Source organism: Methanocorpusculum vombati, from assembly GCF_026891935.1.
Taxonomy (GTDB): Archaea; Halobacteriota; Methanomicrobia; order Methanomicrobiales; family Methanocorpusculaceae; genus Methanocorpusculum; species Methanocorpusculum vombati.
Map to the genome: position 1 here is coordinate 1 of NZ_JAPTGC010000004.1, position 55,533 is coordinate 55,533.

At 52.1% G+C, this 55,533-nt stretch carries 64 protein-coding genes and 1 other RNA gene (1 of these 65 only partly in view); 31 read left to right on the top strand and 34 right to left on the bottom strand.

Features of this window, described 5'->3' with window-relative positions:
- A partial coding sequence (locus tag O0S09_RS03455; RefSeq protein ID WP_268922546.1) for a hypothetical protein occupies positions 1-223 on the top strand: 223 nt, incomplete at its 5' end.
- Positions 224-267: 44 nt separating this feature from the next.
- Here the strand turns inward: O0S09_RS03455 and O0S09_RS03460 are convergent.
- The 3 genes from O0S09_RS03460 to O0S09_RS03470 form a co-directional block, all read right to left on the bottom strand.
- Positions 268-831, bottom strand: coding sequence for a TIGR00296 family protein (locus O0S09_RS03460; protein WP_268922547.1), 564 nt, complete (start codon positions 829-831; stop codon positions 268-270).
- A 35-nt stretch (positions 832-866) separates the two neighbouring features.
- Entirely contained in the window at positions 867-2,417 is a 1,551-nt protein-coding gene (locus O0S09_RS03465) for a bifunctional metallophosphatase/5'-nucleotidase (protein ID WP_268922548.1), read from the bottom strand.
- 141 nt (positions 2,418-2,558) lie between these two features.
- The gene (locus O0S09_RS03470) at positions 2,559-3,314 is read right to left on the bottom strand and encodes a DUF6994 family protein (protein WP_268922549.1); all 756 of its coding nucleotides are present in this window, start codon (positions 3,312-3,314) and stop codon (positions 2,559-2,561) included.
- A 327-nt stretch (positions 3,315-3,641) separates the two neighbouring features.
- On the opposite strand from O0S09_RS03470, the gene rnpB reads away from it, so the two are divergent.
- From rnpB to O0S09_RS03495, 5 genes are all read left to right on the top strand, one after another.
- Positions 3,642-3,955, top strand: an RNA gene (gene rnpB, locus O0S09_RS03475) — RNase P RNA component.
- A 45-nt stretch (positions 3,956-4,000) separates the two neighbouring features.
- Positions 4,001-4,726 (top strand): hypothetical protein, encoded by a 726-nt coding sequence (locus tag O0S09_RS03480; protein ID WP_268922550.1) that lies wholly within the window; start codon positions 4,001-4,003, stop codon positions 4,724-4,726.
- Between the two features lie 167 nt (positions 4,727-4,893).
- The gene (locus O0S09_RS03485; protein ID WP_268922551.1) at positions 4,894-5,376 is read left to right on the top strand and encodes a YkgJ family cysteine cluster protein; all 483 of its coding nucleotides are present in this window, start codon (positions 4,894-4,896) and stop codon (positions 5,374-5,376) included.
- Positions 5,363-5,620: a hypothetical protein gene (locus tag O0S09_RS03490; RefSeq protein ID WP_268922552.1), complete on the top strand. Its 258-nt coding sequence runs from the start codon at positions 5,363-5,365 to the stop codon at positions 5,618-5,620. Before O0S09_RS03485 ends, O0S09_RS03490 begins: the two co-directional genes overlap by 14 nt.
- 83 nt (positions 5,621-5,703) lie before the next feature.
- Positions 5,704-5,943 (top strand): helix-turn-helix domain-containing protein, encoded by a 240-nt coding sequence (locus tag O0S09_RS03495; RefSeq protein WP_268922553.1) that lies wholly within the window; start codon positions 5,704-5,706, stop codon positions 5,941-5,943.
- Between the two features lie 720 nt (positions 5,944-6,663).
- Here the strand turns inward: O0S09_RS03495 and O0S09_RS03500 are convergent.
- Positions 6,664-7,164 carry a hypothetical protein gene (locus O0S09_RS03500; RefSeq protein ID WP_268922554.1) on the bottom strand — a complete coding sequence of 167 codons (501 nt, stop codon included), beginning with the start codon at positions 7,162-7,164 and terminating at the stop codon, positions 6,664-6,666.
- A 638-nt stretch (positions 7,165-7,802) separates the two neighbouring features.
- Here O0S09_RS03500 and O0S09_RS03505 point away from each other — a divergent pair.
- A complete protein-coding gene (locus tag O0S09_RS03505; RefSeq protein ID WP_268922555.1) occupies positions 7,803-8,675 on the top strand; it encodes a winged helix-turn-helix transcriptional regulator in 873 nt (290 codons plus the stop codon).
- Positions 8,676-8,822: 147 nt separating this feature from the next.
- Positions 8,823-9,218 carry a hypothetical protein gene (locus tag O0S09_RS03510; RefSeq protein WP_268922557.1) on the top strand — a complete coding sequence of 132 codons (396 nt, stop codon included), beginning with the start codon at positions 8,823-8,825 and terminating at the stop codon, positions 9,216-9,218.
- A gap of 66 nt (positions 9,219-9,284) precedes the next feature.
- Here O0S09_RS03510 and O0S09_RS03515 read toward each other — a convergent pair whose 3' ends face one another.
- From O0S09_RS03515 to O0S09_RS03545, 7 genes are all read right to left on the bottom strand, one after another.
- On the bottom strand, positions 9,285-10,382 hold the full coding sequence (locus O0S09_RS03515) for a DNA topoisomerase IV subunit A (protein WP_268922558.1): 1,098 nt from the start codon (positions 10,380-10,382) through the stop codon (positions 9,285-9,287).
- The gene (locus O0S09_RS03520; protein WP_268922560.1) at positions 10,375-12,177 is read right to left on the bottom strand and encodes a DNA topoisomerase VI subunit B; all 1,803 of its coding nucleotides are present in this window, start codon (positions 12,175-12,177) and stop codon (positions 10,375-10,377) included. The genes O0S09_RS03515 and O0S09_RS03520 overlap by 8 nt, the downstream gene beginning before the upstream one ends.
- Entirely contained in the window at positions 12,164-13,396 is a 1,233-nt protein-coding gene (gene hisS / locus O0S09_RS03525) for a histidine--tRNA ligase (protein ID WP_268922562.1), read from the bottom strand. The genes O0S09_RS03520 and hisS overlap by 14 nt, the downstream gene beginning before the upstream one ends.
- The gene (locus tag O0S09_RS03530) at positions 13,396-13,731 is read right to left on the bottom strand and encodes an ABC transporter permease (RefSeq protein ID WP_268922563.1); all 336 of its coding nucleotides are present in this window, start codon (positions 13,729-13,731) and stop codon (positions 13,396-13,398) included. Before O0S09_RS03530 ends, hisS begins: the two co-directional genes overlap by 1 nt.
- A gap of 384 nt (positions 13,732-14,115) precedes the next feature.
- A complete protein-coding gene (locus O0S09_RS03535; protein ID WP_268922564.1) occupies positions 14,116-14,910 on the bottom strand; it encodes a hypothetical protein in 795 nt (264 codons plus the stop codon).
- Positions 14,911-15,304: 394 nt separating this feature from the next.
- Positions 15,305-16,141 (bottom strand): SDR family NAD(P)-dependent oxidoreductase, encoded by an 837-nt coding sequence (locus O0S09_RS03540; RefSeq protein WP_268922565.1) that lies wholly within the window; start codon positions 16,139-16,141, stop codon positions 15,305-15,307.
- A gap of 3 nt (positions 16,142-16,144) precedes the next feature.
- Positions 16,145-16,903, bottom strand: coding sequence for an acetoacetate decarboxylase family protein (locus O0S09_RS03545; protein ID WP_268922567.1), 759 nt, complete (start codon positions 16,901-16,903; stop codon positions 16,145-16,147).
- Between the two features lie 353 nt (positions 16,904-17,256).
- Between O0S09_RS03545 and msrA the strand changes: the two genes are divergently transcribed.
- The gene (gene msrA, locus O0S09_RS03550; protein ID WP_268922568.1) at positions 17,257-18,237 is read left to right on the top strand and encodes a peptide-methionine (S)-S-oxide reductase MsrA; all 981 of its coding nucleotides are present in this window, start codon (positions 17,257-17,259) and stop codon (positions 18,235-18,237) included.
- A 14-nt stretch (positions 18,238-18,251) separates the two neighbouring features.
- Here the strand turns inward: msrA and O0S09_RS03555 are convergent, their stop codons facing one another.
- The 4 genes from O0S09_RS03555 to O0S09_RS03570 form a co-directional block, all read right to left on the bottom strand.
- Positions 18,252-18,401 carry a hypothetical protein gene (locus O0S09_RS03555; protein WP_268922570.1) on the bottom strand — a complete coding sequence of 50 codons (150 nt, stop codon included), beginning with the start codon at positions 18,399-18,401 and terminating at the stop codon, positions 18,252-18,254.
- Positions 18,402-18,570: 169 nt separating this feature from the next.
- Positions 18,571-19,086, bottom strand: a complete 516-nt coding sequence (locus O0S09_RS03560; RefSeq protein ID WP_268922571.1) for a hypothetical protein — start codon at positions 19,084-19,086, stop codon at positions 18,571-18,573.
- A 278-nt stretch (positions 19,087-19,364) separates the two neighbouring features.
- Complete coding sequence (locus O0S09_RS03565) at positions 19,365-20,030, bottom strand: DUF4276 family protein (protein ID WP_268922572.1); 666 nt, start codon at positions 20,028-20,030, stop codon at positions 19,365-19,367.
- 1 nt (position 20,031) lies between these two features.
- Positions 20,032-21,120, bottom strand: coding sequence for an AAA family ATPase (locus O0S09_RS03570; protein WP_268922573.1), 1,089 nt, complete (start codon positions 21,118-21,120; stop codon positions 20,032-20,034).
- Positions 21,121-21,490: 370 nt separating this feature from the next.
- Between O0S09_RS03570 and O0S09_RS03575 the strand changes: the two genes are divergently transcribed.
- Positions 21,491-22,525, top strand: a complete 1,035-nt coding sequence (locus tag O0S09_RS03575; RefSeq protein WP_268922575.1) for a hypothetical protein — start codon at positions 21,491-21,493, stop codon at positions 22,523-22,525.
- Between the two features lie 86 nt (positions 22,526-22,611).
- On the opposite strand, the gene O0S09_RS03580 is transcribed toward O0S09_RS03575, so the two are convergent.
- Together O0S09_RS03580 and O0S09_RS03585 are read right to left on the bottom strand one after the other, a co-directional pair.
- Entirely contained in the window at positions 22,612-25,752 is a 3,141-nt protein-coding gene (locus O0S09_RS03580) for a type I restriction endonuclease subunit R (RefSeq protein ID WP_268922577.1), read from the bottom strand.
- A gap of 52 nt (positions 25,753-25,804) precedes the next feature.
- The gene (locus O0S09_RS03585; RefSeq protein WP_338148499.1) at positions 25,805-26,452 is read right to left on the bottom strand and encodes a restriction endonuclease subunit S; all 648 of its coding nucleotides are present in this window, start codon (positions 26,450-26,452) and stop codon (positions 25,805-25,807) included.
- On the opposite strand from O0S09_RS03585, the gene O0S09_RS03590 reads away from it, so the two are divergent.
- The 7 genes from O0S09_RS03590 to O0S09_RS03620 all read left to right on the top strand — a co-directional run bounded on the left by O0S09_RS03590 (position 26,406) and on the right by O0S09_RS03620 (position 29,670).
- Positions 26,406-26,624: a hypothetical protein gene (locus tag O0S09_RS03590; RefSeq protein ID WP_268922578.1), complete on the top strand. Its 219-nt coding sequence runs from the start codon at positions 26,406-26,408 to the stop codon at positions 26,622-26,624. The two genes, O0S09_RS03585 and O0S09_RS03590, sit on opposite strands and share 47 nt — an antisense overlap.
- The gene (locus O0S09_RS03595) at positions 26,621-26,806 is read left to right on the top strand and encodes a helix-turn-helix domain-containing protein (protein WP_268922579.1); all 186 of its coding nucleotides are present in this window, start codon (positions 26,621-26,623) and stop codon (positions 26,804-26,806) included. Before O0S09_RS03590 ends, O0S09_RS03595 begins: the two co-directional genes overlap by 4 nt.
- Positions 26,807-26,968: 162 nt before the next feature.
- Positions 26,969-27,289 carry a hypothetical protein gene (locus O0S09_RS03600; protein WP_268922580.1) on the top strand — a complete coding sequence of 107 codons (321 nt, stop codon included), beginning with the start codon at positions 26,969-26,971 and terminating at the stop codon, positions 27,287-27,289.
- 302 nt (positions 27,290-27,591) lie between these two features.
- Positions 27,592-28,170, top strand: a complete 579-nt coding sequence (locus O0S09_RS03605; RefSeq protein ID WP_268922581.1) for a MarC family protein — start codon at positions 27,592-27,594, stop codon at positions 28,168-28,170.
- Between the two features lie 187 nt (positions 28,171-28,357).
- Positions 28,358-28,639, top strand: a complete 282-nt coding sequence (locus tag O0S09_RS03610; RefSeq protein ID WP_268922582.1) for a hypothetical protein — start codon at positions 28,358-28,360, stop codon at positions 28,637-28,639.
- Between the two features lie 106 nt (positions 28,640-28,745).
- Positions 28,746-29,093 carry a hypothetical protein gene (locus O0S09_RS03615; protein ID WP_268922583.1) on the top strand — a complete coding sequence of 116 codons (348 nt, stop codon included), beginning with the start codon at positions 28,746-28,748 and terminating at the stop codon, positions 29,091-29,093.
- A gap of 286 nt (positions 29,094-29,379) precedes the next feature.
- Positions 29,380-29,670 (top strand): hypothetical protein, encoded by a 291-nt coding sequence (locus tag O0S09_RS03620; protein ID WP_268922584.1) that lies wholly within the window; start codon positions 29,380-29,382, stop codon positions 29,668-29,670.
- 517 nt (positions 29,671-30,187) lie between these two features.
- Here the strand turns inward: O0S09_RS03620 and O0S09_RS03625 are convergent.
- The 5 genes from O0S09_RS03625 to O0S09_RS03645 all read right to left on the bottom strand — a co-directional run bounded on the left by O0S09_RS03625 (position 30,188) and on the right by O0S09_RS03645 (position 34,667).
- Positions 30,188-30,361 carry a winged helix-turn-helix transcriptional regulator gene (locus tag O0S09_RS03625; protein WP_425438234.1) on the bottom strand — a complete coding sequence of 58 codons (174 nt, stop codon included), beginning with the start codon at positions 30,359-30,361 and terminating at the stop codon, positions 30,188-30,190.
- A gap of 117 nt (positions 30,362-30,478) precedes the next feature.
- Entirely contained in the window at positions 30,479-32,377 is a 1,899-nt protein-coding gene (locus O0S09_RS03630; RefSeq protein ID WP_268922585.1) for a heavy metal translocating P-type ATPase, read from the bottom strand.
- A gap of 27 nt (positions 32,378-32,404) precedes the next feature.
- A complete protein-coding gene (locus O0S09_RS03635; protein WP_268922586.1) occupies positions 32,405-32,623 on the bottom strand; it encodes a cation transporter in 219 nt (72 codons plus the stop codon).
- A 118-nt stretch (positions 32,624-32,741) separates the two neighbouring features.
- Positions 32,742-33,362 (bottom strand): winged helix-turn-helix transcriptional regulator, encoded by a 621-nt coding sequence (locus O0S09_RS03640; protein WP_268922587.1) that lies wholly within the window; start codon positions 33,360-33,362, stop codon positions 32,742-32,744.
- A 429-nt stretch (positions 33,363-33,791) separates the two neighbouring features.
- The gene (locus tag O0S09_RS03645; protein ID WP_268922588.1) at positions 33,792-34,667 is read right to left on the bottom strand and encodes a winged helix-turn-helix transcriptional regulator; all 876 of its coding nucleotides are present in this window, start codon (positions 34,665-34,667) and stop codon (positions 33,792-33,794) included.
- Positions 34,668-35,181: 514 nt separating this feature from the next.
- On the opposite strand from O0S09_RS03645, the gene O0S09_RS03650 reads away from it, so the two are divergent.
- The 9 genes from O0S09_RS03650 to O0S09_RS03690 all read left to right on the top strand — a co-directional run bounded on the left by O0S09_RS03650 (position 35,182) and on the right by O0S09_RS03690 (position 42,266).
- Positions 35,182-35,805, top strand: a complete 624-nt coding sequence (locus tag O0S09_RS03650; RefSeq protein ID WP_268922589.1) for a hypothetical protein — start codon at positions 35,182-35,184, stop codon at positions 35,803-35,805.
- Between the two features lie 204 nt (positions 35,806-36,009).
- On the top strand, positions 36,010-36,639 hold the full coding sequence (locus O0S09_RS03655; RefSeq protein WP_268922590.1) for a hypothetical protein: 630 nt from the start codon (positions 36,010-36,012) through the stop codon (positions 36,637-36,639).
- 167 nt (positions 36,640-36,806) lie between these two features.
- Positions 36,807-37,430 carry a hypothetical protein gene (locus O0S09_RS03660; protein WP_268922591.1) on the top strand — a complete coding sequence of 208 codons (624 nt, stop codon included), beginning with the start codon at positions 36,807-36,809 and terminating at the stop codon, positions 37,428-37,430.
- Between the two features lie 204 nt (positions 37,431-37,634).
- Positions 37,635-38,264 (top strand): hypothetical protein, encoded by a 630-nt coding sequence (locus O0S09_RS03665; protein ID WP_268922590.1) that lies wholly within the window; start codon positions 37,635-37,637, stop codon positions 38,262-38,264.
- Positions 38,265-38,433: 169 nt separating this feature from the next.
- A complete protein-coding gene (locus O0S09_RS03670; RefSeq protein WP_268922592.1) occupies positions 38,434-38,880 on the top strand; it encodes a hypothetical protein in 447 nt (148 codons plus the stop codon).
- A gap of 160 nt (positions 38,881-39,040) precedes the next feature.
- Entirely contained in the window at positions 39,041-39,664 is a 624-nt protein-coding gene (locus O0S09_RS03675) for a hypothetical protein (RefSeq protein WP_268922591.1), read from the top strand.
- Positions 39,665-39,868: 204 nt separating this feature from the next.
- Positions 39,869-40,498: a hypothetical protein gene (locus O0S09_RS03680; protein WP_268922590.1), complete on the top strand. Its 630-nt coding sequence runs from the start codon at positions 39,869-39,871 to the stop codon at positions 40,496-40,498.
- Positions 40,499-40,667: 169 nt separating this feature from the next.
- Positions 40,668-41,702: a hypothetical protein gene (locus O0S09_RS03685; RefSeq protein WP_268922593.1), complete on the top strand. Its 1,035-nt coding sequence runs from the start codon at positions 40,668-40,670 to the stop codon at positions 41,700-41,702.
- Between the two features lie 42 nt (positions 41,703-41,744).
- Positions 41,745-42,266, top strand: a complete 522-nt coding sequence (locus O0S09_RS03690) for a hypothetical protein (RefSeq protein ID WP_268922594.1) — start codon at positions 41,745-41,747, stop codon at positions 42,264-42,266.
- A gap of 96 nt (positions 42,267-42,362) precedes the next feature.
- Here the strand turns inward: O0S09_RS03690 and O0S09_RS03695 are convergent, their stop codons facing one another.
- Together O0S09_RS03695 and O0S09_RS03700 are read right to left on the bottom strand one after the other, a co-directional pair.
- A complete protein-coding gene (locus O0S09_RS03695; RefSeq protein ID WP_268922595.1) occupies positions 42,363-42,596 on the bottom strand; it encodes a hypothetical protein in 234 nt (77 codons plus the stop codon).
- A 34-nt stretch (positions 42,597-42,630) separates the two neighbouring features.
- On the bottom strand, positions 42,631-43,845 hold the full coding sequence (locus O0S09_RS03700; protein WP_268922596.1) for an MFS transporter: 1,215 nt from the start codon (positions 43,843-43,845) through the stop codon (positions 42,631-42,633).
- A 100-nt stretch (positions 43,846-43,945) separates the two neighbouring features.
- Between O0S09_RS03700 and O0S09_RS03705 the strand changes: the two genes are divergently transcribed.
- Positions 43,946-44,701: a TrmB family transcriptional regulator gene (locus tag O0S09_RS03705; protein WP_268922597.1), complete on the top strand. Its 756-nt coding sequence runs from the start codon at positions 43,946-43,948 to the stop codon at positions 44,699-44,701.
- Here the strand turns inward: O0S09_RS03705 and O0S09_RS03710 are convergent.
- Genes O0S09_RS03710 through O0S09_RS03730 form a run of 5 tightly spaced genes read right to left on the bottom strand, consistent with a single transcriptional unit; the run spans position 44,698 to position 48,944 of the window.
- Positions 44,698-45,408 (bottom strand): DUF116 domain-containing protein, encoded by a 711-nt coding sequence (locus O0S09_RS03710; protein WP_268922598.1) that lies wholly within the window; start codon positions 45,406-45,408, stop codon positions 44,698-44,700. The two genes, O0S09_RS03705 and O0S09_RS03710, sit on opposite strands and share 4 nt — an antisense overlap.
- A complete protein-coding gene (locus O0S09_RS03715; RefSeq protein ID WP_268922599.1) occupies positions 45,409-46,113 on the bottom strand; it encodes a DUF116 domain-containing protein in 705 nt (234 codons plus the stop codon).
- Entirely contained in the window at positions 46,104-47,141 is a 1,038-nt protein-coding gene (gene mtnA / locus O0S09_RS03720; RefSeq protein ID WP_268922600.1) for an S-methyl-5-thioribose-1-phosphate isomerase, read from the bottom strand. Before mtnA ends, O0S09_RS03715 begins: the two co-directional genes overlap by 10 nt.
- Complete coding sequence (locus O0S09_RS03725) at positions 47,138-48,433, bottom strand: CoB--CoM heterodisulfide reductase iron-sulfur subunit A family protein (protein ID WP_268922601.1); 1,296 nt, start codon at positions 48,431-48,433, stop codon at positions 47,138-47,140. Before O0S09_RS03725 ends, mtnA begins: the two co-directional genes overlap by 4 nt.
- Positions 48,420-48,944, bottom strand: coding sequence for a gamma carbonic anhydrase family protein (locus O0S09_RS03730; RefSeq protein WP_268922604.1), 525 nt, complete (start codon positions 48,942-48,944; stop codon positions 48,420-48,422). The genes O0S09_RS03725 and O0S09_RS03730 overlap by 14 nt, the downstream gene beginning before the upstream one ends.
- 267 nt (positions 48,945-49,211) lie before the next feature.
- Between O0S09_RS03730 and O0S09_RS03735 the strand changes: the two genes are divergently transcribed.
- A complete protein-coding gene (locus O0S09_RS03735; protein WP_268922607.1) occupies positions 49,212-49,694 on the top strand; it encodes a phosphopantetheine adenylyltransferase in 483 nt (160 codons plus the stop codon).
- A gap of 71 nt (positions 49,695-49,765) precedes the next feature.
- Here the strand turns inward: O0S09_RS03735 and O0S09_RS03740 are convergent, their stop codons facing one another.
- Complete coding sequence (locus tag O0S09_RS03740) at positions 49,766-50,626, bottom strand: KilA-N domain-containing protein (protein ID WP_268922608.1); 861 nt, start codon at positions 50,624-50,626, stop codon at positions 49,766-49,768.
- Positions 50,627-50,834: 208 nt separating this feature from the next.
- Here O0S09_RS03740 and O0S09_RS03745 point away from each other — a divergent pair, with 208 nt between their 5' ends.
- Positions 50,835-50,987: a hypothetical protein gene (locus tag O0S09_RS03745; protein WP_268922609.1), complete on the top strand. Its 153-nt coding sequence runs from the start codon at positions 50,835-50,837 to the stop codon at positions 50,985-50,987.
- Between the two features lie 189 nt (positions 50,988-51,176).
- On the opposite strand, the gene O0S09_RS03750 is transcribed toward O0S09_RS03745, so the two are convergent.
- Together O0S09_RS03750 and O0S09_RS03755 are read right to left on the bottom strand one after the other, a co-directional pair.
- Positions 51,177-51,824: a DUF2284 domain-containing protein gene (locus O0S09_RS03750; RefSeq protein ID WP_268922610.1), complete on the bottom strand. Its 648-nt coding sequence runs from the start codon at positions 51,822-51,824 to the stop codon at positions 51,177-51,179.
- A 123-nt stretch (positions 51,825-51,947) separates the two neighbouring features.
- A complete protein-coding gene (locus O0S09_RS03755; protein ID WP_268922611.1) occupies positions 51,948-52,364 on the bottom strand; it encodes a PaaI family thioesterase in 417 nt (138 codons plus the stop codon).
- A gap of 248 nt (positions 52,365-52,612) precedes the next feature.
- Here O0S09_RS03755 and O0S09_RS03760 point away from each other — a divergent pair, with 248 nt between their 5' ends.
- Positions 52,613-53,293, top strand: coding sequence for a hypothetical protein (locus O0S09_RS03760; protein WP_268922612.1), 681 nt, complete (start codon positions 52,613-52,615; stop codon positions 53,291-53,293).
- 140 nt (positions 53,294-53,433) lie between these two features.
- Here O0S09_RS03760 and pdxT read toward each other — a convergent pair whose 3' ends face one another.
- Positions 53,434-54,000 carry a pyridoxal 5'-phosphate synthase glutaminase subunit PdxT gene (pdxT, locus tag O0S09_RS03765; protein WP_268922613.1) on the bottom strand — a complete coding sequence of 189 codons (567 nt, stop codon included), beginning with the start codon at positions 53,998-54,000 and terminating at the stop codon, positions 53,434-53,436.
- A 6-nt stretch (positions 54,001-54,006) separates the two neighbouring features.
- The gene (gene pdxS, locus O0S09_RS03770) at positions 54,007-54,882 is read right to left on the bottom strand and encodes a pyridoxal 5'-phosphate synthase lyase subunit PdxS (RefSeq protein WP_268922614.1); all 876 of its coding nucleotides are present in this window, start codon (positions 54,880-54,882) and stop codon (positions 54,007-54,009) included.
- Between the two features lie 182 nt (positions 54,883-55,064).
- Here pdxS and O0S09_RS03775 point away from each other — a divergent pair, with 182 nt between their 5' ends.
- On the top strand, positions 55,065-55,533 hold the 5' portion of the coding sequence (locus O0S09_RS03775; RefSeq protein WP_268922615.1) for a hypothetical protein. The gene runs 362 nt beyond the window's last position; the window shows 469 of its 831 coding nt (coding positions 1-469); the start codon lies at positions 55,065-55,067; its stop codon lies off the right edge, out of view.

A 55,533-nucleotide genomic window follows, 5' to 3' on the forward strand; every position in this document is an offset into this window, starting at 1 on the left:
TGTTGCAGGATACGGGATGAGTGGGAGCTTCGCGAGCATTTGCCGTCGCGCTTGCGACAGCAACGCCGCCCGCCCAGCTCTGGGCGGGATGGCGAGCGACGAAGAGCAAATGCGACGAGCGAAGCCGCGGCGCGAAGCGCCGCATCTGCGTTATCTGCGTTTTCTTTTTCAGGTATCCCACCCGCCACCAACTCACCTACAATTTTTCAGAAAAAACTACTAAATACGTTTATCACATCACAGAAAAAACACGGCCTATCGCTTCGCTTACGGAACACACGGAAAAATCTGCCCCTCAAACACAAACACACTGCACGAACTCTCCCGCCACGCCGACGGCGGAAGCCCCGCCTTGATACAGGTCTGGCTGAGAAACTCCGACGGCGTCCACTCATACTCCAAAGCAACCTGCGGCAGCAAAAGCCCGCTGCGGCTGCCCGCCTTCACAATCAGCCCGTGACGTCCCACCTCCACATACTGCCAGCGTTCCGCAGGCGGGCAGATCAACGCCTCGGGCGGCGTAAGAACCGTCACCTCCAGACAAATATCCGCAAGCTCCGCAGGCCCGACCGGCTGAAACCGCGGATCCCGCACCGCCGCAGAAACCGCCGCATCCTCCAGAGCCTCCGAAAGCGGCATCACCGGATACGGAATCCCGATACAGCCCCGCAGCTCCCCAAACTCCGTCAGCGTCACAAACACGCCCCGGGGATGGGCAAACGCCGGAGGATACACAATCTCCTCAACCGGCTTTCGCCGTACCGCCGCCTCCACCAGCTCTCTCGCCCGGGCAACCGCAAACGCCCCGTCAGCATCCGTCAGAAGATCCATGATACTCTATTGTCCGGGAAAAGGTATCAATTGCATCATCCAAGAATCCTTGCCGGAACCGCATAGGTAAAACTCCCCCCGCCCTGCTTTGTCAGAACCGTCAGATACTCCGCAAACACCACCGCATCCACGGTCGTCTCCTCGATCGGATGTTTCCCGGCAAACATCGCATACCCCTCCGCACCCGAAGCAACAAAACTGTTCGTCGCAAACACCAGTTCCGTCGTGGTATCATTACGGTCAAGAACTCTCCCGCTCTCCGCAAGTTCCACCGAAACAACCCGGCTTTGCGGCACGGCCTTTGCATCAATCGTCACCCGCATACCGGCAACCTGCAAAAACCTCCCGTTCGCACCCGGCAGACAGGAAACCCCGTTCTCCAGAGCCGCATACAACTCTGAGGGTGAAATACAGAGCAGCGTCACCATATTCCCGAACGGCAGCACCGTATAAGCATCGCCCAGCGTCAGATCTCCTGCAGGAAGATTCTCCCGCACCCCGCCGCCGTTTACCGCCGCAACAACCGGCAGACCTTCCCGTTCCGTACCCGCAAGTGTCGTTTCCGCATACCACCGCATCGAATCGGCAACCAGATCACCGAGCGGCATCTCCTGCATCCGGACGAGCCGCGTCCCGTCCTCCCCGTTCGCCGCAAGCGGCGTTGCCGAGTTTCCGATAACTCTCTCATACCCTGCCCCGGACAGATCCGACAGATTCGCATACAGTGCCGCGTATGCCGGATCCGCAGTGCCGTTCCGGAGAACCGCCGCCGGAATCAGGGACGGCTCAATCGACGGCCCGTCCGCGGTAAACGTGATGTTGATCCGTCCGAGATTCTGGAAAAATGCGCCGGTCTGCACAATCGTCGTGTTTCCTACCCTGTCCTGAATCACCGTGTGACTGTGGCCGTCGATGATCAGATCAATCTCCGGCACCGCCGCCGCAAGATCATATGAGGTCGGGGACGAGGAGGGATCATTCCCGATATGCACCAGAGCCACAATCAGATCCGCGTCCTTCTCCGCAAGCCGGATCGTCTGGTTCTTCGCCGCACGGATCTCGTCCGTGCAGAGGAACTCCGCGTACGGCCCGGACGTTTCGGTCGTCGTTATCCCGAAAAACCCGATACGTTTCCCTCCGGTCTCGATGATGAGATTTCCGTCGCTGCCGAGCAGTGCCGTACCGTTCGGATAGATCGTGTTCGCCGAAAGAACCGGAAACTCCGCAAGTCCGGCAAGCTCTGCGGCATGTCCTGCTCCTTTGTCGAACTCATGGTTTCCCAGTGTCATCAGATCATAGTCTGCGGCGTTCATCAGGGTCATGACTGCCGTCCCGTTTGTGGCGGTCGTAAGCAGTGTCCCCTGCGTATCGTCGCCCGCACTTACCAGGAGGGAGTTGGGTGTTGCGCTGCGAAGGGGAATGGTGTAGGCCAGATCCGCAAGATGGCCGTGCATGTCGTTGGTGTGGTAGATGGTGATCGTTACCTCTTCGTTTCCTGCGGTTCCCATGCTTATGGCGAGAACAACCGCAAGAAGAATGACTGCCGCAGAAACGACTGCGAGATATATCCGGTTTTTCGGGTTCATTGCTGGTTCTCTTGTTTTTTATGTACGGGAGAGGAGATATACTGTTCTGTCGGCGTTGTGCCCACCCTCTGAAAAATACCCGTCTCGTATAGCAAAAACAGTTTCTGAAAATCTGTACTCAAAAACGTCATATATTTTGCATTATCGTATTGCCTCTTGAATTCTTTCGTTTCTCTGTTTCACGAAATCCATATTGCAATTTATCCAGTGAATATACTCATCAACTGTTTTGGGCAATGGGTTCTGCAAAAACTCTCCATTACCCAGCCAAAAGACTACTGACTCATAATCTGACGAAACACAATCTTGCATATAAAAGAAATCTACATATCCTTTAAAATCCACAAATAGGTCAAAGAATTCCTTATCTTTTTTCAACGTATCATAGAGGGGACTTGGCTCATCGATATAGTATTTCCTAATACATTCTAATGTTAAATCCCAACGATCTTTTATAAATGGATTACACCCTCTTGATTGATTTATTCCCCCATGCCATTTGGGAAAGATAGTTTCTCCCCCTATCGTATAAGATTTTCTCAGATAATTTTCCATAAATGATTGATAATTTGGGATAGCATTTTTGATTTCTTCAATCATGTTCCGATAACGCTCATATCGAAAACTTGCTGTAATAGAGTCACTTCCAAATCGAAAATTTTTCCATGTTAAATAATTGGAACCTGATCCAATCGATAGCTCCATATTTTCTCCATTGGGCAATTTTTTGCTCCATAACAGCTGATGGTATTTTTGTAATGTTTTACTACTTGTATCTGGGTCGTTATTTCCGGCACCAAGCCCATTGTTATTATTCCAAAAGTTTTCCCAATATCTGGGTGTATCAGTAGTAAAATCAAATTGAATGTCGATATCTCTCTTATGTAGATTCTCCATCTCTAACACATCCTCGAGTTTTAATCCGTCAATTTGTATTTATTGTAGTCAATATTCGTGAACTGGTCTATTAATTTGTCGGTTAAATTCATTTAGAAAAAGTCATCTTAATATGAGAGAGAAACAGACCAGAAAGAAAAGATGAACGTTCATCATGGTTGAAGAATTTCTGCGACTTACACTTATTTCAAATAAATTCACGTGTCAATGACTCTCAGATACTAAATTTGACTCCCTGTAAACATTATGGACGCGTTTGGACTTTTGGGATAGAGCCCTTTTCGTCATCATCTTGATAACCCCCTGACACTAATATAACAGGTACGTGAGAGGGAGCATGCGGCCGACGGTGATCATTTCGGGATCGCTGAGGAAAGTCCTCCCACCATTCAGGTAACGCAGCCGTGTGCAAGCACGGGTGGCGAGAGTCACGGCTCTGGAACAGAAACGACACGTCCTTCGCGGAGCAATGAGACGGTACCTAACCCGTCGAGCGCTGAGGCGAAGGGATCGATGGAACGGCGAATCCCTGCGGGTGCAAGTCGAAACAGGATCTGCGTGCGGCGCCTGAACGCCATGATCCAGGTACGACGCTTAGCCGAATGCCGCAACGAACAGGAGGAGGCTTACTACTCCGACTCACGTTTTTCGTAGTTCTTTTTCCGTGCAGGTGTGGTGATAGCTATATGGCAGATACGTCAAAACTTGGAACGATTCTTATTCTTGCAGTGATTTGCGTGGGCGTTGCGCTCGTCGTTTCGTCAGGGATCTCTGCATGGCAGACTTATCAGAATATTGCAGGGGACGAGGATACCACAGGTCCTTCTGTTCCACAGCCGACCATCACTGTTGCGGCGTCTCCGGAAACTCCTGCGATTCCCGTAGCCACCGTTACGTGCGTTACGCCAACGGCTGTGCAGTCTGTCTCTGCCCCTGCTGTTCCGGAAACTCCTGCGATTCCCGTAGCTACCGTTACGTGCGTTACGCCGACGGCTGTGCAGTCTGTCGCTGCCCCTGCGTCGACATCTTCTCCTTCGGCTCCGACGCCGACTCCCGCTGTAACGCCGTTTGCTGCTCCTGCGGCGGATGATCCGGTTCTCGGCACCTGGACGGGCACGAAGTCCGTCTCAATGTTTTTTGTCTCGGCGAATGGTCAGGGGACGGTGACCTTCCGCGACGATTATACCGGGGATCTCTCCGGCGAGTTCCATGGTGCGGGAATGGATGAGGTGTTTGCAAGCGGCTTTGTCTGGACCAACAACGGCGGCGGCAGCTATACGGGCAGTATCGGAACCGAGTCGATGGGATTTACGCTTGCAGGCGAGACGCTTACGATGACGATCAATCCAAAAAAGCTCGGGCTGAATGCGCTGCTCGATATGGATATCCCGGTTGAGATGCATCGCGTCTGAACCCGGACGGATTTCTTTTTTTGTACGATACTGAGGTATATAGACAGTATTTTTACGAAGATGTGCGGTCGGACTGTTCTTTGAAGTATTTGGCAGTCGGACAGGTGTTCGGCAGCTTCCCGGAATGATACTTTAATAATCCTCAGAGTAGATGGTAGTAGGAAATCATGAGTACGTTTGAGTGTACGCAGTGCGGTCTGTGCTGTCTTGGGATCGGCGAGATTGTGCGGATGGACCGCCAGATATCGAAGTACGGGTTTTATGTGAAGAACGAGGTGGTGGGCGAGACCAAAGCGGTTCTTATCACCCCCGAGTACCGCGAACTCTTTGACACCGACCACTCCATTCAGGAAGAGCATGCTGCGGCCTGCTTCTTCGTCCGCAAGCGACCGGACGGAAAGTATGTCTGCACGATTCATCCGGGCCGTCTGTTCATCTGTAAGGATTATCACTGCTGTGCGGCCCGCATCAGCAAGAACGGCGAGGAGGTTGGCCGTGTGAAAGGGAAGGTTTCGCTGGTTACCCGGGATGAGACGCTCAAAGAGATCTGGCGTGAAGGCGTCCAGAAGCAGCCGGATAAATCCCGCGAAGAGATCACCGCCCTCCTCCGCGGTCAGGGGTATTCGGTTCTGTTCTATGACGGAGAATGAGATTCCCGTTTCCGGCGGCAGTCTGCGGTGTACGGACGGGCAGATGGTGACGCCGGAGAAATGCCGGTTCTGTATGCATTCCCGCTACTTTGTGATAGATGGTGTTTCGCACCGGTCGCCCGCTCTTGCGTTCTGTCTGCGGGAACGGGTGTGTGAGGAGGTGGAGGTTTCCCGGGCGACGGCGGTCGGCTGTGCGGAGAGACGCGGCGACGGGTATGCAAGTGTGGGAAATATTCTGTCGTGACGGGATTATTTCTCAGTTTTGCGTAATCCTGTTATCCGTTACGGCGATGAGAACTGCGGCAGTTCCGGAGAGATAAGGGAAGAGTGGGCAAAGTTCTGCAGATACTCTATAAACATCCCGCCTCCACCCGAAAAGAACTTGCCGGACACCTTTCCCTCTCCGCCGTTTCCCTCCGCTGGTACCTCCGGACGTTTACGAACAAAAAACTGCTGACCACCACAAAAGACGGACACGAACTCCGCTACTCACTTACCGGCGAAGCAAAACAGATCTACGAACTCCTGATCCTCACAGACGAACCTGCCCCGCAGGCAACTGCCTGAAACAGATTGCAGAGCACATCTTCCAACCACTCCAAAACCCCCGCTTTCCCGGACAACAAAAGCACATATCATTTCATACCGGCATCCCCCTCCGGAGAAGAAAATGCCGCTGAAATGACGGAAATGCCACAAACTCTGATTTTTTCTCTAAACCGTTACAGAAAGATTCTCCCCCCTCTGTATCACAAAAGGGGACGTGACTGTATGACACAGTACACACATACACTTCTCTGTCAGAAAACATGAGTCTGTTGAACACAGACTGACACCCCCGGTATCACCACCCGAAGAAAAAAACGATTGCAACCCGCACCAGCGTACTTCCTGAATTCATCCTGGGAATGTATGAGCCGTCAAACGAACTCCCCGTCAAACATCCCTTCCTGTCTGTTTCATTCCCGGAGCCACGGACAAACCAAACAGCATTCCGTCAGCATTCTCATCCCACGCAAGGACGATACGCACATGAGTTGGGCATGTGCCCGCTTCCGGTATTTGGATCAATACGGCACAGAGGATATTCCGGGCCCGTAACGGAATGAAACATCCCTGAAGCAGACAGATTCTGACCTGTGAGTGTATGAAATAACTGTAGTGTGTGTATTATGCAAAACGCCATTGAGGCGCGTGTTGCAATCACTACCATATACTGCGTAAATAATAATGAATATATTGAACATAGACTGACACCCCCAAAAAACAGAATGAACCAAACCCTGATCAGATCAGGGCAAGAAGCATATTTGCCTTCTCCTCCGAAAGCCACATCGCCCGGGAAAAATGCACCCCGTCCTCCGACAACAAAATATACGACCCGACCGCATCCGAATTCGGATACCGTGTAGCCACGCACAACAACTCGCTGGGCAGAATCACCCGGATAACCTGCACAGGCACCTGACCATCCCCAACCGCAAGATCCTGCGGCGAATCATACCGCAAAGTAAGTACCGTACCAAACCGTTTACAGTTATCCACGGTCCCCGGCGAAATCTTCAGATCCAGCATCCAGGGATAATACTGCCGCGCAAGCATCTCCATCTGCCCGGCAAGATCCTCCGGATTAGCCGGAACCGCCCGCATCCCGTAAGAAATCACCGTCAGTCCCTCCTCATCCCCGGAAGCAATCGTACTACTCTGCACAACACAAATCATCCCTGCCGCACTCAGAACCAGCAGACCCGCAAGAATAACAACAACAGTACGTAGTGAAAGTATCAACTCTCTCAGACTCCTTATACATCATACCTTACGCCCCGCCAATTATCAGGATGTTGAACATAGACTGACACCCCCGGAAACGGGGGTGTCAGTCTGTGATCAACAAATATATCTCATATCTGGAGAACTATTATTACACCTATGAACCGCCTGCGACTCTCCGTCTTTCTCATCACAGCCCTGATCTGCTGCTCTCTTATCCCCGCAGGAATCGCAGCAGACCCCGCTTTTCCCCAAACCCCCGGCATCTTTCCGGATACCGGATGGAATCTCCGCGCACAGCCTGACGCGTGTTCCAATTGTAATAATTGCTCCAATTGTATTTGCTGTGGGATCGTTCTCGCCGTTCGCAATTACGTAATTGATGGACCCGGCACGTTCGATTGCAGCCACACCGTAGACCCGGGTGCAAAAAGACTGGAGATCTCCTTACACTGGGACAACCCGCAGGAACATAACCCGCTGAAACTCCAGCTCACCGCGCCCAACGGAGAAACATACGGCCCGTACAACGACCTGCACAGGACCGGAAATATCCACCGAGAACTCACCTCACCCATGCTCCCCTCCGGCAAATGGCTCATCTCCGTCACCCAGACAGCCGCGGAAACAACACCCTTTGTTCTTACCATCCAACCATGACCCGGCACACCCCCATGCAGAACCATATCGGCAGATATCTCCTGACAGGTCTCCTCCTCTCCGCTCTCCTCATCGGTATCGTTTCCGCAGACTCCTCCCCGCAGATAAGCATCAGCGGCGTTCAGGTACGCGACATCGCAGAAGACATCATCCCTATCGATGACGGCAAGGAAATTCTGGATGTGAAAGGAGCGGACGCCCTCCCCTTCTGGCGGCAGATCCTCATCAGCCGCCTGTCGGCCTCCTCGGAAAATACGCCCCTGCATGATCTGGTCCTCATTGCAGCTCCGTTCCTCTTCATTCTGCTTGGCTGTTTCTATGCTGCCCGGATCTACTCCGAAAAACAGCATATCGAATCCTCCGCCGCCCGGAAGATTTTTGCCTATATCCAGGAAAACCCCGGATGTTCCCAGAAACAACTGGTCGCCGGATTACCGTTATCCCGCGGCTCTGTCTGTTACCACCTGCACAAACTCAAAACCGCCGGAAAACTCATACAAATATCCCGGAACGGATCAACTCTCTACTATCCAGCAGGCGCAGCTGCCGGTGACCAGTTTGAACAGACCATGTTCCAGCTGCTTACCCGGAAAAAATCCGGAAAGTTCCTGCAGGTACTCTATGACCACCCGTACGCAAACCGGACCGAACTTGCCGGATTCCTGGAACTGTCCCCGGAAACCCTCAGATGGTATCTCCGGCGGTATGCCCGGGAAGGAATTGTCTCTGTGGAGATGGTCGAAACAGAGTGTCATTACTCCTTTACGCCGAAAGCCCGACAGGTCTATGAATATCTCCGGGCGCAAAACAGCAGGAGCCCGGACATCTCCGGGCAGCCGGACGGATCGCCGTGTTCTGACGTCCGGTGACCCTCCCTTGTTCTTCCCCTACCATCCCCCTGTTTTCCTCTCCACTCCTCCAAAAAAACCGTTCTCTCTTTTGGCATCTCCTCTCCTGCCTGTCAGTCTGTGTTCAACACTCTTATTGGATTTCCCGTCAAGAGAAATGAGACAAAAATGTACAACTCCCGCATCCTGCATATACCCCGGAAATCCGCGGGTCCCGCATATCTGCCGTGTTCGGAACAGGCAGCATTCTCCTGCCGCCAGACCAATGAACATCTCTACAAACGTATTGAGATCACGCTCCGCCCGGGAGACAGCTACGCATTTTCGTATGACGGGGAAGGCACCTTTGAAGAAGCGTACTATTACTATGCATCGCCACGGTTTCTGAACAACCAGATCACCACATCCTGTACGACAACCGGCACACAGATTCACGCAACCATTACCGCGGCTGCCGATGCCGACGAGGGATTTCACGGGGTGGACTGGGCGGTCTATGCCCGGGGCAGTACCTATTCGCGGCTATGGGGATACCTCGTTGCCTTTGTCCGGGTGAAAAAATAACCACCCGAAACGGCACCTCCTTCCAACCCCCAACCGTACCCCGTGCACAGACCAAAAAAAGAAAAATTATCGCTTCAAAACGCCTATCTCCGACAACATCGCCGGAAGATACTCCTTCGTCACGAAATCCAGACCATGGCTCGCAAACGCCTGCTGTTCCGACTTCAGCCCCATCTCCAACTGCAAATTAATCTCCTTCTTCCAGAAATCCGACCCAAACCGAGGATCCGACAACTCCGCCTTCAACGCATTCACATCCTGCTCAGTCAGCTTATCTGCCGGCAGATTATAATCCCGAATATCCGACGGCTTCACCCCAATAAACTGCGCAGACGGCGTTGCTAAAAACTCCGACATATGCGCCGCCTTAATCGACCCGTACGCAACCGACGCATAAATCCGATAGGACCAGGGATCCCCATCCGTAAAAACAACAACCGGAATCTTCAGCTCCTCATTCATCCGCTTCAGCATCCGCCGCGTCGCCCGCGTCGGCTGCCCCTTCAGATGCAGAAGAATCGTATTATACTCCTCATCAAACCCATTCTCCTGCAACCGCGAAAACATACCGCCCGTCTCAAGCGCAATCACACAGGTTGCATTGTGATCCACCAGCTCCACATTCTCCACATTATTCGGAATATTATACCCCGCCTCCCCCACATCATCCTGACAGTGAATCTCCTTCATACCCCGACGGGTATTTTCCCGCACCCGCAGCGGACCAAAAATCGACGCCCCATCCTCCTCAGGCCGCATATGGAAATACTCCCGCTGAAGATTCGTAATAATCTCCAGATCCTCCACCAGATAATTACTCTCATTCTGCGCATGGAACTTCGCCTGTTTCCAGCCTTCCGAGATATAATACATCTCTCTTAACGTCGAAGACCGGTTCTCCGCCAGCTGCATCTTGATAAACGCAATCACATACGCCATCTTCAGCATATGAATCGCAGACTTCGCCGTCCCCGCGTTTCGCGTACTCTCCTTTGACCCGTACGTCCACACCTCGGACGCATCATCATACTCAATATTGTACTTCGTTCGCGTCGGCAGCGTAATGGACGGCACATCGCCTCCGTCCATCTGGTCATACCAGACCTTGGCAATCTCCATCAGCCGCTGCTTGGTTGCAAGATCGCGTTCTTTTGGATCAGACATCTAAATCCACCACCACTTTCAGATTTTCTGCTATCCCCTGCATATCCACAATACCTCCTCCGGTGCCCGTATAGGACACCTCAAAACTTTCCCCGGCAGGAAGCGTCCGCTTCCACACCTTCGTGTACTCGCCTTCCATCTCCGTCACAAAATCGGGCGGAACGGTGGCGTCAGCCGCCGAGTCGCCCGATATGTCATACAGCGACACCTGTTGATCCTTCGTCGTGTAGTTGTCTATCCGGATTCGGATCCTGCCGTCCGCCGACCCCTTCTTCAGGACAACCCGCCGCATGATTCTCCCCTCAATCAGCGACGTGTCCGGCGGCGGAAGTTCTACAATCTCTCCGACCTTCTGGGCGATTAACGGAATCACCGCACAAATCGCCCGGGCACGGTCGTCCTGAAGCTTGTTTTTATCGCGGCGATTCAAAAACAGTTTCAGATCGCGGCCCAGCTCTTGGAGTGCAAGCGTAATCTCCCGCTCAACCTCCGGCACGGAAGCCACCGCATCCTTCGACTCGCTCGTGAACGGCACATTCGTTGCCGCTACGTGGACGAGAATCAGAATCGGCCCCATCGGCAGACCCTGCTGGGACACCCCGTAGTTCTTCCAGTTCACGTTCGCAATCGCGGACGTGATCGCACACGCCCCCTGCTGATACAGCAGAGGAACACGGTTGGCGAACCGGAGAATCAGGGCGTTGCCCTCAGACGGCAGCTTACCTCCGTAACCGATAGCCGCCTCCACAATAAACGAGTTCCCGCCGAACACATTGCCGGGACGCGTCCGGGCCTTGATGAAGTCCAGCTGAAACTCCTTTTCCATTCCCTTCACGATCAGATCTTCGGTGATCGGCGACAGGCACTGGGACGCGGTCGGTGCGGGAATCTTTACCGTCTGCATCGCGTCCAGCAGCGGGTTCAGCTGTTCCAGCTGAATCGTGTTCACGCGAACCTTTGCGTCCAGTTTTGCCACGGAACAGATCTCCTGCGCCGTCTTCTCGCCCACTTTGGAGAAGGTTTCGATTAAGAACTCCTTCAAGGGCAGGTCGGACGCCGCCGTCATGCGTTTCAGTACGCCAAGTTCGATACCATACGGATGCGGCTTGATGGCTACCGGGCAGGGCGGCACATCGTTTGAGACGCGGTCAAACGTGAAGGACTCATCATCGATCTCCACCCGGAACCGGGCGTGCGGGTTGACGACCGAGGTGTACTTGAGGTACTCGAGCAGTTTCTTCTTTGCCTGCATCGTGCTTTTGAACTCAAGCTCGATGCGGGTACCGTGCGGGAGCACCCAGTCGATCTCTTCATGCGAGAGCACTTCGGGTTCGTTCGTCTCGGTCTTGATGACGAGTGTCATTCGGTGTGCCTTCGTCTTTGCACCCGTGCGGGAGATAACCAGCGTCGGTTTGCCGGTCGTCAGCTGGGCGTAGAGGACCGCCGCCGAGATGCCGATACCCTGCTGACCGCGGGTCTGGCGCACCTGATGGAACCGGGAGCCGTAGAGCAGTTTGGCAAAAACAGCAGGCATCTTTTCGGGGATGATGCCGGGTCCGTTATCCTCGACGACGACGCGGAATACGTCGCCGCCCAGTTTGCGCACCGAGACCAGGATGTCGGGCAGGACTTCGGCCTCTTCGCAGGCGTCAAGCGAGTTGTCGATGGCTTCTTTAATGGTGGTGATGATTCCCCGTGTGGGGGAATCAAAGCCAAGCATATGTTTGTTCTTTTCAAAAAATTCTGCTACACTGATGCTTCGCTGTTTCTTGGCGAGTTCGTCAGCAAGAACCATTCGCTACCTCATGCACCGCGTCTGCAAGGCTCATCTCTTGTTGGGCGGCCTTTGTCAGGTCTTTGAGGGTGATGGTTCCTGCGGCGGCTTCCTTTTCGCCGATGAGGGCCGCGTAGGATGCGCCCGATTTCAGGGCCGAGGAGAGTTGGGCCCCAAAACTCCTGTCCATGACGTCCATGACGACCGTGATACCTGCCGCACGGAACGCGGCGGCTGCGGTATACGCCGCAGTCCGCGTCCCGGGCGTTGCAACGACGGCGACTACCGGTGCGGTTTCGGGCACGATCTCGCCGAGGGAGACCATGACGCGGTCGAATCCGATAGCAAACCCGCAGCTTGGCACATCCTTTCCGCCGAAGAGGTGTGCCAGCCGGTAGACGCCGCCGCCGAGGATCTGGTTTTCGGCGCCGAGGTTGTCGGCGAATCCTTCAAAGACCATGCCGGTATAGTAGTCGAGTCCGCGGGCGATACCGAAGTTCTGAACGAAGGGGATGTTCTGGGCGGTGAGGTAGCGGAAGGTTTCTTCGATGCGTTCTTTTTCGGGGATGTCGCCGGTAACGGCCCAGACTTCGTCGAGGGTTGCGGCGGTGATGAGCCGGACGAGGGGTTCATAGAGGTCGGGGTGGCCGATTGCGGCGAGGGTGGTCTGGAGAAGGTCGGTGTCGCGTTTGTCGAGCGCCGCCATGACCTTTTTCTGCTCAACTGCGTCAAGGGCGGCGAGCATGTGTTTCATGGGGGCGAGATGGCCAACTTTGAGGACAAACCGGACGCCGGAGCATTTGAGGAGTTCGTAGGCAAGGGCGATGACTTCGGCGTCGGCGGCGGGAGAGTCTGCGCCGATCAGTTCACAGCCGAACTGCCAGAACTGCCGGTACCGTCCTTTCTGGGGGCGTTCGTACCGGAAACATTCGGCGAAGTAGAACCAGCGGAGGGGTTTGGGGGCGACCTGGGCTTCGTTGACGTAGGCCCGGACGACGGCGGCGGTGACTTCGGGCCGGAGTGCGATTTTTCTGCCGCCTTTGTCTTCAAAGGCGTACATTTCTCCGATGATTCCTTCGCCGGATTTGAGGGTGAAGAGTTCCTGCTCTTCGAACATGGGGGTCTGGACTTCGCCGTAGCCGAAGGACTGGGCGACAGATCTCATGCGGCGTTCGATGTATCTTCGCTGTGCCATTTCTGCGGGAAGGAAGTCCCGCGTTCCGCGTGGTTTTTGCAGCATTATTGTTTCCTCTGAGGGTTTTGCCGGGGAGCGGCCCCGGTGAGTCGCTGAAGTGCTGATTCGTTTCCTTTCCATACGTCGCCCCGGTTGATTCTTGACTGGAGGTAGAGGGCGAGGAGGACAAGTCCGCAGCCGAGGTAGAGGAGGGTGGTGTCGGCAAGGCCGGCAACGGCGGCGGCGAACCATCCGAGGGCAGTAAAGAGGACTCCCTGGTAGGCGGCTTTGCGGTAGCCTGCAAGGCCGGTCCTGGCATAGATGCGGGTGTCCCGCAGCCAGAGGAAGGAGACGACGACCGCACCGAAAGCGACGACGTAGGTTATCGGATCAACGTACATGAATGATTAGTATTTGGCGGGACTGGTCTTTAAGATGGGGGTTTGGGGGCGTTGCATCTTTCTTCCTGACCATCCCGCGATTCGCACGGCAGAGCCGTATTCGGCGGGTGTTCCGGGAAAAATCAGAATCCCGCAGCACCCGATAGGCATCGTCCCCAACGTTCAGACATGCCCGGACTGATTAGAGTTCAAAAAATGGAGTGAGCAGGAGGGCCAGTCCGAACAGAATCAGCACAAAAACAACACAGCAGGCGAAGACGAGAAGAGTATCTTCGGTAATCGTGAATTCCATTTAATCCCGCCACAGGTACAGATTACCCATCCCACTCAGAGTATATGCCCTTGCAGAGGCAGATCCGACACCATTTCCGGAAGGATGAAGTTTCATATGTTTTCCCACACACTGTTATTTATCAGCGATATCTCAATAACCTGTTGAACACAGACTGACACCCTCTCCGCAAAAGGGATTCCGGGTTTGATCAGGGGAAGGTGTTTTCCTTGCGGTTCCCGGCAGACCGGTACTATACCGGTATCCCTGTCCTCAGCCGATACCGGAATACAATACTGCACGAATGCTCTTCTGATCCATACGCAGGTCTCATTGGACATATCCGATAATCCGTACACTCCGCAGGTCAGGACCTCTATCTCTGAACCGGCAGACCAGTTTACCGGGACTATCCCGGTGGCATGAATCCCGCGACAATCCCAGACCCATTCCTTTGAACATTTCACCGAGAGGTTTTCCAGCTGGGAGTCAAACATTGGCAGGAGGAACGACCATCCGGTATTCTCCTTGTAGGGCGCCCAGTTCCAATGCGTAATGTCAATCGTTACGTTGTCGCCCGGATACGGATGGGCTGGTGTTATTTTCACGATCGGGTCCGGCGTTGTACCAAGAGCCGGCCCAAGCGAAACCGCAGCGCAGGCAACTCCCAGTCCGACGACTGCCAGGAGTGTGATGACGAGGTACCCGGAGATCTGTTTCTCCTCATGACCAAACCATTCCCGCATGAAGAAGTAGAAGCAAACGGCTATGCATATCAGGCCAATTAGGTTCAGTACAACGCAGTAGGGAGAAATCGGGTGGCTGGTGATAAGTACTATCATGACAACGATCAGAATCGTCAGGACTCCATAAAGGAGGCATCGGAAGGTCTGTTTTGTCCGCGTCATGTTTCGGCCCGCTCCCGTCCGGCGAACCGGGAATCAATCAGCACATCAATGAGCTCTCGTTTTTTCAGCGTCATACAGATAGAAGAACTGGTATCTTTTGTAACAAAATACTGTTGAACACAGACTGACACCTCGAATACGGAAAATGAAAAAAAAGTCAGAAAAATGTTTTTTGGTACTGCATACCTGCTTTCCCCCGCTTGGGAACGCTGGTATTTTTCTCTGGTGGATATCGTTGCAGCACTGACGGATTCGGCAAAATCGCGGGATTATCTAAAAAAACTGCGCAGACGCGATCCCGACTCCGCCGCATACCGCCGGCCGGGAAGGTTTGGAGTGGCGGGCTTGCATATGACAAATGCCTGCGGCATTTGTCATATGCAGCCGGGCCTGTTTAGACTGTATCTCCCGGATATGCAGAGAAATCCGGCACATCAACGGGAGGCAGACCCTTTTGCACCGACTCATATCTGAGCCGTGCCGTTTCTGTATAGAGCCAGTCCTCGAAGGCCGGTTCCGTCTTGAGTCTGGTGATTATGTCTTTCAGGTCTTTGGGAAGAATAATGATCGCGTCATTGTTTTCCACTCCGTTCAGGATCTCCACGGCGGCTTCCTGAACCGGCATGGCTCCCGGCGGGGGTGTGGATCCTTTGAAGATCTCTGTTGCAACATTTGCGGGGCAGACTGCCTGGAACCGGATGTTCCGGTTCGCATACTCATACCGCATGCACCATGTCATGGAGAGCACCGCGGACTTCGTGAGAACATATCCGGTCTGGTAAGCAGGCCAGGTCAGGCCGCCTATGGAGGATGTGTTGATTATGCTCCCGAATCCCTGTTTCAGCATGAGGGGAAGCGTGTGGTAAACCCCGTTCACCACGCCCAGGATGTTTGTGTCAATCAGGGATTTCCACTGTTCATACGGGATCAGTTCTGTCGGATAGGTCATGGCGATTCCGGCGTTGTTGAACAGGTAGTCAATTCTGCCGGTTTCTGCGACAACACGGTCGATGAGTCTCTTCACGGCGTTTGTATCCGCCACGTCTACCGCGTCAAAGCGTGCCTGCGGGTATGCGGCCAGGCGCGGTTTTGTTTTTTCCACGCTGGATTCGCGGCTTCCGATTACATACACCACTGCTCCGCGCCGAAGCAGTTCTTCGGCTACTGCAAAGCCGATTCCGGATGTTCCTCCGGTTATGATGCAGATTTTTTCTTTGAAGGTATCTGACATTTTTTACTCCAGAGCCCGTGCAAGGTCTCCTCTGAGTACCTGTTTGTATTTCATGTACATGGCTGGTCCGGAGTACTCCAGAACGGGGAGGTTTGCGAGGCAGTCGATGATGTGGGCCTGCATGGGGTACTGCTGATAGGTGAGTTTTGTCCAGGTGATCTTTCCGGTGCCGGATGCGATGGCTGTAGGATGCAGCTCGCAGGGATAGATGGTTGGTTCGGATACTTCATATCCGGGTTTGTTGAGTTTGCCGATGTAACGCCAGCCGAACTGGTTGATTACCGGGACGCCGTAGGCGGTAACTTCGTCCTGGGTGAACTCTTTTTGTATTTCCATTTCCAGGTCGATGAAGTTTCTGCCGTTGTAGCTTCCGCAGAGTGAGGCATGGTTGCCGAATTTGGCGTATTCGCCAATGTCACAGAAGATCTTCGGCATGCCGGTGTCTTCCCGTCCGCCGAGAATGGGGTAGGCGCTGTCTTCCCAGAGAACTAATACGTAGGCTCCTTTTGTTCCGGTTTTTGTGTGGATGACCGGGGCGGTAAGGGCGATGCAGCCGTAATGTCCGCCGCCCATCCATCCGACGCCGTGGGCGTTGTTGCTGCTGACGGTGATCTCGGGTTTGAGGAGTTCAAAGACGTCAGGGATGTACTGTTCAAGGGTTGTGCGGTCGGTGGTGTAGCTGAGTGAGAGGCTGGTGCAGTCTTCGTAGACGAGGTAGCCGTAACAGGCTGTGTAGGGGTAGCCGCCGAAGTGCGGCGGCATGCCGTATCTGAGTTTGCTGTCGAATGTGAACGTGGTGTTGTCCTCCTGGTGGTAATGATTGTAACTTTGTCGTTATTGTATATAATGTATTCTGCATATTTCTTGAAGTTATATATATATGTATTTTTAAAAATTCGGCGTTGCATTAAGCATCCCCGCATACCGTGGTTCGCACGGCTCTGCCGTGAGAATCGTGGGCTGAAATTCGATTAACGACGTTCATTTGCAGGCAATAAACGAATTTCCGGACTACGTCTAACATATCCGTGCAGCTGCGATGGCCGGAGATCTGCGGGGAGAGGTATTTTGTCCTGATCTGACCATTTATTCCCTGTGCCGACATAGAGTGTTCTATGCAGCAGTGTGCGAAGGAGGACGGCGGGAGGATGCGGGAGATCTATGTTGCGGGCGGGTGTTTCTGGGGGGTTGAGGAGCTGATGCGGTCTGTTCCGGGTGTTGTTTCCGCGACGGCAGGGTATGCGAACGGGTTTTCTTCTGCGGCGCCTTCGTATGCGGAGGTGTGTTCGGGACGGACGGGGTTTGCGGAGACGGTACGGGTGGTGTATGATCCTGGCCGCGTGAGTCTTGCGGCGCTGGTGTTTTTGTTTTTCCGGGCGATTGATCCTGCTGATGGAGGCGGGCAGGGGAATGATCGGGGGACGCAGTACCGGCCGGGGATCTATTTTACGGATGAGGAGTCGGCGGCTGTTGTGCGAGGTGTTGCGGAGGTGGAGCGCCGCCGGTCTGCGGGGTTTGTGGTGGAGGTTCTTCCGCTGCGGAATTTTTTTCCGGCGGAGGAGATGCATCAGCGGTTTTTGGAGCGGCATCCGGGAGGGTACTGTCATATCCGGCGGGAGTTGTTTGCCGAGGCACGGGGTATGCGGGTGGATCCGGGACGGTATGAACGGCCGGGTGATGCGGAGCTTTCGCGGGTGCTGGCACCGGAGGTGTTTTCGGTGACGCAGGAGGGGGCGACGGATCTTCCCTGGATGCATCCGTATGCGGAGGAGAGCGGGCGGGGGATATATGTGGATGCGGTTACGGGCGAGCCGTTGTTTTCGTCGGCGGCGAAGTATGCGAGTGCGTGCGGGTGGCCGACGTTTTCGGAGGCGCTGGATCCGCAGGTGGTGGTGTTCCGGGAGGATCGGTCATACGGGATGCGGCGGACGGAGGTCCGGAGCCGGGCGGGGGATTCGCATCTGGGGCATGTGTTTTCGGAGGATCGGGAGTCGCCGTCGGGGGTGCGGTTTTGTGTGAACGGGTCGGCGCTGCGGTTTGTGCCGTATGCGGAGATGGAGGCGGCGGGGTACGGGGATCTGATGGATATGGTGTGAAATTGGGGGGAGGGTTAGTCCCGGTCTTCGGCGGCTGTCACCTTGTGGGTGCGGTCAAGCCAGCGATCGTTCCAGGCATATACGGGGCCTGCGAGGATGAGGGCGGCGAATGCGATGCCCTGAGCGGCAAGGCCGATGATGAGGATGGTGGTGATAGTGTCCATGGGGGTGGTTCTCCTTTTGTGATGTTTTGTGTTCGGGATGTCTGATTCAACCGCTGCGTCCGAGCGGGCGGAGCCCGCGAGTGGACCGCGCCGGATCGTTTTCTGTGGGGGTTGCCCGTCCGGTTCCGGGTGGAGGCAAAATCCCCACGTTAGAAAACAGCAGGGTCGGTTAGTTGAGTGCGGTTACGCTGTTGGCCCAGGTGTCAACCTTGGTGAGGATGGCGTCGCTTTCGTAGGAGCTGATCTTGAGGTCTTTTCTGGTGAAGCTGAGGTAGTAGATTTCGCCGGTGGGGTCGTGGATTTTGAGGCGGACGTTCCAGCTGTCCTTGGCGGTGTTGCGGCTGGGGCTTGCGTCTGCGCCGTAGGCACTTGTGATGGCGGTTGCTGCGAGGAGTTCTGCGATGATATCGTCATAGGCGGTGCGGGTGGGTGCGTCGATGACGATTGTGCCGAGGGTTTCGCCGAGGGGGTTTACGTATTCGATGGCGGCTTTGTAGTATTCATTTGCGGTGGTGATGCCGTCGATGGTTTGGCCTGCGGTCTGATACGCGGTTGCGCCAAGGGGATTGTCGTCTGCTTTGAGTGCGGCGATTGTTTCGTCGAAGGTAGCGGCAGAGGTGATCGGGGCGGTGAAGGTGCGTTTTGCGGATTTTACGATAGAGGTGGGGGTGAAGTCGATTGGCATGGGGTTGATTCTCTTTGGTTGGGGTTTTGTGCTGTAGGGTTTTTGCTGTTTGGGTGCCGGGTTGTTTGCAGGTGATGCGGGGGTCTTTTGCGGGTGGTGTGGTCCGGAGTTTGGAGGTGATTTTTTGGGGTTTTGGTTTGAGGTGATTTCTCCGGATTTTTGAAGCAGATTCGTCTGCGGGGCGTTGGGGCCGCGTCGGTTGGGGTCTGCAAACAACCTCTGATTATTTATATGGTGTTGAGAGGTTATTAATATATGTTTTGTCCGTGAGGGAGAGATCAGTCTGCTGAGTGGACAGCTTCTTCGAGGCTTTTCAGCCACTGATCAAAATGCGGGCACTTCTCCCGCATTGCCGGAAGACCAATCATGTTGGCAATTTCCTTGCCCCACACGACCTTTGCATATTGCTGCTTGCCGCAGATGTCCTGAAGATGCCGCGACGGGCCTTTGTTGTGATCGATGTTTTCGGGTGAGTCATAGTAATCGAGAATGTACTTAAGTTGGGGCAGTGGTGAGGAGACGTCGGCACGGCTGAGTACGTGATCGATCATTTCGATATTGGAGAAGAGCAGGGCTTCAAACTCATGGAGCTGAATGTAGGGAATGAAGTTGTCAATCGCCAGATCGGTTGCTAATGCTTCTTCAAGGGAGGCTACTTTTTCCCAAGGGTCAGGAATGGTTCTGCTCGCATCCATTCCCGGAAAATCGTTCGGCAGACCGTAAAGATCAATCATGGTGGTGAGTAGGCAATCGGGAGCACCATGTTTGATGTTCTTTGCATTCTTTTTGAACTGCTGATAGTGGCTGAGGCCGCCGCGGGATCCCGGAGCGGTTGGATTTACTACGGCTGACACGGTATAGCCAATCCCCTCCAGATGCGGTTTGAGAATGTGCGTCACAAAGTTCTGTTCAGTCTGCCCTTCCACATGGAGTTTCAGGAGCATTTCAGGGGTTCCCTCCGATGAGATTACTTTGCCAGATGTCGCCTAAGGTGTAATCGGTCAGCCATGCATTGAGCGTATCGGGGTTGGGGCGGGAGAGGGTTGTTGCGCCGTTTTCGTTTTCGGCGATGATTATCTCGTCGGGGGAGAATTCGCTGACAAGTTGTGCGGACTGGGTGGAAAGGATGATCTGGGATTTGCTGCTCGCGATATGGATGAGTTCGGCAAGGATGGTTATTGCATGCGGGTGGAGGCCGAGTTCGGGTTCGTCGATGATGATGAGTTTGGGGGGGGTTGGCTGGAGGAAGAGGGCTGCAAGGGCGATGAACCGAAGTGTTCCGTCGGAGAAGGCGGAGATGGGGAGGGTGTAGTCCCCGGAGGTTGCGGTTTTCCATCTGAGTCGGACGGTGTTTGATTTTTCTTCTTTGCGGTAGGTGAACTCTTTGAATCCTGGGAGGATGAGTTGGATTGCGGAGAGTATTCCTTGATAGTGGTCCGGGGCGGTTTTCTGGAGGTGATAGAGATAGGCGGCGAGGTTTCCGCCGTCGGGGAGCAGATAGGCGGTTTCGTCTATGTCGGCGGTTCGTTTGAGGGGTGAGTGGTCGCCTGTGTCATGGAAGTGGTAGACGAACCAGGATTCGAGGTTGTCCCGGGTGAAGCTTTGGACGGTTGGGTCGCCGGATGATTCCCCAAGATGCGTTTCACGGTGGCCGGTTCCTAATTTTTCGGTGTAAGGTTTCGGATAATTGCGTTTGTTCCAGAAGGTGACTGTTTCTTCTGCGAAGTAACAGGCGTCGGCGGTATCTGCGGCAAGTTTGAATTCGTAGGTGTTGTTGCCAATTTCTATTTTGATGGAGAGTGTTTCGGTGTGTTTGGTTCCAAGGTAGAACTGGGTGTTTGCTCCTCCGCATTGGGCGATGTGGGTCTGGAGGTTGTTCTGGGTGATTGCCCGAAGGAGGTCGAAGAGGCTGATAAAGTTGCTTTTTCCGGAGCCGTTTGCGCCGATAAGAATGTTGATGCGATGCAGGGGGATGGAGGTTTGTTCGAGGGAACGGTAACCTTTTATGGTTATTTGGGTGACATCGGACAACATTTGTGGTTCGTATGTTGTTGGGGCGGCTGGTGTTATTAGTGTTTGCCTATCCGTTCCGATAGCTTTCCTGCATGAGGGGTTTGGCTTTTTCGAGGGAGACATGGTCGGTGATGAGTACTTCAAGGTCGCCGGTTCCCCAGTGGCCTATCCCGCGGACGTCGCGGGTGAAGCCGGGTTCAAGGGTGTAGTCGTCGGGGTTGAGGGTGAGGGGGATCTTTGATATGGGTTTGGTGAGTGAGGTATTGGTGAGAGATGATAGAGGTTACGGGGAGAAAGAATTTATTGAAAGGTTGATGTACGGATACGTGTAAGGCTCCGTCTAAAATATTTCAACGTGAGTACGAAATATTGGATTCATGGATGGATAGAAATGACATTTGATGCGTTATACAAAAACAGGTATTGGATTGTATTATCTTTTGCCGGAATCCTCATCTTCTGGATAATTGTTGCCATATTGATATTTCTTGCTACCAATATAGGGTATATGTTATTTATACGTCCATTTATGAGTGTATGGGCGAATATGAGTGACATTATCCATATCTATCTCGTTGTAATTATATGCATATGGATATCGGGAAGAATACAGTACAATTATTTTTATCATTGGAAACCAGTAAAAATACCAGTTAAAATGTCTGCTGGGGACACTTATTTCGAGCCTGAAGAGAAGAAGTCAATTTTCAGGAGTCTTGGTAATAAATCTAAATTAGTAGGCAGTGTTGGGCCATATGTATCTGGTCTTTTGGCCAAATACTCTTGCATAGAAAATTTCATAATCATTATCTCAAAATGGATGAGAGTAGCAAAGCATTTCATTCTGATAACCTTCATAGAAAAAATAGTTGTCCATTTCTTATTATCTCCAGTGGAATTTCTTCACCAAATGAGGGAGAAAAAATTTATGGAGGCGAATTCTGCATTTCGGGCAGATATGCCGCATAACGGCATTGTTATCTGTCATGGGAACCGGAATTCTCTCCCATTCTATGGTTTTGGTGCCGACCAGTTGTTACACTATTTTTTAGAGAGGCATATTCCCTATCAGCTGTACAACTGCTTTACCTTTGATGATTTTGTCTCGGTTGTACAAAATGATGCAGTTCAGGTTATGTGGATTTTTGGGCATGGAAACCGCGGTGGTGTTGGTCTCAAAGATGGATGCCTTTCTTATAGAGGTAATATCCCCAGTGTGAAACGCCATAAGAAGATCTCTGTGTATCAACTTCATTGTAATGGGGGAACTGCCATCCCGCTTTCCCAGTTAGTGGTCGATGGGTGGGATTTCAGGGAGGAAGGTCTCACTTTAGGATACAAGACTCGGGCACATATTAAACAAATTCTTGCTGATCCGGATAAGTTTCCCGGAATATGGAAGTCAGTCGGGGATAAATCAGAGTAAGTGAGACGCTTAGTCCACACAGAATATATTACATATTTCGGTGACAGATATTTAGTCTGGTTGAATTTTCCAAAATTTTTTTGGAGTTATTTCGCATATTTTTTGAAGTTTTCTGCCTGTTCCAGAACTTCTTGATAGACTTCATCATGAGTTACTGGAGGATATCCATACTCATCAAGTAAGAGGATTAAAGCGACTTGCAGATCTGCTTTAATGTCCTCGCGAGTGGCCCAGTCGGTATAGCGTGCTCGATCATCAACAATTTCTTTGGTTTTGCTGGCCAAGAGAATCATCTTATCTTCAGGGTATTCAAATTTGTATTTGAGTGAAACGGCTTTGAGAATGTCGTAGAATGCTTTTTCCTCATAATCGATTCCCAAAGCTATGAATGAGTTTTTTTCGGATTTCAGATCCGCCAGAAGGTCAGTGAGCCTGTTAACGAGTTCATCAAGGACTTCTTTTGTGTAGGCTTCGTCACGGCGGCGGTTGTTGTATTCCCGGACAATTTCGTTCAGCCGTTCGGTGAATTCTATTCCCATGATTTTGTTGACTTTTTTCACGTCGGTGATGGCTTGTGCGAGAAGTCGCTGTAATACTTTTATTTTAGTGTTGGGTAGAAGGATGGCATGTATTTTGTTGAGATACTCGTCACTGAATATGTCAACGCTGATCTGTTTTTCGGTTTCAAAGAGTTCTTCGATACCGTCAGAGATGATTGCTTCTTCAAGGAGTTTGCGGACATAGGCGTTCATCTGGGTGATGTCGGGTGAATCTCCTTTGGTCAGTTTGAAGAGGACGGAACGAACTGCCATATAGAAGTGGATGGAGTTACGTTCGTCAGGGGTGATTTGATCACTTGCACTACAGAGGTTGTATGCCTGTTTCATCCGTTTGGATTCACGCATGAAACGGAGTTCAAGCTCTTCAGTGAGCTGAATATACTCTACTGCTCTGTTGAGGCAGGTGAGTTGTTCTTTGGGGGTTCCATGGAAAAAGTCATGGCTGTTGAAGTTGTGGAACATCTGTCCGAGGATTTCCAGTTGGTCTTTGACGATCCGAACAGATTCTTCTATTCCTTCAAATTCTCCTGTTTTGTAGTCGGTATACTGTCTGAGGGCTTCGTTCATCTTGGTCTTGATGCCAATGTAATCTACGATGAGACCTTTGTCTTTGCCGGGATAGACACGGTTTACTCGTGAAATGGTTTGAATGAGGGTGTGTTTTTGAATGGGTTTGTCGATGTAGATGGCGTCAAGGGATGGGACGTCAAATCCTGTTATCCACATGTCCACAACAATGGCAATTTTGAAGTTGGATTTGATATTTTTGAACTGACGGTCAAGTTCTTTGCGATCTTCACTGGTGCCTAGCATGGTATAGAGGTTGCGGGGGTCGTCTTTGTTCCGCGTCATGACCAGTTTGATCAGTTCAATTGGTTTGAGTTCTTTTTTGTCTTCGGGGGTGAGTTGGGTTTCGTCAGGGGAGAGTTTGGGTTTTGCCCATTCGGGGCGTTGTTCTATGATGAATTGGTAGAGGTTATACGCGATGGTTCGGTTGGCACAGACGAACATGGCTTTTCCGGAGATGGTTGCTCCTTCGCGCACACGGGTTTCGTAATGGGTGATGAAGTCGTTTGCAACTGCCCGTAATCTGTCCGCATCTCCAAGGATTACGTCAAGTTTGGTTACGGCTTTTTTGCTTTCTTCGATCTGATAGGTGTTTGATCCTGCCAGCTCGCACTTTGCATAGTAGTCTTCAATGGCCTCTACGGTTGTGTCGTTGAGACTGACTTTTGCGGCACGTCCTTCGTAGACCAACCGAACGGTGATTCCATCGTTGACGGATTCGATCATGGTGTAGGAGTCGACGATGTCACCGAATACGTTGAGGGTTTCGTCTATGGGAGTACCGGTAAATCCTACGTAGGTGGCATTCGGCAGAGAGGCGTGCAGGTATTTTGCAAATCCATAGTAGCGTTTAATTCCGTCTGCGGTGATTTTGATTTTTTGGTCAAGGTTGAGCTGGCTGCGGTGGGCTTCGTCTGAGATGCAGATTACATTTGTTCTGTCGGTGAGAAGAGAAATGTCTTCGGTGAATTTCTGAATGGTGGTAAGGTAGACTCCTCCGCTTGTTCTGCCCTGAAGTTCCTTTTTGAGAGTTTCACGGGAGTCTATGTCAAGAATTTTTTCGTCGCCGACATACTTTTTTGCTTTGAGAAACTGTTTGGAGAGTTGATCGTCCAGGTCTTTTCGGTCGGTGATGAGAAGTATGGTGGGGCTGCGGAGTTCGGGGCTTTTCATGAGCATGCGGGTGAGGAAGAGCATGGTGTAACTTTTGCCGCAGCCGGTTGCACCAAAGTAGGTTCCTCCTTTGCCGTCGCCATGCGGACGCATATGGGTTTTGATGTTGGAGAGTAGTTTGGTTGCACCAAAGTATTGGGGATATCGGCAGATAATTTTGGTGTCATTTTTGTCTTTGTCAGGGAAGTAGATGAAGTCTTTGAGGACGGCAAGCAGGCGGTCTTTTCGGAAGAGTCCCTGAATCATGGTGGTAAGGGAGCTGATGCCGTCTTGGTCGGTGTCTTCTGAGTTGATTTTTCGCCAGGAGTAGAAGTATTCATATGGGGTGAAGAGGGTGCCGTATTTGTTGTTGATACCGTCGCTGATGACGAGGAAAGCATGATATTTGAAAAGGTCCGGGATGTCGCGTTTGTAGCGGATAGTAAGCTGGGTGTATGCGTCAGCGATGGTGGCATTTTCTTTGACGGCGCTTTTAAACTCAAGGACGGTGATGGGGAGGCCGTTTAGATAGATGATGGCATCCGGGATTCTGATCTGTCCGTTAATGCCTTCGATTTCAATCTGATTGACGATTTTCCAGATGTTGTTTTCTGGATTGGCATAGTCAATGAGTTCAAGGTAGATGTCCTTTTGGGTGCGATCTTCCCGGGGAAAGATAAAGCCGTCAGAGAGGTATTTGCAGAATGTTTTGTTGGCTTCGTAGAGAGTTCCGGGGATGGTACGGAGTTGATGAAGAATTCTGTTGAGTTCGTTTGCAGTGAGATGGTGGTGGGCATATCGGTTGAGGAGGTATGTTTTCAGATCCTCGGCAAGAAGCTGTTCTGCTTTTTCTCGGTGGAGCTGTTCGCCTTTCAGATGGGTGTAGTCTTCATCCCCAAACAGTTCCATGATAGACTCTTCCAGGGCTGATTCATTGAAATAGGACATAGTTCTTGTGTGTTTTAATTTCATGTTATGGTGTAGTCGGATAAATGATGATTTAGTAAGTTAATGTTGATAAAATTGATTCTTTAATTTTCACTAATGTATTAATCTCCTTTGTTATGCATGTCCTTAGGGCAATATTTTTTTCAAGATAACTAAATAAGGGAGCTTCCAGTCGAGGAATTTTAAACTCAAACGTGTTCAGTATATCCTTAGATAAATTTTGTTGTGCAGATCCATTTGCTTGTGTTGTAATATAATTTCCAAATATCATGAGTAAATAGTATAAAAATATTGATTTTTTTAGATCATCTGTAATTAGATTTATCACTGCTTGATTTGTGCATAATGGGATGGTGTTGAATGAAACTTGAATGTCTGAAACACAATACATAGCCATGCTCACAGAATTGGCAGGTATTAATTTCGTAGAACTTTCTGAGAACCCCAGCTTGGAAATAGACTCTTCAGTATTTACGATAATGTTATTTTTGATTTCACCATTTTTAAGCCAATTAATATCATTTGGATGCCAATATTTATGATTCCCTCTGTTTGGAGTCCCTCCCGATGTTATGGTCTTACAAAAAGAGTTTAATGTGGAAATGTTATCATAAAATGAATCCTCACACTCGTATTTTTTTCTGAGGATTATCTTGGCAAATTCTATTAAAGACGCCGAACGGTTCCTCAGCCGCCGCAGACTCTATGAGTCTGCGGTGGCTGCCGCGGGCATCGACCGCGTCCGCCCGCTCGAACACGTCAACCTCGGCGACCTCGCAAAAGTCCTCCCGCACGACGAGTTCAGCCGCTACATCCTCCTCACCCCAAAACCCCTCCCGGCAAGAATCGTCCGCATCACGGAGGACACATGACCCCCGAACTCCCCGACCGGGACGTTCTCGCCGCGTATGTGGACGAAGGACTCTCCATCCGCAAAATCGCCATCCGGATCGGCTGCTCCAAGACTACCGTCGCCCAAGCGCTCAGGCAGCACGGCCTCTCCCGCAGACGCATCCGCGTACCGGACGAGATGAAAAAGAAACTCAGGATGTAACCATCCCTTTTTTTTCCGCAGGGTGTCAGTCTGTGTTCAACAGAATTATGATTGAACTGCTCCTACAGAAATAATGGAACATATCAGAAAAAATGAGATTTTCCGCATTCATTACCGAAGATGAAATAATTTGAAAACCACGTTCCGGGAGAAAATGGGAGAATGCTGATAATACTGCTGAAACTACTCCTGTTCTCTCTCACCATAATCGTATTCTGCTTCCTGAGCTGGCGCATTCTTACCGGAAGAGACAAACCGCACGAAGCAAAAACCCCGCTCCCCGACTGGTGGCTGGGATCGAGAGTCGTAATCTCCAGCGGAGTCTGTGGATTTAGTTCGCTGTTCTGGTTCCTCCTCGTGTATCCCAATGAACTGTTGCCTCTCACTCCGTTTCTGGTATTTCCTGCCTACATCATGACATTTATAACAGTAAAGTTTGGAATAGACCTGATTGTTGAATATTGGAGAAATCATGAAATCTGACCAGGTATTTCTCCTCCGTATGCATCTCCCGCATCCCTGCCTGGGGCATGCCGGAAATGCAGAATAACCACTCTTTTCCGGCCTTCCTCTCCGAAGTAGTGAAGTACACGGATGTGCCCGCACCCCGCATACCGTCCGCACCTTTTTTTCCGCAGGGTGTCAGTCTGTGTTCAACAGAATTATGATTGAACTGCTCCTAAAAGTAACGGAAAATCTCCGGATAAAATAGAGATTATCCACATCCTGATCCGTGTCAGGATCTCTTTACTGAAACGAAACAACGCACAATAGTGGAAAATATCATGGAATTTATTGCTGTAGTAATTATGCTGTTTTTGGTTGAATCAGCACTGTGGAATCTACCCGTGTTTCAGGTTTTGACGCAACATCTCACCCCTGAACAATATACCCGGGAAGCTCTGGTTGCGGTCATCATCACCTTTATTCTGATGATGCTGACAGCACTTGGCGGCCAGTATGTACTCGACATCTTAGGTGTCAGCCTTGAGGGGATAAATATCGGCGGCGGTATCATCATTCTCTATATGGGGTTCCAGATGATCGTTGGTCATGAGTTTGGGGATGAATGTACGATAACCCCCGGCAATGCGGGCGTCAAATTCGCGGTCCCCTTCCTCTTTGGTACGGGGGTGTGCAGTATCATCCTTACGCACACGCAGGCGATTGGCGTCATACCGATGATCCTCGCGATTGGGCTTATTAATATTATATCCTTCGTGATTATCATGTTCGGCATTCGGATTCTTCGGAAACTTGGCAGTTTCCTCAATCTGCTGATCACTCTTTCCGGCCTCTATATTGTGGTGGTCGGTACGGAAAGCATCATGGCAGGAGTCAGGGTGTTTCTGGGAATCAGTTAGGGCAGAGAACGAGGAACACGGTTCCTTTTTTTGTTTTTCCGGGTGTCAGTCTGTGTTCAACAGAGTTATGATTGCGGTTTTCCAAGATGTTATGAAGAGGAATTCTTCTGGAACACAGGGAGGAGAAGTACATACCTGCGCTTTCCTGCACCGGGGAATCCTCGATGAAGTAAAGTGAGAAGAGCTAATGACATATACAACACTTGAGTATTTTTTCTACGGGAAATTAGGACGCGATGAATTCAAAAAACTGCCCTTCGGCTCTGAACGTGCGGCTGCTGCATTTGTTGTTCCGGCAAATCTCCTGACGCTGGGGATGATAATTGCGGTATGGTTCATGCGCCATTACCTGTATCATATAAATTCCCTGCTCGTATGGGAAATTATTCTCGGGTATGGTGTGATCCTCGCAGTCTTATGGATCATTCTGTATCGGCATCTGAAGCAGGAAAAAAACATCTGCGCATGAAATCCCGTGAGAAGAACTCAGCAGTTTCTGACACCATGTTACCCGTATATAGAAGAGTCCCTGCCAGCTCGATTGATGTTCCGGTGTACATCAGGTTAGGGTAAACATGTTGCCGTACGGTGACCCCCGCGTACTCCTCTTGACGGCGATTCTTACGTTCTCCATAATGCCCATTGGAATGAGTCTGCATATCGACAGGTGGATATTGCTCACGCTTATTCTTCTTGGTGTTCTGTATTATTCCCTGACGGCAGACAAACAGGAGTCCGGAATTACGTTTTCTCTCACTGACCCCACGATTATTGGAGTTATTATTGGGGGAATTGTGGTCTGTACGGGAGTCATATTAAGTATTAACTGGGAGGTAATGGATAAAATAATGATTTGGGTGGGGGTTGGAACAAGTAGTATTCTGGCGCTCTGTTATGTAATTGCATATATCAAAAAGGAATGAAGTTCAACGATGGGAACAGGAACAGACGCCAGGTTATGAGGGATGTTCCACCAACGAGGAAAAAACCGGGGATGAATCCATTCCTCTTTTTTCCTGGACGTCAGTCTATGTTCAACACCATTATGATTGCGGGGTTCCAAGAAGTTATGCTGAGGAGTTCCGCGGCGATCTCCGATGGCGGAAACTCCCGGAGTTCTTCCCAAACCCTCTGAAGAAAAGTACGTACCTCCGTCCTCCCACACCACACTATAGAACTCCTCTCTGATCAATATTGTGAGATAAGAAAATGAATTATACGACACTCGAATATTTTTTCTATGGAAAACTCGGACGGGATGACTTCAAAAAACTCCCTCCCAGCGCTGATCGTGTTGTTGCTGTATTCACAGTTCCGGCAAATTTCCTGACATTTGGAATGCTGATTATGGTAGGGTTGATGAGCCGTCCTCTGTATCAAATAAACCCCCTGCTATTATGGTACATAATCCCGGCATATGGGGCGATCCTGGGAGTCTTATGGATCATTCTGTATCGGCATCTGGAACAGGAAAAAACATCTGCACGTAAAACCCCGTGAAAAGAACTCAGCTGTTTCTGACACCATGTTACCCGTGTATAGAAGAAACTCTGCCAGCTCGATTGATGTTCCGGTTTACATCAAATTAGGGTAATTATGCTGTCGTTCGCAGATCCAAGATTCATTATTGTGGCAGCGATTATTACCGTCCCCACAACATTCATTGGAGTAAGTCTGAATATTGATCAGAGGATATTGACCCTTATTATTTTTTCATTAGTCTGTATTGTTCTCTCAAGATCTACAAAAATGAATCAAAAACTAAGCTTTCGATCACCGATCCCTATATGATTGGAGCGACAATTGGGGTACTTAGTGGTTCTATTTTTATAATGATGAATATTTCCAAGCGGGAAATGAGGGAAATGTTGATGCCGGTGGGGATTTGCCTCATCATTATTCTGGTACTCTGTTATGTAATCGCATGTATCAAAAAGGAATGAACTTCAGACCGGGAACCGGTACAGACATCAGACTAGATATTCTGCAAAAAACCGCCCCCTCATTCCTTTTTTCCTCAGTCGAGCAGTTCCCAGTGCCCGGTTTTATCCGACCCGACCCTGCGGATAACGCGGTATCTTTTCAGGGCCGAAAGGGCACGGGTGACGGTTGCCCGGGAAAAACCGGTCTGGACGGTAAGGTCCCGGATGGTGTTCCGGAGATTTCTCCGTAACAGCTCCAAAACCTCCATCTCCTTCTCCGAAAGCAGATCGTCCGCAAATCCCGGCTCATATACAGTGTCATATACAGTATCTTTTACAGTATCCTATCGCACAACCGAAACCGCATCCCGGGACAGCTATCCGTGTCACGGCAGTTTGGGGGGCAGCCCTTCGGAGAATGCGAGCGTCCGCATGGCGTTGAGGATGGCAAGTACCGCAACGCCGACATCGGCAAAGACCGCTTCCCACATGGTGGCAAATCCTGCGGCGGCAACTGCGAGGACGAGGAATTTGACGCCAAGCGCGAAGATGATGTTCTGCCGGACGATCCGGTACGTTTTGCGGGAGATTTGGATGGCGGTCACCACTTTTGCGGGGTCGTCGTCCATCAGGACGATGTCGGCTGCTTCTCTTGCGGCGTCGGTTCCAAGAGTTCCCATGGCGATTCCGATGTCTGCACGGGCAAGAACGGGGGCATCGTTGATGCCGTCACCGACATAGACGACCGTGCCGGTGCCGGTTGTTTCGGCGATGATTGCTTCAAGACCGGCGACTTTGTCCTGTGGGAGGAGGTCGGCACGGTAGGAGGTGAGGCCGAGTTCGGCGGCGATCCGGTCGGCGGCGGTAGGGGTGTCTCCCGTGAGCATGGCGATGCGGCGGACGCCGATCTGTTTGAGGGCGGTGACGGCGTTCTTTGCATGGGGTTTGAGGGTGTCGGCAAACCGAATGCAGCCGGCATATCTGCCGTCTGCGGCGATGTGGATTGCGGTTCCCGCAGGGGTGCCGTCCGGGACGGCAATCCCTGCGGCGGCGAGATGGTCGGCTGTTCCGGCAAGGACGGGGATGCCGTTTACGTTTGCGGTGACGCCCCGGCCTGCTGTTTCTTTGATGTCGGTGATTTTTGTCCGGTCAAGGGGTTTTCCAAAGGTTTCGAGGAGGGAGCGGGCAAGCGGGTGGGTGCTGGAGCTTTCGGCGGATGCTGCCCAGGTAAGGAGCTGGTCTGCGGTGATGCCGTCTGCCGGGAGGATTTCTGTGACCCGGAAGGTTCCTGTGGTGAGGGTGCCGGTTTTGTCGAAGACGACCGTGCCGGTCCGGGCGAGGGTTTCGAGGTAGTTTCCGCCTTTGATGAGGATGCCGTTTCTGGATGCTCCGCCAATGCCTCCGTAGAAGCTGAGGGGGATGGAGATGACGAGGGCACAGGGGCAGGAGACGACGAGGAAGATGAGGGCACGGCTTATCCAGTCGGGGAAGGGGTCACCGAGGAGGAGGGGCGGGAGTACGGCGAGGGCTGCGGCGATGCCGACGACTGCCGGAGTGTAGTATCGGGCGAAGGTGGTGATGAAGTTCTCGGTTTTTGCTTTTTTTGCGGCGGCGTTTTCGACGAGGTCGAGGATTCGTGCGACGGTTGATTCTGTGTAGGGGGCACTGACGCGGACGCGGAGGAGGCCGGAGAGGTTGATGCTGCCGCTGATGACCAGATCGCCCGGGGTGACGGGGCGGGGGAGGGATTCTCCAGTGAGGGATGCGGTGTCGAGTTCGGAGGTGCCGGAGAGGATGATGCCGTCAAGGGGTACGCGGTCTCCGGGTTTGATGAGGATTTCGTCTCCGGCGTGGAGTTCTTCGGGGTCGATTTCGATGAGGTTTCCGTTTTGTTCGATGTTGGCATGGTCGGGGCGGATGTCCATGAGGGCGGTGATGGATTTTCGGGTTTTGCTGACGGCGTAGTTCTGGAAGAGTTCGCCGGTCTGGTAGAAGAGCATGACGGCGACTGCTTCGGGGTATTCGCCGAGGCAGAATGCTCCGATTGTGGCAATGGTCATGAGGAAGTTTTCGTCGAGGATTTTTCCGTGCAGGATGTTTTTTCCGGCACGGAGGAGGATGTCATGTCCTATGATGAGGTAGGGGATGAGGTAGAGTGCGAGCAGGAGTGGAGGGGTCGGGATGAGTGCGGTCTGCTGGGCGGTGAGGATTCCGAGGAGGAGGGCGAGGGAGATGATGATTCGCCCCAGGGTCCGTTTCTGGTTTTTGGTGAGTAGGGGTGTCATGGGTGGTTGTTCCGGGTGGTGGTCTGTTTAGGGGAGGATGATGCAGTCCGGTTCGATTTTTTTGCAGGTTTTTTTGACTTCCCGGATGATTTCGTCGAAGCGGGTGTCGTCGGCGGTGAGGGTGAGTTTCTGGGTCATGAAGCTGACGGAGGCGTCGGTGACGCCGTTGATTTTTTTGATGCGGGTTTCCATGAGGGCGGCGCAGTGGGCACAGTCGAGGTTTTGGAGGGTGTAGGTTTTTTTCATGGTTTTGTCTCCTTTGTGTGTATTTCTGTTGGGTTTTGAAGGATATAAGGGAAAAAGTGGCGCGGAGGAGAGATAGTTTCTTCAGAGATACCAAGGGAGGCTGTTGTGATAAGAGGTGTTATGCGGTGTTTGGGCCGGGCGGCGGGGTGAGAGGTTGGGTAATGTTCTGATATGCGGTGATTGTTTCGGGGGTGAGGCTGTACCTGAGTGTTCTGTCGTGTTTGTGGGTGGTGAGCAGGTGGTGTCGGTTGAGTTTTTGGAGATACCAGATGGTTGTGGTTCGGGAGAGGTTGAGTTCTGCGGCGATTTCGTTTCGGGTGAGGGCGGGGTGGTTGAGTAAGGTCTGGAAGAGGAGGTGGTCTTTTTCTTTGGTGAGGAGGGGGAGGAGATTTTTCTGGTTGTCGGTGAGGCCGGTGTTTGCGGGGAGGTAATGCAGTTGTTTGCCGTACCGGATTGCGAGGATGTTCTGTGTTTCCAGGAGCCGGTTGAGGTGGTAGTTGAGCGAGCTGCGGGGGAGAGTGAGGGCGTCGGCGAGTTCCTGTTTGGTTTTTCCGGGGTGGTCGCTGATGTAGGTGTGGATCTGTTCTCTGCGGGAGGCTGCGTCCGGGTTTTTTCGGTTGGTGGTTCGGCGGTAGAGGACGAGGAGGCCGAGGCCGGAGGAGAGGTAGAGGAGCGAGAGGATTTTTGCTGCGGAGGGGGGGATGTACGCCATGGGGTAGGTGATAATGCGTAACAGCATTTCCCGGGGTGATAACTGCCAGAATGCAACGGGAACTATTTCTGTGTCATCATAGATCGGTTGTATTTTTCCGGTAGCCGGTGTGAAATTGAGGCCGTCGATGTTTTGCCCGATAAGGCTTGGACGGGTGGCGGGATCGTCATTGATGCCCCGTATTTGTCCCCCGTCGATGAAGAAAAGATAAACGGAGGGAATCAGGAGTATCATTCCTATAAGAATGAGTACTCCGATTTCCCGAATGTGTTCTTTGTTTGTCATTATGTGCTGTGTATGATACGGGTGTGTTCTGGTCTCCCTGCCGGAAGGGGAACGGCTCATGGACTATTTTCTGTCCGGAAGATGTTATAAATACATTGGTCAAACTATAGTTTTTTCCGGAACGGCAGGGGTGCCGGTGTGGGTCTGGGGTAACGTGACGGGGAGGAGTTTTCAGGGTATCGAACCATTTGGGTCGGGTTCAAACCATGTGCGAAGTTTCTGATAATTTTCGGTTGTTTCAGGCGTCAGTTTGTATATACGTTCTTTGCCCTGGTTTTGTATGATGATAAGATTCTGTTTTGCAAATCGTTTCAGTCTCCATGATAGGGTGGTGGGAGAGAGCTGCAGGGTTACGGTAAGTTGGGTTCTGGTGATTCCCGGATGTTCGATGAGGGTCTGAATTATCTGGTGATCTTTGTCCCGTGCAACGAAGGTAAGCAGTATCTCCATTTCCGTTGAGATAGCTCGGCCTCCGGGGAAGTAATGAGGATACGTTCCGGAGGTTATTTGGTGAATCTCTTTTTGTTTCAGCAGTTTGTTTAGATGATACTTGAGACTGCCGCGTGAGATTTTCATAGAGTTTGCGATCTGTTGCTGGGATTTTCCGGGATGAGTGCATATCCAGCGATATATTTGTTCGCGGGTGGAGTTGGGGTCGCGGTTTTTTTCGGAGATTTTTGCGTAGAGAATGAGAAAGGCGAGGCCGGAGGCGAGATAGAGGAAGGAAAGGAACTGGGAGAAGGAAGGGGGGATGTAGGTGAAAGGAGCGATCCCGATAAAGAGGAGAGCATCTTTAAGTGGCATCTGCCAGAGTTCGGTCTGAATAACTTCGGTGTCGTCGTAGCGGGGAGTTATCGGTTCTTCGACGGGTTCAAAGACATATCCGCCAATGTCCTGGTAGTAGATGGGTCCCAGATTGTTCGGGTCATCATTGATTCCTGCGATCTGCCCTCCGTCTGCAAAAAACAGAAGGGCACCGAAAGCAAAAACTCCAAACAGCAAAAGGATGATGATGCCAAGGTCTTTGTATCGTTCCCGATTTTTCATGCGTACCAGTTTATGATGAGGGTGTACGGCTGCGTTCCGGTAACTGTTGTTCCTGCAACCCCAACTCTCCAGCAGGTGTCAGCGTCCGGTTGTAATCCGGTTTGCACTGAGATTTTTCTGTGGTAAGAAACCTCATGAACATTGGTATCTCGATTCTGTTATAAGTAAAGATTGGCCAAGAATTCGTTTTGAAATTTTGGGGTGGGAAGTCTCCCCTTGCAATTTGAGATTGCACCCCCCCATGCCTACCAGTATGTTGGGTAACGCCTCATGCGTGCATCGTCACCCTGACCTGCTGCATTATCCGCGTCACCGTCCCGGGTCTCCGAAACTACCGCAGGCCCGACCTGATACTGTATTCGCGAACGACGTCAGCACAGACCGAACAGACAACCGGAAAATACCGAATCATCTCTTTTTTGGAAAGCAGATACTTTGGAACTGACGAGTGTTTGGCCACACTTTTTATATACCGCCCGCGACAAATGCTCAAACATTCACGAGGCCAAACACCATGAAATCCCTGCTTACGCTTCTCGTCCTTCTCTGTGTAGTCCTCCTCGGATTCTGTATAGTATCATCTATAGACACTCAGAACACAATACCTCCAGTCTTCACCATTCCCGGACATAGCATTGTCATATCCTCAGGAAACAGTACTGGTCTGGACCTCTCTCAGGGATTCCAAACATCTGTGCATAACTATGGACCGATTCAGATCCCAGCGGTATTTTCTACCAAAACCACGGATTCCGGAGCATTTACTCTGCTCTCCTTCGCCGAACTGCATCCGGAAGAATGGCAGACCCTTACCCTGCCGATCACATTGTACGGCCACTCCTATACCGCGGAAATGACCTCAGTTTCGCCTGGTTTTGTCGTACTCGGCGAGGTAAATGGAATCCGGACAATGTACAAAGGAACGATTACCGGCTTACCCAACTCCCGCATTGAACTGCTGATTACGGATACCAATCTGATCTCTGGAGTGATTTACCTGACAGATGACTGCATCTACATCTCTCCCGTACAAAATCGGGAGTATACACAGAACACTACAAACCCTCTGCATGTTGCCTATTCGGACCGTGAACTTCTCAGACCGTCTCTTCCCCCGATGCCCATTGATCGACATTGATCGATTCTTATCTCCTGCTGGGTTGATCCAGTCCCTTATGTGTGTCGTCTGGAAAAATTCCGTAAAAACAAAATTGACGGCATACAATTTTTTCCTGATGCGGTGATATCTACCAAATGATTTTTTTGAAAACGAGTGTTTGGCCACACTTTTTATATACCGCCCGCGACAAAACACCTCCATACCGAACAGAGGAAAAAAACCATGCAGAAAAAATGGATCATTCTCGCAATCTTTCTGGTTCTCTTCGCCGTACTGCTTGCCCCGCTCCTCTTCACTCTCTCTGTCAATATAAGTGATGCAAGCATATCCTACACGGTTTCCGTTTCCGGCCTTGAGAACCGCACGGTCAGCGAACCGGTAACTATTCTTGTACCGCTCCCGCTTATCCATACCACGTCCGCACTTCCCGCAGAAAAACTTCCGGCAACGACGAACGGATGGAATGTTTCGTTCGTGGAAACCGAACACGGACAGATGCTTTCCCTCACCTCCACGGAGCCCGTACTCCGCAATCCTGATCTCTCCGTCTGGCAGCACTTCTCCTCCGCATTTGATGTACAGGTGACAAACGCGTCGCAGCTGCATCTCTCCACGGAAAACCGCTCGTCGCAGACCGCATTGGTCCACCTCTCCGGCCTGACACTTCCGGAAAATGGACATGTTGTCATTGATATCTCGTTTCAGACATCATCCAAATACGAAGACCTGCTGATGCAGCCAAACAATATGCGGGGAATCTACCGCCTGTCCGCGATCGCATCCATCCCGTCTGATAGGAAATCAGGATGGATCGCAGTACCCCTCACCAGACAGCCCCCGCACTCATACTGAAAAATCCGGAAAACACATCCCGTGACGACACGCAATCCTTCATCTCAGAGCCGGAAGCATACCGGCAGGCTAATCTGAATATCACCACTCTTTTTCCTGACGAGTGTTTGGCCACATTTCTTATATACTCCCCGCGACAAATGCTCAAACCATTCAGGATGCATACCATGAAACCCCTGCTTACGCTTCTCGTCCTTCTCTGTGTAGTCCTCCTCGGATTCTGTATAGTATCATCTATAGACACTCAGAACACAATACCTCCAGTCTTCACCATTCCCGGACATAGCATTGTCATATCCTCAGGAAACAGTACTGGTCTGGACCTCTCTCAGGGATTCCAAACATCTGTGCATAACTATGGACCGATTCAGATCCCAGCGGTATTTTCTACCAAAACCACGGATTCCGGAGCATTTACTCTGCTCTCCTTCGCCGAACTGCATCCGGAAGAATGGCAGACCCTTACCCTGCCGATCACATTGTACGGCCACTCCTATACCGCGGAAATGACCTCAGTTTCGCCTGGTTTTGTCGTACTCGGCGAGGTAAATGGAATCCGGACAATGTACAAAGGAACGATTACCGGCTTACCCAACTCCCGCATTGAACTGCTGATTACGGATACCAATCTGATCTCTGGAGTGATTTACCTGACAGATGACTGCATCTACATCTCTCCCGTACAAAATCGGGAGTATACACAGAACACTACAAACCCTCTGCATGTTGCCTATTCGGACCGTGAACTTCTCAGACCGTCTCTTCCCCCGATGCCCATTGATCGACATTGATCGATTCTTATCTCCTGCTGGGTTGATCCAGTCCCTTATGTGTGTCGTCTGGAAAAATTCCGTAAAAACAAAATTGACGGCATACAATTTTTTCCTGATGCGGTGATATCTACCAAATGATTTTTTTGAAAACGAGTGTTTGGCCACACTTTTTATATACCGCCCGCGACAAAACACCTCCATACCGAACAGAGGAAAAAAACCATGCAGAAAAAATGGATCATTCTCGCAATCTTTCTGGTTCTCTTCGCCGTACTGCTTGCCCCGCTCCTCTTCACTCTCTCTGTCAATATAAGTGATGCAAGCATATCCTACACGGTTTCCGTTTCCGGCCTTGAGAACCGCACGGTCAGCGAACCGGTAACTATTCTTGTACCGCTCCCGCTTATCCATACCACGTCCGCACTTCCCGCAGAAAAACTTCCGGCAACGACGAACGGATGGAATGTTTCGTTCGTGGAAACCGAACACGGACAGATGCTTTCCCTCACCTCCACGGAGCCCGTACTCCGCAATCCTGATCTCTCCGTCTGGCAGCACTTCTCCTCCGCATTTGATGTACAGGTGACAAACGCGTCGCAGCTGCATCTCTCCACGGAAAACCGCTCGTCGCAGACCGCATTGGTCCACCTCTCCGGCCTGACACTTCCGGAAAATGGACATGTTGTCATTGATATCTCGTTTCAGACATCATCCAAATACGAAGACCTGCTGATGCAGCCAAACAATATGCGGGGAATCTACCGCCTGTCCGCGATCGCATCCATCCCGTCTGATAGGAAATCAGGATGGATCGCAGTACCCCTCACCAGACAGCCCCCGCACTCATACTGAAAAATCCGGAAAACACATCCCGTGACGACACGCAATCCTTCATCTCAGAGCCGGAAGCATACCGGCAGGCTAATCTGAATATCACCACTCTTTTTCCTGACGAGTGTTTGGCCACATTTCTTATATACTCCCCGCGACAAATGCTCAAACCATACAGGAGACGAACACCATGAAACCCCTGCTTACACTTCTCCTTCTCGCGGCTCTCGTCCTCGCAGCCGCAGGCTGCATCCAACCGCAGATACCAGACCCGCATCCTACCCCCCTGCCTACCGCCCCGCCGCCATCAGGAGAACCTGCATTCCTGATCAGCAACACCGATCAGTATCTCTCCTACTGGAACGAAAAAATGGGCTGGAACCTTCCCGACCGGACACGTCTCGCATACGCTGAAGAACTGAACCGCTACCTTGACGCCACGTGGGAAAAAGAAGCGGCAGGCTACCATGTCACCAACACCAGCGACTTCCTCCGTGCCGTGAAAACCATCCTCGGCCTCACCGAAGAACAGTTTGCTGCATTCGTTACCGCAGATGCCGAACAAAAGAGAGCTGACCAACTGAATTATCACAGTCACACCTCACGGCTCTACGAAACGTACGCAGACCAACCCTGAAACCGCACTCAAAGAAACATCTTCACGGGCTGAGCAGACAAAAGAAAAATACAGAATCATTTCTTTTTTGGAAAGCAGATACTTCGGAACTGACGAGTGTTTGGCCACATTTCTTATATACTCCCCGCGACAAATGCTCAAACCATTCAGGATGCATACCATGAAACCCCTGCTTACGCTTCTCGTCCTTCTCTGTGTAGTCCTCCTCGGATTCTGTATAGTATCATCTATAGACACTCAGAACACAATACCTCCAGTCTTCACCATTCCCGGACATAGCATTGTCATATCCTCAGGAAACAGTACTGGTCTGGACCTCTCTCAGGGATTCCAAACATCTGTGCATAACTATGGACCGATTCAGATCCCAGCGGTATTTTCTACCAAAACCACGGATTCCGGAGCATTTACTCTGCTCTCCTTCGCCGAACTGCATCCGGAAGAATGGCAGACCCTTACCCTGCCGATCACATTGTACGGCCACTCCTATACCGCGGAAATGACCTCAGTTTCGCCTGGTTTTGTCGTACTCGGCGAGGTAAATGGAATCCGGACAATGTACAAAGGAACGATTACCGGCTTACCCAACTCCCGCATTGAACTGCTGATTACGGATACCAATCTGATCTCTGGAGTGATTTACCTGACAGATGACTGCATCTACATCTCTCCCGTACAAAATCGGGAGTATACACAGAACACTACAAACCCTCTGCATGTTGCCTATTCGGACCGTGAACTTCTCAGACCGTCTCTTCCCCCGATGCCCATTGATCGACATTGATCGATTCTTATCTCCTGCTGGGTTGATCCAGTCCCTTATGTGTGTCGTCTGGAAAAATTCCGTAAAAACAAAATTGACGGCATACAATTTTTTCCTGATGCGGTGATATCTACCAAATGATTTTTTTGAAAACGAGTGTTTGGCCACACTTTTTATATACCGCCCGCGACAAAACACCTCCATACCGAACAGAGGAAAAAAACCATGCAGAAAAAATGGATCATTCTCGCAATCTTTCTGGTTCTCTTCGCCGTACTGCTTGCCCCGCTCCTCTTCACTCTCTCTGTCAATATAAGTGATGCAAGCATATCCTACACGGTTTCCGTTTCCGGCCTTGAGAACCGCACGGTCAGCGAACCGGTAACTATTCTTGTACCGCTCCCGCTTATCCATACCACGTCCGCACTTCCCGCAGAAAAACTTCCGGCAACGACGAACGGATGGAATGTTTCGTTCGTGGAAACCGAACACGGACAGATGCTTTCCCTCACCTCCACGGAGCCCGTACTCCGCAATCCTGATCTCTCCGTCTGGCAGCACTTCTCCTCCGCATTTGATGTACAGGTGACAAACGCGTCGCAGCTGCATCTCTCCACGGAAAACCGCTCGTCGCAGACCGCATTGGTCCACCTCTCCGGCCTGACACTTCCGGAAAATGGACATGTTGTCATTGATATCTCGTTTCAGACATCATCCAAATACGAAGACCTGCTGATGCAGCCAAACAATATGCGGGGAATCTACCGCCTGTCCGCGATCGCATCCATCCCGTCTGATAGGAAATCAGGATGGATCGCAGTACCCCTCACCAGACAGCCCCCGCACTCATACTGAAAAATCCGGAAAACACATCCCGTGACGACACGCAATCCTTCATCTCAGAGCCGGAAGCATACCGGCAGGCTAATCTGAATATCACCACTCTTTTTCCTGACGAGTGTTTGGCCACATTTCTTATATACTCCCCGCGACAAATGCTCAAACTATTCAGGAGACGAACACCATGAAACCCCTGCTTACACTTCTCCTCCTCGCGGCTCTCGTCCTCGTAACCGCAGGCTGCATCCAGCCGCAGATACCAGACCCACATCCTACCCCCCTGCCTACCGCCCCGCCGCCATCAGGAGAACATGCATTCCTGATCAGCAACACCGATCAGTACCTCTCCTACTGGAACGAAAAAATGGGCTGGGACCTTACCGACCGGACACGTCTCGAATACGCTGAAGAACTGAACCGCTACCTTGATGCCACGTGGGAAAAAGAAGCGGCAGGCTACCATGTCACCAACACCAGCGATTTCCTCCGTGCCGTGAAAACCATCCTCGGCCTCACCGAAGAACAGTTTGCTGCATTCGTAACCGCAGATTCCGAACAAAAGAGAGCTGACCAACTGAATTATCACAGTCACACCTCCCGGCTCTACGAAACTGAGACTATCCCTGAGTCTGCAACGGTACCCCTCCAGAACGTCCCCATCTACGACCCCGCAGAATTTACCATTACCGCGTGCGGTCCGGATCTCTCACCCGAAGATCTGTTCGAATCAGCAAATGAGACCCTGAACAACTACACCACGCTCTTTGGAAAGATCGCAGCACCCGGTGCCTTGTCCACCTCTTTCCTTCCGGCAAGTTCCCTGAGCCTGCAAAAGACACTATCCAAGAACGTGTCATCTGCATCCCCGATGCCAGACGGATATCTGGGTATTTCGCCGGTTACCTTGGCTGATGATGAAAAACTCGCAGCCTACGGTTTCCGGGTTCTTCCTACCGGGCAAACGATGACATATGTGTCTATCGTTTCCGCAGACGCGAACGATGCTGCCTATGCAGCAGCCGAGGACGGCCTGAACGAATGGATGACCACGGTACACGAAAAGACGATTGCCGCGGGTACTTCCATTATCTCCAACGCGGCAGAAGTATCATCGATCTCAGAGCCGGGATTGCTTTCCTCCCTCCGGACGTCAAAGGACTATGGAATATGTGGGAAAATCGACCTCTACTCCACATGGTACTGGGACCCTATAGAATAGAATAGGTATCAGGACCAGTTCTACGCCACATCTGAAATTACGATGACTCCAGGAAAAGTAACCCACGGTAACTCTTACAAAAATCACAAGTTTACTCTTACCATAGATCCGGGATACTCTGATCTCAGCCGGAATGCACCGCATCTTCCGGGTGCAGTGACCACCAGCCCTGCCCCGACCGGTACCAGCAGCGGGCACTCGGTGACCTGTTCGCTTAGGTTATCTCGTAATGGAGCCCTTTCGTGGACAACCGATATTCCTGATACGTCATTCGTATTTACCAACCCCAGCGGTAAAACCCAGAAATGGGAGGGAACATTCAGCTCTCTTGGTACCATGGCCGGACAGACGTTCATCTTTCAAGCTGGTGTGATAATCGAGAGTACGCAGTCGACCTCCCGAAATGGAAATGTCTATACCCTCTCCAAAAACACCGTCGATGCGTATCATGCATTCTCCGAGGGTCTGGTTTCATTTGGACCAACAACAAATCGTTACATCCCGCAGGAACTGTACATACAGTGGAAGAATGTGGAGTATAAGCCATTCACTCCGGATGTATAACCCAACCTCTCCCAGCCACCCCATATCCCCGAAGATGACCCAAACACCCTCATCAACACCAAAAAAAACCTCCACCAAAAAAAAGAAAAAATAATATCAGCATCTGCCGTGATGCCGGTGAGGGGAATCCGCATACCGCGGCTGGTTCCATCCGCAATCTGCCGGACACTGTCCTGCTCCGTGGGAGGGACAGGACAGATACGCATGATGATGCGGCGCACCGTACTGCTGCGGAACATCCGCAGGAGCCGCAAGCGCACATCCGGCCGTTACCGCAAGACAGACCGCAGCCACGACAAGAACGACTGCCGCAAACTTTGTCAGCTGCATACCCGATATATTGTCCCGGAAGCATATCAAAGTATCATCCAGTACCCGTCTTCGCCCGCCCGGAAACCATCGCCAGAACCCAGTACACCACCCCGACCAGAACACCCACAACCCCAATCGTCAGAAACAGACCCTGATAACTACCGGTCAGCGCAAGAAGCTCGGCGCCCACAAACGACGACGCAAACACCCCGAAGTACACCGCCACCGTCTGCCCGCCCATAATCCGGCCCAGATACTTCTGCGGCGTAATCGACGACAGCCACATTGAACCGGTCGGCGTCCCAAGACCCAGACCAAACCCTACCAGCGCCGCACCCAGAGCAATGACCGGCACATTGATCGCCGTTCCCACCACAAAAAGACCCGCACCCTCCAGGAAAAACATCAGCGCAAACATCTGCATAGGCGTAAACCATCGGGCAAACCGCCAGAACGAGTAGCTCGACACCGCACTGAACAGACCCGCCATTCCGAGGATCAGACCACAGACCGTCGTCGAAACATCCGCCGTCTGCGTCAGCAGATACGCAATCTTCGACGAGATCAGATACATCATAATCAGTGAAACGAACAGGGTCACATACACCAGCAGAACCGGTTTCATATCCAGCTTCTTTATACGGGCACTCGGCACCTCCAGACCATCATCGAACTCCCCGGTCTCCTCAACCCGTTTTGGTTCCTTCACATACAGGAGAACCAGCGGAATCACCAGAACCCCGAACAGATAGATCAGGAACGGTTCGCGCCACGAGATCTCCGCCAGAACTCCGCAGCCCGTCTGAAGCACCAGACCGCCGACCCCCATTGCAGCGGACATATATCCCATATACCGGGCACGGGTCGGCCCTTTATAATACTCCGTCAGCAGTGTGGTCACCGTCGGCAGAAGACCCGCCAGACCCACGCCGAGCCACAGCCGCCAGAAGATAATCGCGGTCACCGAGTCAAGGAAAAATCCTGACGAACCTGCAAGACCGAACAGGGCAAGACTTACAATCAGTACGCGTTTGCGGCCGTACCTATCCGAGATGGCGCCGATCAGAAATCCCGACAAAGCTGTTGCAAGCGGCGGTAGCGTAATGATCAGAGAGATCAGCGTCTCCGACGCGTCGGGAAACGCTGCACTGATCAAAGGAAGAGCCGGCGCTACCGCGGCGGTACCTAAGAGAGCCGGCATTGCCGCAAGCAGCAGAACGATCATCGTTCCTTTTCCTGCAACAAATGGTGTATCGGAACCGGACATATGGTATCAGATTCACTCCGAAATGATATGAACCTGGTGTCCCTGAACAGAGTTGCAAAGGCAGAAACTGTGTATAGGAAGGAGAACAACCTCTGGGGAAATGATGGAAAAACTCAGCGACCGGCTGGTAAAGTTCGGCTTCACCCGGTACGAAGCCCGGGTATATGTAAGTCTTATCTCCATCCGGGTCGGAAGTGCCCGCGACGTTCAGGAACTGACCGGTATTCCCCGCGGCCGTGTCTATGATGTACTGGAGGGTCTGGTACAGAAAGGCTTTGCCGGCGTCACCAAAGGAACGCCGACGCTCTACTCCGCAACCGACGTACAGGAAACCTTCAGCCGGCTGAAGATAGACTACGCCCGGGTGTGCGATAGTCTCGCCGCCGACCTCATCAAGATTGAACAGAAGGTCACCGCAAAAACCCTCACGTCCCAGTCGTACGAACTGCACACCGAATGGGCACTGGAAAACCAGATTCAGTCCCTTTTCCGCCGCTGCCGCAACGAAATGGTGGTGCTGTGCACAAATCCCTCTACCGCGAAAAAATACGAGTCAGACTTTAAGACGCTGGCCAGACGGGTGCGGCTCTACATCATCGTTGATGATCCTGCACGGTTTTCGGATTTCCCGCTGAAGCTTTATACCGGCGATCAGGATATCGGCACCATATTTCTCGGAACCAAAGCCCCGGACGGCGTAACCGAACGCGTGCCGGATCTGATGATCTTCTCCGACGAAAAAGAGACACTCTCCGTCGTCAGGTCCGGAGATGCTATCGGCGGGATCATGGTGACGAACGGAATTTTTGGAAAATACTTCCAGCGAAGTATTCTCCGGCATCTGAACCGGTCTTAATCTTTTTTTTCGATCGGTTTCGCAAGCCCGATCGACGCAGCTTCCAGCAGTTCGTCCCAGTCCATCGTTGTCTCCACGCAGCCGTCGGTCTTCGTCACCACGCCGAGCGTGATCATATGGATACGTTTTCCCAGTTCCAGTCCCTCCTTCACCTCGACAATACAGCCGACACCGATCATCGCCTGCGGCCGGTACTTCTTCACCATCCGCTTCACAAACGTCGACCCCGGAATCAGGAACGTCAGGTATCCTGCCTCTTCCAGCGGAGGAATCACCGACCCCAGCCCGCACCGTCCGCACGAAACACACTTCAGCCCGTCCGGCGTCAGGCGTGCCGGACACTTCGCCGACCGCAGACAGTGCGGGAAAAAGACCGCACGGCTCTCCACCGGTACTGCGGCGAATGCCGTCGTGTTCATATCGTTATCGATCCGGATCAAAAACTCCATCAGCTGACCGCTGTCCACTCCGAGAATCTGACAGCCGGTCGCAACCGCTCCTTCCGTAAACGCCAGAACAGGCCGGAGCAGCATCGGGAAGTAGATGTGTTTGCGTTTGATCGAAAGCACAATCAAAACAACCATCCCCAGCACGAACACAATCCAGACAAGAATCAGGATCAGGAGAACCTGTCCGATCAGGAGAGCAAGATTATCCCAGAACGGACTGTTGAACACAGTAACCGGAAACGGCAGGGTAACCGGCATTTATGCATCCTCCCCGATCTTGGTCTCAAGTCCGATTGACGCAACCGCAAACACATCCTCCCACGCAACGGTTGTCTCCACACACCCGTCCGACTTCATCACCACACCCATTGCCGTCATATCGATTTTGCGTGCAAGCTCCTGAAACTGTTTGATCTCCATCAGACACCCGACACCGATCATCGCTTTGGGATGGAACCGTTTCAGCAGACGTTTGATGTAGGTCGACCCCGGAATGATGAACACCTGATACCCGGCACCCGTAAGTGCGTTCGTTGCCATTCCCAGACCGCATTTACCGCAGTCAAGACATTTGATGCCGAGCGGCGTCAGGTGTGCTGGGCATTTCGCCGACCGCAGACAGTGCGGCAGGAAAACAACCCGTTCCCCGACGGGAACTGCGGCAAACGCGTCCCGGTTCACGTCGTTCTCCAGCCCGATCAGAATCGTGATGATCTCCGTGTCATCAATCCCAAACATCCGGCAGCCGGTCCGGACTGCGCCTTTCAGCAGAAGGTACGCGGGCCGGAGAAGCCAGGGACAGTACAGATGTTTCTTTCGGACCGACACCACAAACAGGGCAACGGTGATTATCACGAGAATCAGCCAGAGGGAAAAGATCACCAGTGCCAGATGTCCGAGCATCAGGGCGATCGAGTCCCAGAACGGGCTGTTGAAGAGAGAGACAGGCAGTGTTACCGGCATGGGTTACATCTGCCTAAGGAAGAGAAGTCATACGGCGGATAGAACACACCCTTCTCGGTGATGATGGCGGTGACGAGATCGAGCGGTGTTGCGTCAAATGCATAGTTAATGACCGGTACGCCTTCCGGCAGGTTTGGTTTACCCCAGAAAGCCGCGACTTCGTCGCGGCTGCGCTGTTCGACCACGATGTCGGTCTCGACCGCGTCGAGATCGAATGTCGATGCGGGTGCTGCCACGTAGAAGGGAATGTTGTGATGTTTTGCACAGACTGCATGCATGTAGGTGCCGATCTTGTTGAAGACCGCGTCGCGGGTTATGCGGTCAGCCCCGACCACAACGCAGTCGATCTTTCCCTGACGCATCAGATACGCGGCTTCGGAGTCGATGATGGATGTTACCGGGATGTTATCGTGCGCAAGCTCCCAAGCGGTCAGCCGTGCTCCCTGCAGCAGGGGACGGGTTTCGCAGGAGATGACCGAGATCTTTTTTCCCATTTTGTGGGCGGACCGGATCACGCCGAGTGCTGTTCCCCACGTGGAACAGGCGAGTGCTCCGGCATTGCAGTGCGTGAGGACGGTGCCGATCTGCGGGAGAAGCGATGCGCCGTTATGGCCGAGAAGCATGCAGCATTTTTCGTCGTCGGCGGCGATCGTTTTTGCTGCCGTGAGGGCAAGAAACTTTGCCATCTCCGGCGGCAGGTTTTCCATTGCCCGGAGGACTTTGTCGATGCCCCAGGCAAGGTTGACCGCGGTCGGGCGGGTGCTTTTGAGCAGCTGAGCATCCGCGGCAACGGTTTCGGCGAACTCCGCATCCGAGGTGCAGGACACCGCAGACAGCGCCACGCCGAACGCTCCGGCAACGCCGAGAGCGGGTGCTCCGCGAACTTCCAGACGGCGGATGGCTTCGGCCAGCCGTTCGACGGTTTTCACTTCAATCACAGACAGTTCGACCGGGAGTTTCGTCTGGTCGATGAGCATGATCGAGTTGGTGTCGTCGTTCCACCAGAGGGTTTTTGTTTCGTCCGTCACTGTTGGGCCTCGGATGCGTAGGAGTCAATGGTTGCTTTCATGGCCGCCGCTCCTCCGGAGATGACGGAGTCGGGGATGTCTTTGGGTGCCACGGCGGCGCCTGCGATGTAGATGCCGGGCTGGATGGTTCCGGCGGGGTCAAGTTTCATGTCGGCGGAGGAGAGGAAGTTGTTTGCGTCCAGCGGCAGGCCGAGGGATTTGGCGAGCCGGATGGTGTCCGGTTCGGGTTCCATGCCGACCGAGAGTACGACGAGGTCGGCTTCGAGGTTTTTGAACTCGCCGGTCTCGGTGTCTTCGAGGGGGAGTACAAGGTTGTTTTTTGCCTGCTGTACTTCGCCGGGGAATGCCCGGATGATTGCAACGCCCATCTGTTTTGCCCGTTCTGCATACTCTTCGTAGCCTTTGCCGTACGCACGGAGATCGTTGTATAATATAGTGACCTCGGTGTCCGGATAGTGTTCTTTGATGAGCATGGAGTTTTTGAGGGCGTACATGCAGCAGACGCAGGAGCAGAGGTTTCTTCCGGCGGAGACGTCGCGGCTGCCGACGCACTGTATGAATACGACGGATTTCGGGGTTTTGCCGTTTGAGAGCCGCCGCACTTCGCCAAAGGTGGGACCTCCGGCGTTGATCATGCGTTCAAATTCGATGCTGGTGATGACGTCCGGGTAGCGCAGGTAGCCGAACTGGCTTTTTTTCTGTGCGTCAAAGAGGGTGTATCCTGTGGCAATTACGACTGCGGCGGCAGGTACGGTCAGGGTCTGTACGCGGTCTTCGTCAAGGTGCAGGACTGCGTTTTTGCCGCAGACGTCGTAGCAGAGTCCGCATTCGATGCAGTGCAGGTTGTCTTTGACGACGAGGTTCGGGACTACCTGGGCATGCGGTTTGTAGATGGCTTTTCGCACACCGATGCCTGCGTCGAATTTGTTGTAGACTTCGACGGGGCAGATATTTACACAGTCGCCGCATCCGGTGCAGTCAGCTTCGCGGATGTAGCGGGGATATTTGGTGATGGTGACGGTGAAGTTTCCGGCGGTGCCTTCGATTTTTTCCACTTCGGCGAGGGTGAGAAGGGTGATGTTTGGGTGTCTGCCGACCTCGGCCATTTTGGGGGAGAGGATGCACATCGAGCAGTCGTTGGTGGGGAAGGTTTTGTCGAGCATTCCCATGTGGCCGCCGATTGTTGGTTCGCGTTCGATGAGCCAGACGTGGATGTTGTGGTTTGCAAGGTCCATTGCGGCCTGGATTCCGGCGACTCCGGCGCCGATTACGACGACGTCAGATCCATTCATTCTGGTATCTCCTGCCGACGTTTACGTAGGTGTCGGCGTTTTTCCGGTTTCCGGCGGCTTCTTCGGGGGTGAGTTCACGGATTACTTTTCCGGGAACTCCCATGACGAGGGAGTTTGCCGGGATGATTTTGCGTTCGGAGACCAGGGCGCCGGCGGCGATGAGGGAGCCGCGACCGATGACGGCGCCGTTCAGGATGATTGCGCCCATGCCGATCAGGCAGTCATCTTCGATGGTGCAGCCGTGGATGATGGCGCCGTGACCGATGGAGACGTTTTCGCCGATGGTGACCGGATGGCCGATGCTTTCGTGAATGACTGCGTTGTCCTGGATGTTGGATCGGTTGCCGATCGTGATCGGCGCCATATCTGCCCGGAGGACGGCACCGAATAGTACGGTGACGTCATTCCCGAGTGTGACGTCCCCTGCAATCGTCGCGTGCGGGGCGACGAAGGTCCGCTCTCCCTTTTTTCCGCCGCGGGTGCGCGGCGGGAGACCTTCGCTGATATCCATAATGGTACTATAGTTCACTGCGGGGGGTTATGAGGATTTCGGATGGGGTGGGGCTGAGGGTGAGGTCGGAACCGGTTCTGTAATCTTCCGCACACCGTTTTGGTTGGAGGAATCATGCAATACACGAAAATTCCTCCCAAAAGGTGAGGGGATAAACCGAGTTCATTGCAGTGTAGGGGAACAACGGGGGACGGTGTGCGAACTGTTCGGGATACCTTCTGATGTACCAATATCCTTTTCTTTGTACAGCCCATACCAAAACCTCAGATGAAAGTCATGGTCGGCGGGACGTTTGATCCCCTCCACATTGGACACCAGCTGCTGCTGCGGCGTGCCTTCATGACCGCAGGAGACGGCGGTCATGTGGTGATCGGTCTCTCCGCCGATCCGTTTGCCGCCCGTAAACAGCATCGGGTCCGCAAGTATGCGGTGCGGTTTGCGGAGCTTACGGACTGGATCGACAGCCAGAACTTTGCGGCAACGTATGAGATTGAGCCGCTCTACGATCAGTACGGCAGCGCATTGACCCAGGACTTTGATGCGCTGGTGGTCAGCTACGAAACATTCCCGGTAGGCAACGAGATCAACCGCAAGCGAAAGGAGCGGGGAAAAGCGATGGTGGATCTTTATCAGATTCAGTGTGTGCTTGCTGAGGATGGGAAGGCGGTTTCCTCGACGCGGATTTACCGCGGGGAGATCAACCGCTACGGCGAGCCGGTTGCCGAAGAAGAGTTTCTGACAACCGAGTAATCCTGTTGCTGTTTACCCGACGTATCCCTTTCCAGGGACGGGAGTTAATTTTCAGATGAAACCTGAGTGGATTATCTGTTTGCGATCTCCTTATCCCATGTTCGAAGTTTTTCCATCGCAGCATTTTGGGAAAGAGATCTCAGCTGGCGGATCGCAATTTCATTTAGTCGGCAAAGTCGTTCCTGTTGGGAAATATTTTCCGTCATGAACTCCGCATTGAGATTTTCAAGATTAGAAAGAACAACAAGCTGGGATATTGTGGCATGATCGCGTATATTTCCTGATACATCGGGATTTGCCGCCCGCCATTCTTTTGCAGTACTGCCAAACAGGGCAACATTGAGAACATCTGCTTCTGATGCATATGTCATTGCCTGATGCTTTTTGGATACATTTTCCGGAATCTGTGTTTCCCGAACTGCATCGGTATGGATTTTATAGTTAATTTTTGCGAGAGTCCGGGTGAGATTCCAATCCAGAGATAAACGGCTGTTTTCATCAGATTTTAACCGCTGGTAATCCTTGATAATGTAAAGTTTAAACTCGGCAGATATCCATGAAGCAAATTCAAAGGCAATGTCTTTGTGGGCAAATGTACCTCCGCCTATCCCTGCTTTGGAGAGAATGCCTATGGCATTCGTCTTTTCGATCCATTTTTTTGGAGATAAAACGAAAGCGTTTCTTCCGGATTCAAGTCTCAGGGCATTAAATTCATCGACAATAAAATCCGGATTGTTCAGTGTTTCCCATAAGCCGAGAAATTCAATGGTGTCGCGGTTTCTCATCCAGTTTTTTATGACATCAGCAGGTTCATCAGTTCGGTATTTTGCAATGTCAGTGAGAGAGATATAGTCGTCAACAGTACCGCGGGAGAGAACGGTTATATTTACTCCATTGGCATGTATGATATCTTTGAATATTCTGGATGTCATGAGATATTCCCGATAGGGAAATATATCAGGTTAAAAAATATAAGTATGTCGGATACCCGGAACAGGGTCTGGTTAATTGGTTGTATTAAACCCGTCGAATTCGACGGGTTTTATGGTTATGATTAACCGGTATATCGTATGAGTTAAACCCGTCGAATTCGACGGGTTTTCTTTCTTCACAACCGGGTGCAGAAGAGGTCTCAGCGGCGTGAAAGAAAACTTCCGGCATCTGGAAACACAGATCGCCGCAACCCTCGACCAGATCCAAAAGGAACGCGAACTCCTCCTCAGGATCATCGAAAGCAACGAACACACCATCAAACTCCTGATCAAAAACTCCCTCGACGACCGATCAGAATAACCCGGCCGGGCCCCCTCATCATCATTTTTCTTCCGGATCACCCTCCCGCAAAAAAATTTCGCGGCACTTTTTTTCAGATCAGAAAAACACATTAACGTATCCTCATAGGAGTATGACGAAACGGATTGACCACAAAACCATCCGGGAAGAACCGCCGCACACCGCCGGGATACATTTCTCCCCCAACACTTAATCAATCAGAAGGAGAGCCATAGGTTCCGGATGTTCCACACAGGGAAACGTGATCGGCATTCCGGCAAGCTCTGCGGTTTTTTTCATATTGATACCCACAGCATGCTCGGGAATTCTTGCAATCTGCGGATGAAGACAGATTCCCTCTTTCGTATTGCATCTCTCACAGAGTCGGCACGAACCGTTCGACAGGGCAAGAGCAAACGTATATCCTGCATTAAACGCGGTTTTCTCCAGTTCCAGCATGATCGGATGAATCATTTTACTGCCCTGGAAATACTCATCCCAGAATGTCTGTGCCATCTGTTTCTTCTCGGCAGGAGCATTTGGGTCAAGCCAGTATTTGTAAATTGACCGGATAACATCCGGATCAACGTTGGCATCCGAACCGAACTTTACCAGAAGCGCAGACCGGTACTCGCGTACAATTTCCCGGAACTGATCAGGGGTTGGAACATAGGGAGGACAGGTAAGTTTTTTCCCGTACGTAACACAGCCGGAACGGCATTTCAGCGTCACGCGGTTCTCAATAATAATCTGTGACGCAGGAATTATTCTTACTTCCTTTGCCCCGAGCTGTACTGCCTTCTCCGCTAAAAATTGAAATTCCGGGGAAGCAGCACTCTCCCCTTCCTGCGTATCCATACAGTATATTTTCCCGCTTTTACGATATAAGACTACTGTGGAACAAAGCTTCCCCGGACATCCGCATTGAACTCCGCAGGAACCCCTTCCAAAAAAATAAACCGGAACGATCCGGAAACTCCCTCACGCCCTCGTCATCGTATAGGACACCACCGTCTTTGACAAAAGCTCCCCGTCGGGCGACCCCTTCCGCACCTCGCCCTCCGCAAACACAATCCTCCTGCCTTTCCGGGTGATGGCTGCAACACCATAGATCTCACCTTCGCTAACCCCGCGAAGAAAACTCGTCGTCTCCGAGATCGTTGCCGTACCCTCATCCTCTCCCGCAGTCGCAAGAATCGCAAGAGCAATTGCCTCATCAGCCAGAATCACATAAAATCCCCCCTGCAAAAACCCGGACCCGTTGTGCAGATGCGGCGTTACCGTCATCCTCAGCACAGCCTTTCCGTCTCCCCAGGACACAGGTTCAATACCGAGCGTCTGAAACGTCGGGTTTGCCTTTGCACCAATCGAAGCAATCTTTTCCACGTAAGGATGCATACAATCGTATTTGCAGGATAGGAAAAAGGATTTCTGGTTTTTTTCGGAACAACCCCGCGGGGAAAAGAAACGGCGTTTCACCTTCATTCCTGAATATCCCCGAATCGTGGACTGAAATTCGATCGACGACGATCATTCGGAGTCAATAAATGAATTTAGGTGCAAAGCCGAAAGAAACATTTTATTCCTATAGAGGAATATAGTTATCCTAACCAAGCAGCCGGTATCTGGTTGTGGAGGTCAATTCTATGAAAAAAATTACGATTCTTCTTATTGCCGTAGTTACTCTGGCACTCTTTGCCAGCGCTGCCGCGGCAGATAACTCAGTCGGAGGTGACCGCGGCGTAATTCAGCTGAAATGCAACGTTGACGGCGCAACCGCAGTATTAGTATCAATCAACGGCGACGAAAGCGAACCGCAGACCGTAACCAACGGTCAGGCAGAGTTCTCCGTGTACACCACCGGAACCCCGTACAAAGAAGTAAAAGTATCCGCAGACGGCTACGAAACCGCAACCGCCGCAGTCACCATGCCCGCAAAAGGCGAGACCAGCACGGTTACCGTTGACCTCACTGAAATCAAACCGATCGGCGGCGACCGCGGTGTCATTCAGGTCAGATCTACGATTGAAGGAGCAACCGTCGAACTTATCTCTGTCTCCGGCACCGTTGCCTATACCGGCACCATCAAAGACGGTCAGGCAGAGTTCTCCGTATACACCACCGGAACCCCGATCACCCAGGTCAGAGTCTCCGCAACCGGCTACGAAACCGCAACCGAACCGATCATGATGCCCGCAAAAGGCGAGACCGCAACCGTTGACGTCACCCTGACGCCGGTCCCGGCCCCGACCAAATCCCCGATGGGACTCGCAGTTCTGGGTCTGATTGGCGCAGTCGGTGCTGTTGTCCTGCTCCGCAGAGACTAAACAGACTCATTTTTTCTTTTTTACCGGAGGAGTACCCGGCAGAAACTTCCCGGACGTGATGCCGCGAAAAAAAACAGAACAGATATTTTTCCGGGAACCGGAGTACTGCCCCGTACCAAAAAACCAAAAAAAAACGAAAATCAGTTCCCCGCAACCATCGCCAAAAAGAACTCATGAATCCGCGTATCCGCATCAAGCTCCGGATGGAACGCAAGGGCCAGCTGATTTTTCTCCCGCACCGCAACAACACGTCCGTCCACCTGTGCCAGAACCTCCACCCCCTCTCCCGGATCGCGGACACAGGGTGCCCGGATAAACGTCATCGGCACCTCCCCCACACCCGCAAACGGCGCAACCGTCTCAAAACTCCCCAACTGCCTCCCGTAAGCATTCCGCACCGCCGTAATATTCATCGTCGCAAGACAGGGAACTCCACCCTCAACGCGTCTTGCAAGCACAATCAGACCCGCACACGTACCCATCACCGGAAGACCGCCCGCAATACTCTCCCGCAGCCGCTCAAACAACCCGAGATCATGCAGAAGCTTCGTCATCGTCGTACTCTCGCCTCCCGGAATCACCAGCCCGTCAAACTGCCCGTCAAGATCCGCAGCCTTCCGAATCTCAAACGTCTCCGCACCAAGGGACGACAGCCGCGCCGCATGCTCCGCAAACGCCCCCTGCAGGGCAAGAACGCCAATCCGCATAGAACCTTACTGGCCCCGTTCCGCCATCAGAACCGCAATCTCTTCCGCATTAATCCCTACCATCGCCTCACCCAGATCCTCGGACAGCTCAGCCAGCATCTTCGGATTATTATAATTCGTCACCGCCTTCACAATCGCCGCAGCACGCTTGGCAGGATTTCCCGACTTAAAGATACCCGAACCCACAAACACACCCTCAGCGCCCAGCTGCATCATCAGCGCCGCATCCGCAGGGGTCGCAACACCGCCCGCCGCAAAATTCACCACCGGCAGTTTCCCGTTCTCATGCACAAACCGAATCAGATCATACGGAACCTGGAACTGCTTTGCCGCCTCATACAGCTCATCCCCACGCATCCCCACAACCGCACGAATCTCACTCTGCATCGTACGCATATGACGAACAGCCTGCACCACATCGCCGGTTCCCGCCTCGCCCTTCGTCCGGATCATCGTCGCACCCTCAGCAACGCGGCGGAGCGCCTCACCGAGATTCCGTGCACCGCACACAAACGGCACCTGAAACTGCGTCTTATCGATATGATACACATCATCCGCAGGCGACAACACCTCACTCTCATCAATATAATCGATCTCAATTGCCTCAAGAATCTGTGCCTCCACAAAATGGCCTATCCTGACCTTTGCCATCACCGGAATCGACACAGCAGCCTGAATACCCTTGATCATCTTCGGATCGCTCATCCGGGACACGCCGCCTGCCGCACGGATATCCGCAGGAATACGCTCCAGCGCCATAACCGCACATGCTCCGGCATCCTCTGCAATCTTTGCCTGCTCCGGAGTCGTCACATCCATAATAACTCCGCCTTTCAGCATTTGTGCGAGTTCCCTGTTCAGTTTCGGACGGTTTTCTGTCATAACTATCACATCAACTATTGTGTTCAGACGGCTGAACGTATTCCGCCGCAGAATGTTTTACATTTATTTTGCTGAGATAATATGAGACTTCCGGAAGTGCCAGATATTTTCTGAAAATCCGGATGCATTCCCGCCGAAAACAAGCCCCGCATTTATCATTTTTCACAACCAATCTATTTCAGATGCAGTTTGCCAGATTCCGGTTTGCCACGCTTCACAAACAGTACCTCCTCTTCGACGGTCCCGTCCCGGGGCAGGGCAAACCTCCCGCCTCCGCCAACAGTTTTCTCGCCTACTGTTACCACGATCAGACCCGGGGCCTGACCTGTCTCCTGCTGGGAACAACACACCTTGCAGACGGCAGCCTTGCAATCATCACCGAAACGCCTGCGGACGACCCCGTCCTCCTCACCGCAGACCAGCTCGCCGAAATCCCCTGCACCCCCATCCGCCGCGGCGTCTTCGACCTCTCCCGGTTCGTCTGGGCCGAAGCGCTTGCCGACAAAATCGATCCCCTCCCGCAGGAAAACGACACCATTCTTCTCAGCAGAATCTGCGGAATCTGCGTTCATCACCGCGGAAGACACGGATGGCGGACCTGTCCCGCCTTTCCGGACGGCATCCCCGCCGAACTCTGGAACGCAGAAACCG

Bases quoted from the DNA above. Each gene is read 5' to 3' on its own strand.
- O0S09_RS03560 (WP_268922571.1), bottom strand. From the start codon at position 19,086: ATGCCAATCGACTTCACCCCCACCTCTATCGTAAAATCCGCAAAACGC.
- O0S09_RS03510 (WP_268922557.1), top strand. From the start codon at position 8,823: ATGTACAACTCCCGCATCCTGCATATACCCCGGAAATCCGCGGGTCCC.
- O0S09_RS03730 (WP_268922604.1), bottom strand. From the start codon at position 48,944: ATGGATATCAGCGAAGGTCTCCCGCCGCGCACCCGCGGCGGAAAAAAG.
- hisS (WP_268922562.1), bottom strand. From the start codon at position 13,396: ATGCTGCAAAAACCACGCGGAACGCGGGACTTCCTTCCCGCAGAAATG.
- O0S09_RS03465 (WP_268922548.1), bottom strand. From the start codon at position 2,417: ATGAACCCGAAAAACCGGATATATCTCGCAGTCGTTTCTGCGGCAGTC.
- O0S09_RS03515 (WP_268922558.1), bottom strand. From the start codon at position 10,382: ATGTCTGATCCAAAAGAACGCGATCTTGCAACCAAGCAGCGGCTGATG.
- O0S09_RS03755 (WP_268922611.1), bottom strand. From the start codon at position 52,364: ATGCATCCTTACGTGGAAAAGATTGCTTCGATTGGTGCAAAGGCAAAC.
- O0S09_RS03540 (WP_268922565.1), bottom strand. From the start codon at position 16,141: ATGTCAGATACCTTCAAAGAAAAAATCTGCATCATAACCGGAGGAACA.
- O0S09_RS03565 (WP_268922572.1), bottom strand. From the start codon at position 20,030: ATGCTCCTGAAACTCCATGTGGAAGGGCAGACTGAACAGAACTTTGTG.
- O0S09_RS03640 (WP_268922587.1), bottom strand. From the start codon at position 33,362: ATGCTGTTACGCATTATCACCTACCCCATGGCGTACATCCCCCCCTCC.
- O0S09_RS03660 (WP_268922591.1), top strand. From the start codon at position 36,807: ATGAAACCCCTGCTTACGCTTCTCGTCCTTCTCTGTGTAGTCCTCCTC.
- O0S09_RS03630 (WP_268922585.1), bottom strand. From the start codon at position 32,377: ATGACACCCCTACTCACCAAAAACCAGAAACGGACCCTGGGGCGAATC.
- O0S09_RS03570 (WP_268922573.1), bottom strand. From the start codon at position 21,120: ATGTTGTCCGATGTCACCCAAATAACCATAAAAGGTTACCGTTCCCTC.
- O0S09_RS03620 (WP_268922584.1), top strand. From the start codon at position 29,380: ATGAATTATACGACACTCGAATATTTTTTCTATGGAAAACTCGGACGG.
- O0S09_RS03705 (WP_268922597.1), top strand. From the start codon at position 43,946: ATGATGGAAAAACTCAGCGACCGGCTGGTAAAGTTCGGCTTCACCCGG.
- O0S09_RS03655 (WP_268922590.1), top strand. From the start codon at position 36,010: ATGCAGAAAAAATGGATCATTCTCGCAATCTTTCTGGTTCTCTTCGCC.
- O0S09_RS03690 (WP_268922594.1), top strand. From the start codon at position 41,745: ATGACTCCAGGAAAAGTAACCCACGGTAACTCTTACAAAAATCACAAG.
- O0S09_RS03685 (WP_268922593.1), top strand. From the start codon at position 40,668: ATGAAACCCCTGCTTACACTTCTCCTCCTCGCGGCTCTCGTCCTCGTA.
- O0S09_RS03610 (WP_268922582.1), top strand. From the start codon at position 28,358: ATGACATATACAACACTTGAGTATTTTTTCTACGGGAAATTAGGACGC.
- O0S09_RS03545 (WP_268922567.1), bottom strand. From the start codon at position 16,903: ATGCCGCCGCACTTCGGCGGCTACCCCTACACAGCCTGTTACGGCTAC.
- O0S09_RS03490 (WP_268922552.1), top strand. From the start codon at position 5,363: ATGACGGAGAATGAGATTCCCGTTTCCGGCGGCAGTCTGCGGTGTACG.
- O0S09_RS03695 (WP_268922595.1), bottom strand. From the start codon at position 42,596: ATGCAGCTGACAAAGTTTGCGGCAGTCGTTCTTGTCGTGGCTGCGGTC.
- O0S09_RS03460 (WP_268922547.1), bottom strand. From the start codon at position 831: ATGGATCTTCTGACGGATGCTGACGGGGCGTTTGCGGTTGCCCGGGCG.
- O0S09_RS03665 (WP_268922590.1), top strand. From the start codon at position 37,635: ATGCAGAAAAAATGGATCATTCTCGCAATCTTTCTGGTTCTCTTCGCC.
- O0S09_RS03535 (WP_268922564.1), bottom strand. From the start codon at position 14,910: ATGACGCGGACAAAACAGACCTTCCGATGCCTCCTTTATGGAGTCCTG.
- O0S09_RS03505 (WP_268922555.1), top strand. From the start codon at position 7,803: ATGACCCGGCACACCCCCATGCAGAACCATATCGGCAGATATCTCCTG.
- O0S09_RS03735 (WP_268922607.1), top strand. From the start codon at position 49,212: ATGAAAGTCATGGTCGGCGGGACGTTTGATCCCCTCCACATTGGACAC.
- O0S09_RS03760 (WP_268922612.1), top strand. From the start codon at position 52,613: ATGAAAAAAATTACGATTCTTCTTATTGCCGTAGTTACTCTGGCACTC.
- O0S09_RS03635 (WP_268922586.1), bottom strand. From the start codon at position 32,623: ATGAAAAAAACCTACACCCTCCAAAACCTCGACTGTGCCCACTGCGCC.
- O0S09_RS03625 (WP_425438234.1), bottom strand. From the start codon at position 30,361: ATGGAGGTTTTGGAGCTGTTACGGAGAAATCTCCGGAACACCATCCGG.
- O0S09_RS03595 (WP_268922579.1), top strand. From the start codon at position 26,621: ATGACCCCCGAACTCCCCGACCGGGACGTTCTCGCCGCGTATGTGGAC.
- O0S09_RS03580 (WP_268922577.1), bottom strand. From the start codon at position 25,752: ATGTCCTATTTCAATGAATCAGCCCTGGAAGAGTCTATCATGGAACTG.
- O0S09_RS03650 (WP_268922589.1), top strand. From the start codon at position 35,182: ATGAAATCCCTGCTTACGCTTCTCGTCCTTCTCTGTGTAGTCCTCCTC.
- O0S09_RS03645 (WP_268922588.1), bottom strand. From the start codon at position 34,667: ATGAAAAATCGGGAACGATACAAAGACCTTGGCATCATCATCCTTTTG.
- O0S09_RS03600 (WP_268922580.1), top strand. From the start codon at position 26,969: ATGCTGATAATACTGCTGAAACTACTCCTGTTCTCTCTCACCATAATC.
- O0S09_RS03605 (WP_268922581.1), top strand. From the start codon at position 27,592: ATGGAATTTATTGCTGTAGTAATTATGCTGTTTTTGGTTGAATCAGCA.
- O0S09_RS03675 (WP_268922591.1), top strand. From the start codon at position 39,041: ATGAAACCCCTGCTTACGCTTCTCGTCCTTCTCTGTGTAGTCCTCCTC.
- O0S09_RS03520 (WP_268922560.1), bottom strand. From the start codon at position 12,177: ATGGTTCTTGCTGACGAACTCGCCAAGAAACAGCGAAGCATCAGTGTA.
- O0S09_RS03725 (WP_268922601.1), bottom strand. From the start codon at position 48,433: ATGAATGGATCTGACGTCGTCGTAATCGGCGCCGGAGTCGCCGGAATC.
- O0S09_RS03750 (WP_268922610.1), bottom strand. From the start codon at position 51,824: ATGGATACGCAGGAAGGGGAGAGTGCTGCTTCCCCGGAATTTCAATTT.
- O0S09_RS03555 (WP_268922570.1), bottom strand. From the start codon at position 18,401: ATGGACACTATCACCACCATCCTCATCATCGGCCTTGCCGCTCAGGGC.
- O0S09_RS03715 (WP_268922599.1), bottom strand. From the start codon at position 46,113: ATGCCGGTAACACTGCCTGTCTCTCTCTTCAACAGCCCGTTCTGGGAC.
- O0S09_RS03480 (WP_268922550.1), top strand. From the start codon at position 4,001: ATGGCAGATACGTCAAAACTTGGAACGATTCTTATTCTTGCAGTGATT.
- O0S09_RS03710 (WP_268922598.1), bottom strand. From the start codon at position 45,408: ATGCCGGTTACCCTGCCGTTTCCGGTTACTGTGTTCAACAGTCCGTTC.
- O0S09_RS03485 (WP_268922551.1), top strand. From the start codon at position 4,894: ATGAGTACGTTTGAGTGTACGCAGTGCGGTCTGTGCTGTCTTGGGATC.
- O0S09_RS03615 (WP_268922583.1), top strand. From the start codon at position 28,746: ATGTTGCCGTACGGTGACCCCCGCGTACTCCTCTTGACGGCGATTCTT.
- pdxT (WP_268922613.1), bottom strand. From the start codon at position 54,000: ATGCGGATTGGCGTTCTTGCCCTGCAGGGGGCGTTTGCGGAGCATGCG.
- pdxS (WP_268922614.1), bottom strand. From the start codon at position 54,882: ATGACAGAAAACCGTCCGAAACTGAACAGGGAACTCGCACAAATGCTG.
- O0S09_RS03680 (WP_268922590.1), top strand. From the start codon at position 39,869: ATGCAGAAAAAATGGATCATTCTCGCAATCTTTCTGGTTCTCTTCGCC.
- O0S09_RS03670 (WP_268922592.1), top strand. From the start codon at position 38,434: ATGAAACCCCTGCTTACACTTCTCCTTCTCGCGGCTCTCGTCCTCGCA.
- O0S09_RS03530 (WP_268922563.1), bottom strand. From the start codon at position 13,731: ATGTACGTTGATCCGATAACCTACGTCGTCGCTTTCGGTGCGGTCGTC.
- msrA (WP_268922568.1), top strand. From the start codon at position 17,257: ATGCAGCAGTGTGCGAAGGAGGACGGCGGGAGGATGCGGGAGATCTAT.
- O0S09_RS03740 (WP_268922608.1), bottom strand. From the start codon at position 50,626: ATGACATCCAGAATATTCAAAGATATCATACATGCCAATGGAGTAAAT.
- O0S09_RS03575 (WP_268922575.1), top strand. From the start codon at position 21,491: ATGACATTTGATGCGTTATACAAAAACAGGTATTGGATTGTATTATCT.
- O0S09_RS03700 (WP_268922596.1), bottom strand. From the start codon at position 43,845: ATGTCCGGTTCCGATACACCATTTGTTGCAGGAAAAGGAACGATGATC.
- O0S09_RS03470 (WP_268922549.1), bottom strand. From the start codon at position 3,314: ATGGAGAATCTACATAAGAGAGATATCGACATTCAATTTGATTTTACT.